At 60.2% G+C, this 46638-nt stretch carries 43 protein-coding genes, 2 tRNA genes and 2 pseudogenes (1 of these 47 running past the window's edge); 29 read left to right on the forward strand and 18 right to left on the reverse strand.

The window, feature by feature from the left end:
- Positions 1 to 578 carry the 5' portion of a TIGR01777 family oxidoreductase gene (locus tag ORL50_RS19410; RefSeq protein ID WP_266017298.1) on the reverse strand. Its footprint begins 325 nt before the window's first position, so 578 of the gene's 903 nt are visible here — the first part of the coding sequence; it begins with the start codon at positions 576 to 578; the stop codon falls past the left edge of the window.
- 195 nt (positions 579 to 773) lie between these two features.
- Here ORL50_RS19410 and ORL50_RS19415 point away from each other — a divergent pair, with 195 nt between their 5' ends.
- From ORL50_RS19415 to ORL50_RS19465, 11 genes are all read left to right on the forward strand, one after another.
- Positions 774 to 1760: an NAD(P)/FAD-dependent oxidoreductase gene (locus tag ORL50_RS19415; protein WP_266017300.1), complete on the forward strand. Its 987-nt coding sequence runs from the start codon at positions 774 to 776 to the stop codon at positions 1758 to 1760.
- A complete protein-coding gene (locus tag ORL50_RS19420) occupies positions 1757 to 1972 on the forward strand; it encodes a TIGR02450 family Trp-rich protein (RefSeq protein ID WP_266017302.1) in 216 nt (71 codons plus the stop codon). Before ORL50_RS19415 ends, ORL50_RS19420 begins: the two co-directional genes overlap by 4 nt.
- Before the next feature lie 123 nt (positions 1973 to 2095).
- Positions 2096 to 3055, forward strand: coding sequence for a YbgA family protein (locus ORL50_RS19425; RefSeq protein ID WP_266017303.1), 960 nt, complete (start codon positions 2096 to 2098; stop codon positions 3053 to 3055).
- Complete coding sequence (locus ORL50_RS19430; RefSeq protein ID WP_266017305.1) at positions 3056 to 3997, forward strand: MerR family transcriptional regulator; 942 nt, start codon at positions 3056 to 3058, stop codon at positions 3995 to 3997.
- Positions 3998 to 4017: 20 nt separating this feature from the next.
- Positions 4018 to 5463 (forward strand): deoxyribodipyrimidine photo-lyase, encoded by a 1446-nt coding sequence (phrB, locus tag ORL50_RS19435; protein WP_266017306.1) that lies wholly within the window; start codon positions 4018 to 4020, stop codon positions 5461 to 5463.
- A gap of 69 nt (positions 5464 to 5532) precedes the next feature.
- Positions 5533 to 6315, forward strand: coding sequence for an SDR family NAD(P)-dependent oxidoreductase (locus ORL50_RS19440; protein WP_266017308.1), 783 nt, complete (start codon positions 5533 to 5535; stop codon positions 6313 to 6315).
- Entirely contained in the window at positions 6312 to 7559 is a 1248-nt protein-coding gene (locus tag ORL50_RS19445) for an NAD(P)/FAD-dependent oxidoreductase (RefSeq protein WP_266017310.1), read from the forward strand. Before ORL50_RS19440 ends, ORL50_RS19445 begins: the two co-directional genes overlap by 4 nt.
- Positions 7556 to 8371 (forward strand): DUF1365 domain-containing protein, encoded by an 816-nt coding sequence (locus ORL50_RS19450; protein WP_266017312.1) that lies wholly within the window; start codon positions 7556 to 7558, stop codon positions 8369 to 8371. The genes ORL50_RS19445 and ORL50_RS19450 overlap by 4 nt, the downstream gene beginning before the upstream one ends.
- Positions 8358 to 9629 carry an SAM-dependent methyltransferase gene (locus ORL50_RS19455; RefSeq protein ID WP_266017313.1) on the forward strand — a complete coding sequence of 424 codons (1272 nt, stop codon included), beginning with the start codon at positions 8358 to 8360 and terminating at the stop codon, positions 9627 to 9629. Before ORL50_RS19450 ends, ORL50_RS19455 begins: the two co-directional genes overlap by 14 nt.
- Positions 9622 to 10125 (forward strand): DUF2878 domain-containing protein, encoded by a 504-nt coding sequence (locus tag ORL50_RS19460; RefSeq protein ID WP_266017314.1) that lies wholly within the window; start codon positions 9622 to 9624, stop codon positions 10123 to 10125. Before ORL50_RS19455 ends, ORL50_RS19460 begins: the two co-directional genes overlap by 8 nt.
- Before the next feature lie 53 nt (positions 10126 to 10178).
- A complete protein-coding gene (locus ORL50_RS19465; RefSeq protein WP_122838745.1) occupies positions 10179 to 10484 on the forward strand; it encodes a YkgJ family cysteine cluster protein in 306 nt (101 codons plus the stop codon).
- A gap of 54 nt (positions 10485 to 10538) precedes the next feature.
- Here the strand turns inward: ORL50_RS19465 and ORL50_RS19470 are convergent, their stop codons facing one another.
- The 6 genes from ORL50_RS19470 to hemA all read right to left on the reverse strand — a co-directional run bounded on the left by ORL50_RS19470 (position 10539) and on the right by hemA (position 15909).
- On the reverse strand, positions 10539 to 11057 hold the full coding sequence (locus ORL50_RS19470) for an acyloxyacyl hydrolase (protein ID WP_266017316.1): 519 nt from the start codon (positions 11055 to 11057) through the stop codon (positions 10539 to 10541).
- Positions 11058 to 11176: 119 nt separating this feature from the next.
- On the reverse strand, positions 11177 to 11968 hold the full coding sequence (gene murI, locus ORL50_RS19475) for a glutamate racemase (RefSeq protein WP_266017317.1): 792 nt from the start codon (positions 11966 to 11968) through the stop codon (positions 11177 to 11179).
- Positions 11961 to 12716: a molybdopterin-synthase adenylyltransferase MoeB gene (locus tag ORL50_RS19480; protein ID WP_266017319.1), complete on the reverse strand. Its 756-nt coding sequence runs from the start codon at positions 12714 to 12716 to the stop codon at positions 11961 to 11963. The genes murI and ORL50_RS19480 overlap by 8 nt, the downstream gene beginning before the upstream one ends.
- A complete protein-coding gene (prmC, locus tag ORL50_RS19485; protein ID WP_266017320.1) occupies positions 12710 to 13540 on the reverse strand; it encodes a peptide chain release factor N(5)-glutamine methyltransferase in 831 nt (276 codons plus the stop codon). Before prmC ends, ORL50_RS19480 begins: the two co-directional genes overlap by 7 nt.
- The gene (gene prfA / locus ORL50_RS19490) at positions 13541 to 14623 is read right to left on the reverse strand and encodes a peptide chain release factor 1 (RefSeq protein WP_266017321.1); all 1083 of its coding nucleotides are present in this window, start codon (positions 14621 to 14623) and stop codon (positions 13541 to 13543) included. It abuts the gene before it with no gap.
- Entirely contained in the window at positions 14620 to 15909 is a 1290-nt protein-coding gene (gene hemA, locus ORL50_RS19495; protein ID WP_266017322.1) for a glutamyl-tRNA reductase, read from the reverse strand. Before hemA ends, prfA begins: the two co-directional genes overlap by 4 nt.
- Positions 15910 to 16235: 326 nt before the next feature.
- Between hemA and ORL50_RS19500 the strand changes: the two genes are divergently transcribed.
- The 8 genes from ORL50_RS19500 to ychF all read left to right on the forward strand — a co-directional run bounded on the left by ORL50_RS19500 (position 16236) and on the right by ychF (position 23149).
- The gene (locus ORL50_RS19500) at positions 16236 to 17960 is read left to right on the forward strand and encodes a tetratricopeptide repeat protein (RefSeq protein WP_266017323.1); all 1725 of its coding nucleotides are present in this window, start codon (positions 16236 to 16238) and stop codon (positions 17958 to 17960) included.
- A 4-nt stretch (positions 17961 to 17964) separates the two neighbouring features.
- Complete coding sequence (lolB, locus tag ORL50_RS19505; RefSeq protein WP_266017325.1) at positions 17965 to 18582, forward strand: lipoprotein insertase outer membrane protein LolB; 618 nt, start codon at positions 17965 to 17967, stop codon at positions 18580 to 18582.
- A gap of 2 nt (positions 18583 to 18584) precedes the next feature.
- The gene (gene ispE, locus ORL50_RS19510) at positions 18585 to 19436 is read left to right on the forward strand and encodes a 4-(cytidine 5'-diphospho)-2-C-methyl-D-erythritol kinase (RefSeq protein ID WP_266017370.1); all 852 of its coding nucleotides are present in this window, start codon (positions 18585 to 18587) and stop codon (positions 19434 to 19436) included.
- Between the two features lie 36 nt (positions 19437 to 19472).
- Positions 19473 to 19547, forward strand: a tRNA-Gln gene (locus ORL50_RS19515).
- A gap of 45 nt (positions 19548 to 19592) precedes the next feature.
- Positions 19593 to 20534, forward strand: coding sequence for a ribose-phosphate pyrophosphokinase (locus ORL50_RS19520; RefSeq protein WP_003208392.1), 942 nt, complete (start codon positions 19593 to 19595; stop codon positions 20532 to 20534).
- A gap of 141 nt (positions 20535 to 20675) precedes the next feature.
- Positions 20676 to 21281 carry a 50S ribosomal protein L25/general stress protein Ctc gene (locus tag ORL50_RS19525; protein ID WP_266017339.1) on the forward strand — a complete coding sequence of 202 codons (606 nt, stop codon included), beginning with the start codon at positions 20676 to 20678 and terminating at the stop codon, positions 21279 to 21281.
- A gap of 160 nt (positions 21282 to 21441) precedes the next feature.
- A complete protein-coding gene (gene pth, locus ORL50_RS19530; protein WP_008037207.1) occupies positions 21442 to 22026 on the forward strand; it encodes an aminoacyl-tRNA hydrolase in 585 nt (194 codons plus the stop codon).
- A gap of 22 nt (positions 22027 to 22048) precedes the next feature.
- The gene (ychF, locus tag ORL50_RS19535; protein ID WP_266017343.1) at positions 22049 to 23149 is read left to right on the forward strand and encodes a redox-regulated ATPase YchF; all 1101 of its coding nucleotides are present in this window, start codon (positions 22049 to 22051) and stop codon (positions 23147 to 23149) included.
- A 59-nt stretch (positions 23150 to 23208) separates the two neighbouring features.
- Here the strand turns inward: ychF and ORL50_RS19540 are convergent, their stop codons facing one another.
- Entirely contained in the window at positions 23209 to 24426 is a 1218-nt protein-coding gene (locus ORL50_RS19540; protein WP_266017345.1) for an MFS transporter, read from the reverse strand.
- 1317 nt (positions 24427 to 25743) lie between these two features.
- Here ORL50_RS19540 and ORL50_RS29135 point away from each other — a divergent pair.
- From ORL50_RS29135 to ggt, 4 genes and pseudogenes are all read left to right on the forward strand, one after another.
- Positions 25744 to 25956 (forward strand): annotated as a pseudogene (locus ORL50_RS29135) (HAMP domain-containing protein); the annotation flags it as partial.
- 27 nt (positions 25957 to 25983) lie between these two features.
- On the forward strand, positions 25984 to 26817 hold the full coding sequence (locus tag ORL50_RS29140) for a methyl-accepting chemotaxis protein (RefSeq protein ID WP_416236036.1): 834 nt from the start codon (positions 25984 to 25986) through the stop codon (positions 26815 to 26817).
- A gap of 116 nt (positions 26818 to 26933) precedes the next feature.
- Positions 26934 to 27010 (forward strand) — tRNA-Met (locus tag ORL50_RS19550).
- 158 nt (positions 27011 to 27168) lie between these two features.
- Positions 27169 to 29001: a gamma-glutamyltransferase gene (gene ggt, locus ORL50_RS19555; protein ID WP_266017348.1), complete on the forward strand. Its 1833-nt coding sequence runs from the start codon at positions 27169 to 27171 to the stop codon at positions 28999 to 29001.
- A gap of 18 nt (positions 29002 to 29019) precedes the next feature.
- Here ggt and ORL50_RS19560 read toward each other — a convergent pair whose 3' ends face one another.
- From ORL50_RS19560 to ORL50_RS19570, 4 genes and pseudogenes are all read right to left on the reverse strand, one after another.
- A complete protein-coding gene (locus ORL50_RS19560; RefSeq protein ID WP_266017349.1) occupies positions 29020 to 29619 on the reverse strand; it encodes a flavin reductase family protein in 600 nt (199 codons plus the stop codon).
- A gap of 54 nt (positions 29620 to 29673) precedes the next feature.
- Positions 29674 to 30282 (reverse strand): methyl-accepting chemotaxis protein, encoded by a 609-nt coding sequence (locus ORL50_RS29145; RefSeq protein ID WP_416236037.1) that lies wholly within the window; start codon positions 30280 to 30282, stop codon positions 29674 to 29676.
- Positions 30262 to 30990 (reverse strand): annotated as a pseudogene (locus tag ORL50_RS29150) (PAS domain-containing protein); the annotation flags it as partial. The gene ORL50_RS29145 and the pseudogene ORL50_RS29150, both read right to left, overlap by 21 nt.
- Positions 30991 to 31117: 127 nt before the next feature.
- Complete coding sequence (locus ORL50_RS19570) at positions 31118 to 32431, reverse strand: MFS transporter (protein ID WP_266017351.1); 1314 nt, start codon at positions 32429 to 32431, stop codon at positions 31118 to 31120.
- A 202-nt stretch (positions 32432 to 32633) separates the two neighbouring features.
- Here ORL50_RS19570 and ORL50_RS19575 point away from each other — a divergent pair, with 202 nt between their 5' ends.
- Complete coding sequence (locus ORL50_RS19575; RefSeq protein ID WP_266017352.1) at positions 32634 to 34052, forward strand: short-chain fatty acid transporter; 1419 nt, start codon at positions 32634 to 32636, stop codon at positions 34050 to 34052.
- 174 nt (positions 34053 to 34226) lie between these two features.
- Positions 34227 to 35396, forward strand: coding sequence for a hypothetical protein (locus tag ORL50_RS19580; protein WP_266017353.1), 1170 nt, complete (start codon positions 34227 to 34229; stop codon positions 35394 to 35396).
- A gap of 12 nt (positions 35397 to 35408) precedes the next feature.
- Here ORL50_RS19580 and can read toward each other — a convergent pair whose 3' ends face one another.
- Entirely contained in the window at positions 35409 to 36044 is a 636-nt protein-coding gene (gene can / locus ORL50_RS19585) for a carbonate dehydratase (RefSeq protein ID WP_266017355.1), read from the reverse strand.
- A 141-nt stretch (positions 36045 to 36185) separates the two neighbouring features.
- On the opposite strand from can, the gene ORL50_RS19590 reads away from it, so the two are divergent.
- Positions 36186 to 36590 carry a serine kinase/phosphatase gene (locus ORL50_RS19590; protein ID WP_266017356.1) on the forward strand — a complete coding sequence of 135 codons (405 nt, stop codon included), beginning with the start codon at positions 36186 to 36188 and terminating at the stop codon, positions 36588 to 36590.
- 114 nt (positions 36591 to 36704) lie between these two features.
- Here ORL50_RS19590 and rimI read toward each other — a convergent pair whose 3' ends face one another.
- Both rimI and ORL50_RS19600 read right to left on the reverse strand, forming a co-directional pair.
- The gene (gene rimI, locus ORL50_RS19595; RefSeq protein ID WP_046030107.1) at positions 36705 to 37157 is read right to left on the reverse strand and encodes a ribosomal protein S18-alanine N-acetyltransferase; all 453 of its coding nucleotides are present in this window, start codon (positions 37155 to 37157) and stop codon (positions 36705 to 36707) included.
- Positions 37150 to 37890 (reverse strand): energy transducer TonB, encoded by a 741-nt coding sequence (locus tag ORL50_RS19600; protein WP_266017372.1) that lies wholly within the window; start codon positions 37888 to 37890, stop codon positions 37150 to 37152. Before ORL50_RS19600 ends, rimI begins: the two co-directional genes overlap by 8 nt.
- Before the next feature lie 206 nt (positions 37891 to 38096).
- Between ORL50_RS19600 and mksB the strand changes: the two genes are divergently transcribed.
- Genes mksB through mksF form a run of 3 tightly spaced genes read left to right on the forward strand, consistent with a single transcriptional unit; the run spans position 38097 to position 42902 of the window.
- Positions 38097 to 39374, forward strand: coding sequence for an Mks condensin complex protein MksB (gene mksB / locus ORL50_RS19605; RefSeq protein ID WP_266017357.1), 1278 nt, complete (start codon positions 38097 to 38099; stop codon positions 39372 to 39374).
- The gene (mksE, locus tag ORL50_RS19610) at positions 39364 to 40065 is read left to right on the forward strand and encodes an Mks condensin complex protein MksE (RefSeq protein ID WP_266017358.1); all 702 of its coding nucleotides are present in this window, start codon (positions 39364 to 39366) and stop codon (positions 40063 to 40065) included. Before mksB ends, mksE begins: the two co-directional genes overlap by 11 nt.
- Complete coding sequence (gene mksF, locus ORL50_RS19615; protein WP_266017359.1) at positions 40062 to 42902, forward strand: Mks condensin complex protein MksF; 2841 nt, start codon at positions 40062 to 40064, stop codon at positions 42900 to 42902. The genes mksE and mksF overlap by 4 nt, the downstream gene beginning before the upstream one ends.
- 74 nt (positions 42903 to 42976) lie before the next feature.
- Here mksF and ORL50_RS19620 read toward each other — a convergent pair whose 3' ends face one another.
- From ORL50_RS19620 to ORL50_RS19630, 3 genes are read right to left on the reverse strand one after another with little or no spacing between them, the layout of a single operon-like run.
- On the reverse strand, positions 42977 to 45280 hold the full coding sequence (locus ORL50_RS19620; RefSeq protein ID WP_266017360.1) for a PqiB family protein: 2304 nt from the start codon (positions 45278 to 45280) through the stop codon (positions 42977 to 42979).
- Positions 45273 to 45896: a paraquat-inducible protein A gene (locus ORL50_RS19625; protein ID WP_266017361.1), complete on the reverse strand. Its 624-nt coding sequence runs from the start codon at positions 45894 to 45896 to the stop codon at positions 45273 to 45275. Before ORL50_RS19625 ends, ORL50_RS19620 begins: the two co-directional genes overlap by 8 nt.
- On the reverse strand, positions 45883 to 46542 hold the full coding sequence (locus tag ORL50_RS19630; RefSeq protein WP_266017374.1) for a paraquat-inducible protein A: 660 nt from the start codon (positions 46540 to 46542) through the stop codon (positions 45883 to 45885). The genes ORL50_RS19625 and ORL50_RS19630 overlap by 14 nt, the downstream gene beginning before the upstream one ends.
- Positions 46543 to 46638 lie beyond the last annotated feature (96 nt).

Raw genomic sequence — 46638 nt, forward strand, 5'->3', positions numbered from 1 at the left:
CGACCATTGCCCAGAGGCCCGCCCATCGCGAGTTTGAAGGGCAACAACAGGCGCGACAAAAAGCCGCCATCGGCGGACAACACCAGTCCCGTGCGGATCAGAATCACTCGAATGCCCAAGGCCTCGGCGCGTTGGGCGGTCTCTTCCCAGGCAATGCACAGCTGACTGGCAAAATCGTCGATTACCGGCGCCGATTCCTCGGTCAACTCGCGCTCGCCGCCGTCGCCATACCAGCCCACCGCAGAACCGGAGATCAATACCGCCGGTTTTTGTTCACGGGTTTCCAGCCAGGCCAGCAGCGTTTCGGTAAGCGTAATGCGACTGCTCCACAACAGCGCCTTGCGCTTGGATGTCCAGGGTCGATCGGCGATCGGCGCGCCTGCGAGATTGACGATGGCATCGACAGGCGTCTGCCCGAGGTCCTCCAGGCGGGGAATTCCACGGACCTGGGCGCCGCAGAGCTTCGCGACCTTTTCCGGTTGGCGGCTCCAGACGGTCAGCGTGTGTCCTTGGCTCAACCAGTGTCGGCAGAGTTGGCGTCCGATCAAACCAGTACCGCCGGTCAGCAATATGTGCATGACTTCTTCCTCGCGTGGCCTTTTATCCTGCTCACTAGTCTATTTTTATAAGCAGGGATCTTTGGTATCGGGCAGTGTCTGTTTAAACAATAGGCCAACCTGTCAGAACTAGAACGCTAAAAGTTATACCAAAAAACAATATTGTACAGGTTTAAACCACGGCGTAGTCTGTACAGAAAGGTAAACGAGGCCCCTATGACTGTACCTATCGCGATCATCGGCACCGGCATCGCCGGGCTCTCCGCCGCCCAAGCCCTGACAGAGCTGGGGCACGTTGTTCAACTATTCGATAAAAGCCGCGGCAGTGGCGGTCGCATGTCGAGCAAGCGCAGTGATGCGGGGGCTCTGGACATGGGCGCGCAATACTTCACTGCCCGTGACCGCCGCTTCTCCACCGAAGTGCAGCGCTGGCAGGCCCAGGGCTGGGTCGCCGAGTGGACGCCGTTGCTGTACACCTTTCAGGGCGGCCAGCTCAACCTTTCACCCGATGAACAGACGCGCTGGGTTGGCACGCCGCGCATGAGCGCCATCACCCGTGGCCTGCTGGGCGACTTGGACGTGCAGTTCGGCTGCCGGATTACCGAGGTCTATCGCGGTGAACAACATTGGCATCTGCAGGACGCCGAAGGCTTTACCCATGGCCCTTTCAGCCACGTAGTCATTGCCACGCCAGCCCCGCAAGCGACCGCCCTGCTCGCCTCGGCGCCGAAACTCGCCGGTGCCGCTGCAGGCGTGAAAATGGACCCGACCTGGGCCATCGCACTGGCGTTCGAGAAACCGCTGGACACCCCCATGGAAGGTTGCTTCGTGCAGGACAGCCCGCTCGACTGGCTGGCCCGCAACCGCAGTAAACCCGGCCGTGACACCACCCTGGACACCTGGGTCCTGCACGCGACCAGCGCCTGGAGCCGGCAACACATCGACCTGCCCAAGGAAGCCGTGATCGAACAATTGCACGGCGCATTCGCCGAACTGCTGCACAGTGCCATGCCCGCGCCGACTTTCAGCCTGGCCCATCGCTGGCTCTACGCCCGCCCTGCCAGCAGCCACGAATGGGGGACACTGGCCGACGCCGATCTTGGGCTCTACGCCTGTGGCGACTGGTGCCTGTCCGGCCGCGTCGAAGGTGCCTGGCTCAGTGGCCAGGAAGCCGCCCGCCGCTTGCATGAACACCTGCAGTGAACCGCATTAATCCTGGCAAGTTGCTGCTGTCGAAATGGACAGCAGCCCACCCGCAACACCGCGAGAAACACTTTCTGGTGACCGAGCTGTTCCGGGATGAGGAAGGTACGGTGCTGCAAGTCGAATTAGAGGCAGTGTTGACCAAGCGCAGCCAGCGCATGGATTGGCAGACCCTGAAAAATAGCGACACCTGGAAATTGGGCTGGCAGTGAGCCCCTGTATGACCGCACCGAAATACCTGTACAAATAATTTGACTTGTACAGCTTCGAATCTATGATGAACTCATGTTGTACAGATCCTTGGGTTTGTACAGGTCTGGATTCGAGGTGCCCTGATGTCCAACTCCGTCGTGAAACCGAAAATCGCCATCAGCGCTTGCTTGATGGGCGCTGAAGTTCGCTTCAATGGTGGACACAAGGAATCGCGGCTGTGCAGCCGCACCCTCACCGACTATTTCGAATTCGTACCGGTCTGCCCTGAAGTGGCGATTGGCCTGGGCATCCCTCGCCAGCCGATTCGCCTGGTCGGCGACCCGGAGCATCCGCAAGCTGTCGGCACAGTCCAACCGGAGCTGAATGTCACTGCACCGTTGGCGGCATACGGCGAAAAAATGGCGGATGAGCTGGATGACATCTGTGGCTACATTTTCATGCAGAAATCCCCATCCTGCGGCCTCGACCGGGTCAAGGTCTACCACGCCAATGGCGCGCCGGTAGACGGTGGCGGGCGCGGTATCTACGCCCAGGCCTTTTGCGCGCGTCATCCTGATTTGCCCGTAGAAGAAGACGGCCGGCTCAATGACCCGGTACTGCGGGAAAACTTCCTGACCCGCGTGTTCGCCTACAGCGACTGGCAGCAATTGCTGCGCGAAGGCCTCACCCGTCGCGGCCTCACCGATTTCCACGCGCGCTACAAATACCAGCTGATGGCGCACAACCCGGTGCAATACAAAACCCTGGGCAACCTGCTGGGCACTATGGGCCAGACAGAGCCGGAAACGCTCGGTCCACGTTATTTCAGCGAGCTGATGGCCGCCTTGAAAAAGTGCGCCACCCGACGCACCCATACCAACGTCCTGCAGCACATCAGCGGTTATCTCAAGCAGGCCATCAGCGCCGAAGACAAACAGGAAATGCAGCACGTCATTGGCCAATATCGCCACGGCATCGTGCCACTGGTGGTGCCGATGACCCTGCTCAAGCATCACTTCCGCCAACATCCGGATCCTTACATCGCGCAACAGGTTTACCTGCAACCGCACCCGGAAAACCTCAGCCTGCGAAATGCGATCTAAATGACTAACCGACTCGACACCAGCGCCAGCGAAGACCTCGGCGACGATTTCAAGAAAGCCCTGGACGAAGGCTGGCTGCCGATCCGTGAAGTGGCCCGGCAAACCGGGGTCAACGCCGTGACCCTGCGTGCCTGGGAACGGCGCTACGGTTTGATCGTGCCGCAACGCACGCCCAAAGGGCATCGCTTGTTCTCGGCCGAACATGTGCAGCGCATCCTGGCCATTCTCACCTGGCTCAATCGCGGAGTGGCCGTCAGCCAGGTCAAGCAACTGCTCGACACAGCGCAAGTGATCAGTGAGCCGATTGAAAACGACTGGCACGTGCTGCGCCAGACCTTGCTGCTGGCAGTCACCGGGTTGAACGAACGCACCCTCGACGACACCGTCAATCAGGCGATGGCGCTGTACCCACCGCGAACCTTGTGCGAGCAACTGTTGCTGCCGCTGCTCAGGGAGCTGGAGCAACGCTGGCAGGGCCAATTTGGCGCGCAGATGGAACGAGGTTTTTTTTACTCGTGGCTGCGCAGCAAGTTTGGCGCGCGCATTTACCACAACAACCGCCAATTACGCAGCGCACCGCTGCTGCTGGTCAATCAATCGGACCTGCCACTTGAACCGCACCTTTGGCTCACTGCCTGGCTGATCAGCAGCGCCGACTGCCCGGTTGAGGTATTCGACTGGCCACTGCCGCACGGAGAGCTGGCCCTGGCAGTGGAACATCTGAAAGCCCGCGCAGTGCTGCTGTATTCCAGCAAAGCGATGAACCTTGGGCAATTGCCGAAACTTTTGCACGGTATCAGTTGCCCAAAATTGATTGCCGGACCGATCGTCTGTATTCACCAAGTCGAGTTGTCCGCGAAAACCTCCGGTATTCCCGAACTGTTCTTGGCCGAAGATCCCCTGTCGGCGCATCAGGAACTGGTCCTGCGGGGGGTTATCTAATGAGCTCGGCGGACACCAGCATGCAATTGATCTGGCTGCGCAGTGACCTGCGCCTGCACGACAACACTGCGCTTTCGGCCGCCGCTGCCCGTGGCCCGTGCGTCGCCGTCTATCTGTTGAGCCCGCAGCAATGGCTGGAACACGACGATGCGGCATGCAAGGTGGATTTCTGGCTACGCAATCTTGAAGCGTTGAGCCGCGCGCTGGGCGAGCTGAACATCCCCTTGCTGATTCGCACTGCCGCCCACTGGGACCAGACGCCGCAGGTGCTGCTCGAACTGTGCCAGCAACTGAACATCAGTGCGGTGCACGTCAACGAAGAATACGGGGTCAACGAAACCCGTCGGGATGCCCAGGTGAGCGCGGCGCTCAGGGCCAGCGCCATTGATTTTTACAGTTACCTCGACCAGCTGTTCTTCAAGCCTGGCAGCGTGCTGACCAAGACCGGCACCTACTTCCAGGTCTTCAGCCAGTTCCGCAAGGTCTGCTACGAACGCCTGCACCGCTCGCTGCCCGCCCAGGTCCCGGTACCCGCGCCGCAGTCACCGTTGAACATCCAGCGTGATCAGGTACCCACCCAAGTCGAAGGCTTTGCTACGCCCAGCGAACATTTGCGCTCAATTTGGCCCGCCGGTGAAATCGAGGCCAGGCGCCGCCTGGACACCTTCGTCGACGCCCAGATCGACTACTACAAAAGCGAACGCGACTTCCCGGCCAAACCAGGTACCAGCCAGCTTTCGGCCTATCTGGCAGCCGGCGTGATTTCCCCGCGCCAATGCCTGCACGCAGCTTTGCAAAGCAATCAAGGCGAATTCGAAAGCGGCAAGGTTGGCGCAGTCACCTGGATTAATGAGCTGCTGTGGCGCGAGTTCTACAAACATATTCTGGTCGGCTATCCACGAGTCTCGCGCCACCGCGCGTTCCGTCCGGAAACCGAGGCCCTGGCCTGGCGCCACGCGCCTGAAGAACTACTGGCCTGGCAGCAGGCGCGCACGGGTTTGCCGATCATCGATGCGGCCATGCGCCAACTGCTGGATACCGGCTGGATGCATAACCGCCTGCGCATGGTAGTGGCCATGTTCCTGACTAAAAACCTGTTGATCGACTGGCGCGAAGGCGAGCGTTTTTTCATGCGCCATCTGATCGACGGCGACCTGGCAGCGAACAACGGTGGCTGGCAGTGGAGTTCATCCACCGGTACCGACTCGGCCCCCTACTTCCGCATCTTCAACCCGCTGAGCCAGTCGGAAAAATTCGACAGCGAAGGGGTGTTCATCAAGCAGTGGTTACCCGAGCTGGATGGGCTGAACAAGAAGGAAGTGCACAACCCGGCGAATGTGAGCGGGCTGTTCGGCGTCGCCGACTATCCGTCGCCGATCGTCAACTTGAGCACTTCGCGGCAACGAGCACTGGCCGCGTTCAAGAACCTGCCGTCGCGGCAGGACGCAGGAGGCGGTCATGAGTAATTGGGAACGGCGCATTGCCGAACAGCTTGCCATGGGCCCGGTGATCGCCGGGCTGCAAAGGAGAATGGGATGAGCCTTACACCTCCACGTCGTTACTGGCTGACGGGCGCGAGCAGCGGGATTGGCGCTGCACTGGCCGAAGAGATCCTCAAGACCGGCGCACACCTGGCCGTCAGCTCGCGCTCGACAGCGCCGTTGAAAGTCCTGTCGCAACGTTATCCCGGGCAAGTCCTGGTGGTAGCGGGCGACCTGACCAACAGCCAGACGGTTCGCGAAATAGGCGAGCAGATCGCTGAGCAATGGGGTTCGCTGGACACTGTGATCCTCAATGCCGGCACCTGCGAGTACGTCGATGCCCAGCAGTTCGATGCCTCGATCATCGAACACGTGGTGCGCACCAACCTGCTTGCCAGCGCCTACTGCGTCGAAGCCGCCCTGCCCTTGTTGCGCGCCGGCATCGCACCGCACCTTGTAGGAGTGGCGAGCTCGGTGACCTATCTACCGTTGCCGCGGGCCGAAGCCTATGGCGCATCGAAGGCCGGGTTGCGCTACATGTTCGAATCCCTGCGCATCGACCTGGCAGACGAAGGCATCGAGGTCACCGTGGTCAGTCCGGGCTTTGTCGACACCCCGCTGACGGCAAAAAATGATTTCCCCATGCCCCTCAGCTGGCCTGTGGAGAAAGCCGCCCGGCATATTTTCGCCAAACTGGATAACCGGCCACTGGAAATCGCCTTCCCGGCGTTGTTCATGGCGGCTCTGTGGCCACTGTCGAAGATGCCCAACAGCGTCAAGCTGGCAATCGGCAAGCGCATGGTGCGCAGTAATCCACCTATCCAGGACGTCCCGTGAAAATCGCCATTATCGGCAGCGGCATTTCGGGGCTGACCAGTGCCTACCTGCTCAACCGTCGCCACGAGATCACCCTGTTCGAAGCCAGCGACTGGATCGGCGGGCACACCCACACGGTCGAGGTCACCGTGGACGGTCGCAATTATGCGGTGGACACTGGTTTCATCGTGTTCAATGACTGGACCTATCCGAATTTCATTCGCCTGCTCGGGCTTCTCGGCGTGCGCTTCAAACCAACGGCCATGAGCTTTTCGGTGACCGACCCGGACAGCGGCCTGGAGTACAACGGCAACAATTTCAACAGCCTGTTCGCCCAGCGCCGCAACCTGCTGTCCCCCGGTTTTTGGGGCATGTTGCGCGACATCCTGCGCTTCAATAAAGAGGCACTGCGCGACCTGGAAGAACAGCGCATCAGCGCCGACATCACCCTGGATCAGTACCTCAAGGCCGGCGGCTACGGTGAGCGTTTCATCCTGCATTACATAGTGCCCATGGGTTCGGCGATCTGGTCGATGCCCATGGCCGACATGCTCGGCTTCCCACTCCAGGCCTTCGTGCGTTTTTTCAAGAACCACGGCCTGCTGTCGGTGAGTCATCGCCCGCAATGGCAGGTAATCGAGGGCGGTTCCAGTGCCTATGTGGCACCACTGATCGCGCCAATGGCCGATAAGATCCGTACCAACTGTCCGGTCACGCGGGTCGAGCGCGACGAGGAAGGCGTCGTTATCCACAGCGCTGCCGGCATCGAACGCTTCGATAAAGTGGTGTTCGCCTGCCACAGCGATCAGGCGCTGAAACTGCTGGCCGCACCGACCGTCGCCGAGCAATCGATCCTCGGCGCACTACCCTACGCCGACAACGAAGTGGTGCTGCATACCGATACCCGGTTACTGCCGGAATCCGAACTCGCCCAGGCCGCCTGGAATTACCGACTCAGCGGTGCTGGCCACACGTCAGCCGCCGTCACCTATGACATGAACCTGCTGCAAGGAATCGAAAGCACTACCCGATTCTGCGTCAGCCTGAACCAGAGCGCCGGCATCAGCCCTTTTAAAGTGCTCGCCAAATATACCTACGCTCATCCGCAGTTCAGCCTGGCCGCCGTCGCCGCCCAGGCTCGCTGGGAAGAACTCAATGGCGCGCACCATACCTGGTACTGCGGGGCCTATTGGGGCAACGGATTCCATGAAGATGGTGTGGTCAGCGCGCTGCGCGTGGCCGCTGCCTTGGGTGAAACCCTGTGAACAGCGCCCTCTACAGCGGCTGGATTGCCCACCGGCGATTCAGCCCGCGACACCACCAATTTCGCTACCGGATAGGCTTGCTCTACCTGGACCTCGACGAGCAGGAAACAGTACTTGCGCTGTCGCCGCTGGCGGGTCGCAGTCGCCTGGCACCGTTCTCGTTCCGCGAAGGTGATTACCTCAAGGCGTTTACGGGTGGCGGCATGCGCTTGATCGACGCAGTGCGCCAGCAGGTCGGCCAGGCCATCGGCCATGAACCACAAGGCTCGATCTGCCTGCTGACCCAGGTGCGCAGCTGGGGCCTGGCGTTCAACCCCGTGAGCTTCTTTTACTGTCACGAAGCCGATGGCCAACTGGCGGCGATCCTCTGCGAAATCACCAATACCCCGTGGCGTGAACGCTACCACTACGTGCTCCCTGCCAGAGCACCGGAAAACCTAGCGGATTTCCATCAGCATTTTGCGGTGGCCAAAGCGTTTCACGTGTCGCCGTTTTTGCCCCGGGACCTTGAGTACCGGATGAGCTTCAGCCCCGCCGCGGCAAAACTCGGCGTGCACATGGCGGACTGGCAAGGCGAGCAGAAGTTGTTCGACGCCACGCTCAACCTGGAGCGCGAAGTCCTCGATCGCGCCAGCCTGCACCGCTACTTGCGCCGCTTCCCGTGGATGACTGGGAAAACCTGCGTGGCGATTTACTGGCAGGCCGTGCGTCTGTTGTTCAAGGGTGCCCCCGTTTTTGCTCATCAACCTGCCGATGGCAGCGTTCAAACCGCCACTGCTGTTCCCAAGGACTGCCGCCATGAAATCCCCTAGCGTTTCGGCCAAGGCCCCGCTGTTCAATACCAATGGCATCACGGGCCTGTTATTGCGTCGCGGGGTGTTGCGGCAACTGGCGCACCTCAAGCACGGCCAGCTAGTGGTCGTTGAAGACGGCGAGCGCCAGGTATTCGGCACGCCCGGCAGCCATTTGCATGGTGAAATCCACATTCTCGACGCTGCGGCCTGGGGCCTGGTGGCGAGCAGCGGTTCGATCGGTGCCGGGGAAGCGTTTATTCATGGGTATTGGAGCTCACCGGACCTGACCGCCGTGGTGCGAGTGTTCGTCAGCAACCTCGAAGTGCTGGACTCGCTGGAAGGCGGCCTGGCAAAACTCGGGCGGCCGCTGGTGCGGGGCTTGCACTGGATCAACCGCAACACGCGCAAGGGTTCACAGAAGAACATTGCCGCTCATTACGACCTGGGCAATGAGCTGTTCGAGCAGTTCCTCGACCCGACCATGATGTACTCGGCAGCGCAATTCCTGACGCCCGAGGACACTCTGGAGCAGGCGCAGTTGAACAAGCTGGAGCGAATCTGCCAGAAGCTCGCGCTGAAACCTACCGATCACCTGCTGGAAATCGGCACAGGCTGGGGCAGCATGGCGCTGTATGCGGCGCAGCAATATGGCTGCAAGGTCACCACCACCACGCTGTCCAAAGAGCAGTTCGCGTTTACCGCGCAACGTATCGCGGCGCTTGGCTTGCAAGATCAGGTCACGCTGCTGCTGTCCGATTACCGTGACCTCACCGGCCAGTACGACAAGCTGGTGTCGATCGAAATGATCGAAGCCGTCGGTCACCGCTTTCTACCGACTTACTTCAAGCAATGCGCGCACTTGCTCAAGAGCAACGGGCTGATGTTGTTGCAGGCCATCACCATTCGCGAGCAGCGCTACGAGCAGGCCAAGGATAACGTCGACTTTATCCAGCGCTACATTTTCCCCGGCGGCGCCCTGCCCTGCGTGCAGAAAATGCTCGAGGTCATCAGCCGCGACACCGACATGAACCTGCTGCACATGGAGGACTTCGGCCTGCACTACGCCAAGACCCTGCGTCTGTGGCACGAGAACTTTCGCCGAGCGCACAACCGCTTGGGCGAGTTGGGTTACGACGAGCACTTCCTGCGGCTCTGGGAGTTTTACCTGTGCTACTGCGAAGGCGGCTTTTTGGAACGTACCATCGGCACCGCGCAAATGTTGTTGGCCAAACCTTCGGCAATCACCGCGCCGCTGCTGGGTCGGTTTAATGCTTGAGCGTATTGCCAATGCCGTGTTGTTCCAGCTGGGCTGGTTCGCCTGCGTAGTAGGCGGCGACAGTTTGTGGTTATTGGTGCCCCTGCTAGCACTGGTGATTCATCTGTTGTGGATAAGTCGCTGGAGCGATGAAGGTCGCTTGATTCTCAGTGTGGTCCTGCTGGGCACCACGGTGGACAGCACGCTGCGCTGGCTGGGAGTGTTCGACTTCACCGAAGTAGCGCCCTTGATCCCCCTGTGGTTGATGTTGCTTTGGGCTCTTCTGGCGACGACCCTGCGCCACTGCCTGGCCTGGAGTGCCAGCCCGTGGTGGCTCGCCTGCGTCCTCGGAGGCCTCGGCGGGCCGCTGTCGTATTACGCCGGCAGCCAGCTGGCAGGCGTGCAGTTTCCGTATGGGCCCGGACCGACGCTGGTGGGTATCGGCCTGCTCTGGGCGCTACTGTTCCCGGCGCTGCATTTCATGGCCCGACGACTGGCGTCGCAAACTCCACGTTAAACGTCTGTCAGGCCTTTCACATTCGCACGGCCCACTGCCTTACACTGCGCACCATGAAAACCATTCCCCTCACACCCGTTGCCGAGCCTGCGGTCACCTGCTCGACCTGCGCGGCCTGCTGCTGTCAGCTCGAAGTCATGCTGATTACCGACACGGGCGTGCCCGAGCGTTTTATCGACACCGACGATTGGGGTGGGGAAGTCATGCTGCGTCTGGATGACGGCTGGTGTGCGGCGCTGGATCGCAACAGCATGATGTGCACGATCTACGAGAAGCGTCCGCTGATCTGCCGGGAATTCGAGATGGGGGCACCGGAGTGCATCGAGGAACGCCGAGGTATTACCACGGCGTATCGTTGACGGGCGAGCCCTGTGGGGACAGGCGGGCCGTTCCCACAGAAATGATGCGCGGTGTTACAGCGGCATTGTGTAATGCAGCGCGTAGCTTTCAACGCCGTCGTTGTTGCTGCTCAGGCCGGCGTTGGAATAGTGCGTGGCACGAATCCCGACCTCATGACCGCCGGTAAAGCGCAGCCCGAAACCGATGCGGTCTTCGAACTGGAAGGACTGGCCGATGTTGTTGTCTTCAAGCTGGGTATCCGAGAAGAACGCTACACCCACACCCGCTTCGATGTACGGCTTGACGTTCTGGCCGGCAAACTCGTAGACGAAGACAGGCGAGAACGACAGGCTGTTGTTACTGGAAGTCTTGTCACCTTCCCAGTAGGTATAGGCGCCGCTCCAGAAACCGGTGAGTCGACCGACGTCGGTCTGCCACCAGCTCTTGTCCCAATCAAACTGCATGCCCAACCGGTAGGTCATGGTTGAATCGCTGGTCGCTCCGACCCCGAACTCCACGCCTGCCGCCTGTGCGGTAAAACTGTGCCCCATTAGTGCGGCCGCAAGCGCGGCCAAGCAGAATAGTCGCTTCACTAGAAACATCCTTTTCCGAACGAATTCGTATGGTTTTTTGGTGTTGCCCATCAGTCACAGCTATAGAAGTCTGCGCATAGTCAGAAGTTCAGACTATTTCGGGACATTTCACATTTTTTTTACAAGTCGAAACTACGCACAACGCCGGTAGAATTCCAGAGTAATGGCAAGATATTACTGAAATGCCCTGGATCGGCACTGGTCCAGAACTGCGCAGCCCGCGCCGGGCCTTCGGCGAGCAGCTCACGTTCGGCCAATAACCGCTGAAGCTGGCGAGCCACTGCAGCGCCGGTATCGATCAGGCTGATATGTGGCGCAATCATTTGCTTGAGCAGCGGCTTGAGGAAGGGATAGTGGGTGCAGCCGAGAATGATCGTGTCGCAACCCGCATCAAGCAAGGGTTGGACATAGCCGAGCAACAGCTTGCACAGAACCGGGCTGTGCAGATCGCCGTTCTCGATCAGCTCCACCAGGCCCGGGCATGGCTGGGTGATCACTCGCACATCGGTGGCAAAGCGGTCGAGCAATGCAGCGAACTTGGCGCTTTGTAGCGTGCCGGTAGTGGCGAGGACCCCGACCACGCCACTGCGGGTCGCGGCAGCTGCAGGCTTCACCGCAGGCTCCATGCCGACGATAGGCCACTGCGGATAGTCGCGGCGCAGATCCGCCACGCCTGCCACCGTGGCCGTATTGCACGCCAGCACCAGTGCCTTGGCGCCCTGCTCCTGAAAAAAACCGGCCATCACGCTGCAGCGCTGGCGAATGAACTCCGGCGTTTTCTCGCCATAGGGAACATTGCCGCAATCGGCTACGTACAGCAGTGTTTCGTTAGGCAGCAGACGCTGAATCTCGGCCAGTACCGATAGCCCGCCGACACCGGAGTCGAATACGCCAATTGGCGCCTCACGCACGGGCAGGACCACAGACCGCGCAGCCCGGGTCCCGCTTGACCCGCAGCTCACGGAAGCGCGTTCCCAGCGCATCGATCAACAACAGGCGGCCCACCAGTGGCTCGCCAAAACCAGCCAGCAACTTGAGCGCTTCCAGCGCTTGCAGGCTGCCGACCAGTCCCACCAACGGGCCGATGACACCGGCTTCGCTGCAGGTCAGTTCAGCTTCGCTGCCGTTGCCATACAAGCAGTGGTAACACGGGCTGTCCGTACGCCGCGGGTCGAACACCGACAATTGCCCTTCGAGGCGTATGGCGGCGCCACTGACCAGGGGTTTTGCGGCGAGCACGCAGGCGGCATTGACCGCTTCGCGAGTGGAAAAATTGTCCGAGCAATCCAGCACCAAGTCCACCGCAGCGACTGCGGCAGCCAGGGAATCTTGGTCCAGGGCGGTACGCAGCGCGACGAGTTGGATTTCAGGGTTGATCGCACTCAGTCGACGAATCGCCGAGTCGACCTTGCTCACGCCGACGCTGTCGGTGTCGTGAATCACCTGACGCTGCAGGTTGGTCAGGTCAACGCTGTCGAAGTCCGCCAGGTGCAGCTCGCCAACGCCTGCAGCCGCCAGGTATAGAGCGACCGGCGAGCCAAGTCCGCCGAGCCCGATGATCAGTACCCGGCTGGCCTTGAGCCGCAATTGGCCGTCGATGTCGACGTGCGGCAGCAGAATCTGCCGACTGTAGCGCAACAATTCCTGATCATTCAGCACGGCAGGCGCCCCAGGCTGATACGTTCGTGGCCGCCCAGGTCGGTGCGGCTGTGGACTTCCTCAAAACCGCGGGTCAACAGCAGATCCCGTACGGCGAGGGCTTGATCGTAACCGTGTTCGAGCATCAGCCAACCACCGGAGTCGAGATGATTCGGCGCCTGGTCGACGATCAGGCGCAGGTCGTCGAGACCGTCGATGCCGGCAACCAACGCGCTGGCAGGCTCAAAGCGTACATCGCCTTCAGCCAGATGCGGGTCGGCGCTCGCAATATACGGCGGGTTGCTGATGATCAACTCGAATCGCTGCCCTTCAAGGGCGCTGAACCAATGGCTGCTCAGGACAGTGGCATTGTTAAGGTGCAGACGCTGGCGATTGCGCTCGGCAAGCGCGACGGCTTCCTGCACGCGATCCACGGCGGTGACTTGCCACGCCGGGCGCTCGCTGGCCAGCGCCAGGGCAATCGCGCCGCTGCCTGTGCCCAGGTCGAGCACCCTGGCCGGGCTGGCTGGCAACAACTCCAGCGCGGCCTCGACCAGCAGCTCGGTGTCCGGACGCGGGATCAGGGTGTGCGGTGCGACTTCCAGGTCGAGTTTCCAGAAACCCTGCTGGCCGAGGATGTAGGCCACCGGCTCGCCGCCGCGACGACGTTGCAGGTAACCGGCAAACTTGAGCGCCGCTTCACTGGGCACGATGCGCTCCGGCCAGGTGTGCAAAAAGCTCCGCGACTTGCCCAGCGCCGCCGCCAGCAGCAACTCGGCATCCAGGCGTGCGGTGGGCGAGTCCGGTAGATCGGCGGCGCGGAGCAGACTGGCAATGATGGTCATTTACTCACCTATCGCTGCCAGTTGGTCAGCCTGATACTCGGCCAGCAATGGCTCGATCACCGCGTCGACGCCACCGGTGAGGATTTCATCGAGTGAATACAGCGTCAGGTTGACCCGATGGTCGGTGACCCGACCCTGGGCAAAATTGTAGGTGCGGATGCGTTCCGAACGATCCCCCGAGCCCACCAATAGCTTGCGCTCGCTGGCGATGGCATTGGCGGCGGCGCTGGTCTGCTGGTCGTTCAACTTGGCCGACAGCCAGGCCATGGCGCGCGCACGGTTCTTGTGCTGGGAACGTTCTTCCTGGCACTCGACCACGATGCCGGACGGCAAGTGAGTGATGCGGATCGCCGAGTCGGTCTTGTTGACGTGCTGGCCACCGGCGCCGGAAGAGCGATAGGTATCGACTCGCAGATCCGCCGGGTTGATCTCGATCGCTTCCTGTTCGTCAGGCTCGGGCAACACCGCAACGGTGCAGGCCGAGGTGTGAATACGGCCTTGGGATTCGGTGGCGGGAACCCGCTGCACGCGATGCACGCCGGATTCGAACTTGAGCTTGCCGTAGACGTTGTCGCCCTCGACCCGGGCGATCACTTCCTTATAGCCGCCGTGTTCGCCGATGTTCTCCGAGAGGATCTCCACTCGCCAGCCACGTCGCTCGGCGTAACGCGAATACATGCGAAACAGGTCGCCGGAAAAAATCGCAGCCTCGTCACCGCCGGTACCGGCACGGATCTCGAGGAACACGTTACGGCCGTCGTTGGGGTCTTTGGGTAGCAGCATGCGCTGCAGGCTGGCTTCGATTTCCAGCAATTGTTCCTTGGCCTCGCGGACTTCTTCCACGGCCATTTCGCGCATGTCCGGGTCGCTGTCCTTGAGCAGTGCCTGGGCACCTTCCAGATCACTCTGAACCTTGAGCAACTGTTTATAGGTTTGCACGATCGGTTCGACTTCCGCGTATTCCTTGGAATAGGTGCGGAATTTGGTCTGGTCGGAAATGACTTCGCCGTCGCCAAGCAAGGCGGTCAATTCCTCGAAACGGTCCTGGAGGATGTCCAGCTTATTAAGCAGTGAAGCTTTCATTGCGGTTTCTTATCCGAAAAGCTATCCGATGAGCCCTCACCGAGGGCAAAGAGTTCCTGGGCCATGGCCAGCGCATCGAGGCGGCCTTCGGCAGAGAGCTTTTTCAACTGCACGCTCGGGGCGTGCAGGAGTTTATTGGTCAGGCCGCGCGCCAGCTGGATCAACACGTCTTCGGCGCTGCCGCCATTGGCCAGCATGCGCTGGGCCTTGTGCAATTCTTCGTCGCGCAGGCGTTCGCTTTGCTGGCGATAGGCCTTGAGCACGTCCACTGCCGCCAGTTCACGCAGGCGCACCATGAAGTCTTCGGCGCCGATCGAAACCATCTCTTCCGCCGCTTGCGCCGCGCCTTGACGGCTCTTGAGGTTTTCCGCGACCACTTCGTGCAGGTCATCGACGCTGTAGAGGTAGACGTCGTCGAGCTCGCCAACTTCGGGCTCGATATCCCGGGGAACGGCGATGTCCACCATGAAGATCGGCTTGTGTTTGCGCAGCTTCAGGGCGCTTTCCACCGCGCCCTTGCCGAGGATCGGTAACTGGCTGGCGGTGGAACTGATGACGATGTCACTGCGCACCAGTTCGGCCGGGATATCCGACAACAGTACCGCATGCGCACCAAACTGCTCGGCGAGGATGCTCGCGCGCTCCAGCGTACGGTTGGCGACCACGATGCGCTTGACTCCCAGTTCATGCAGATGACGGGCGACCAGGGTAATGGTCTCGCCGGCGCCGATCAGCAAGGCCTGGCTGCGTTGCAAGTCGCTGAAAATCTGTTTTGCCAGGCTGACCGCGGCAAACGCCACGGACACCGGGTTCTCGCCGATGGCAGTGTCGGTGCGTACCTGCTTGGCCGCATTGAACGTGGCCTGGAACAGCCGCCCGAGCAACGGGCCGATGGTCCCGGCTTCCCGCGCCACGGCGTAGGCCGATTTCATCTGGCCGAGAATCTGCGGCTCGCCCAACACCAGTGAGTCGAGCCCGGAGGCGACTCGCATCATGTGACGAACTGCCGCATCATCTTCGTGCACATAACTGCTGGCGCGCAGCTCTTCGAGGCTCAAATGGTGATAATCGGCCAGCCAGCGCAACACGATGTCAGCCGAAAGGTGATCCTGTTCTATATAGAGTTCACTGCGATTGCAGGTGGAGAGGATCGCGGCTTCGCGGCTGTCGGTCAGTCGGCAGAGCTGCTGCAAGGCCTCCACCAGCTGCTCAGGGGTAAAGGCCACGCGCTCGCGGACGTCTACTGAAGCAGTCTTGTGGTTGATACCGAGTGCAAGGAAGGCCATTCAAGGTCGCTGATAGTGACGTGAAGCCGGCAATTGTCCTACTTCGACAGATCCAGAACAACTACTCGATATCTATTGGCCTGGTAGGAGACACCCAAGTTTGCGAGCGGTTCGCGTTTACATACGGCCTTTGTAGGAGGGAGCTCCCTCGCGATGGACGTTAACGTTGACTCGGGTAACCTGAATGCACGCGGCGCCTGTGGGTTTTTCGCGAGCGAGCTCGCTCCTACAAGGACCGGTACAAATGGAAAGTGACCGGCCGGTTATGTTTGGCCGAAGGCTTGTGTCATGATGATCCGACCGCAGGTTAGTCGTCCTCTTCCTATATGAATAGATCCTCCGCGTTGCTCCTTGCTTTTGTCTTCCTCAGCGGCTGCCAGGCCATGGCACCCGTTTCGCCGGTCGATTCGTCGCCGGTCGAAGACAGCACTCCAGCCCCTGAAAAGCCCAAGGTCTACAGCTCGTTCAGCGAAGAAACCGTCTTCAGCCTGTTGAGTGCGGAGCTGGCTGGCCAGCGCAATCGTTTCGACATTGCCCTGGACAACTACGTGACCCAGGCCATCAACACCCAGGATCCGGGGATTTCCGAGCGGGCATTCCGGATTGCCGAGTACCTGGGGGCCGATCAGGCAGCCCTGGACACCGCGCTGATCTGGGCCAAAAACGCCCCGGACGATCTTGAGGCGCAACGGGCCGCTGCCGTGCAACTGGCTCGCGCCGGGCGTTATGACGACTCCATGGTCTATATGGAGAAAGTCCTGCAAGGCAAAGGCGACACCCACTTCGACTTCCTTGCCCTCTCCGCTGCCGACACCGACCAGGACACGCGCAACGGCTTGATGCAAAGTTTCGACCGTTTGCTGCAACGTCATCCCGACAACGGCCAGCTGATTTTCGGCAAGGCCCTGTTGCTGCAACAGGATGGCGATGCCAAGGGCGCACTGACGCTGCTCGAAGATCATCCGCCGGAAGATGGCGAAATAGCGCCGATCCTGCTGCAGGCGCGCCTGTTACAGTCGCTCGATCGTGGTGACGAGGCCCTGCCGCTGCTGCGCAAAAGCATCAAGCAGTACCCGGACGACAAACGCCTGCGCCTGACTTACGCGCGCATGCTGGTGGAACAGGACCGCATGGACGACGCCAAGGTCGAGTTTTCCAGCCTGGTCCAGCAATACCCCGAAGATGACGAGTTGCGCTATTCGCTGGCACTGGTTTGCCTGGAAGCCAAGGCCTGGGAAGAGGCCAAGGGTTACCTTGAAGACCTGATCGCCCGGGACAGCCACGTCGACTCCGCGCACTTGAACCTGGGGCGTATCGCTGAAGAGCGCAACGATCCGCAGGGCGCCCTGGCCGAGTACGCCCAGGTGGGTCCGGGCAACGATTACCTGCCGGCGCAACTGCGCCAGGCCGATATCCTGATGAACAACGGCAAGACCGCAGAAGCCCAGAGTCGCCTCGCGGCGCAGCGTGACGAACAGCCCGATTACGCCGTGCAGCTGTACCTGATCGAAGCCGAAACCCTGTCCGCCAACAAGCAACAGGACAAGGCCTGGGCCGTTTTGGAAAAAGGCTTGCAGCAATATCCGGACGACCTGAACCTGCTGTATACCCGCGCCATGCAGGCAGAGAAACGCAATGACCTGGCGCAGATGGAAAAAGACCTGCGCCTGATCATCAAGCGCGACCCGGACAATGCCATGGCGTTGAACGCCCTCGGCTACACCCTGTCTGACCGTACAACGCGTTACGCCGAGGCCAAGGCCTTGATCGAACAGGCGCACCAGATCAATCCGGAAGACCCGGCGGTTCTCGACAGCCTCGGCTGGGTCAACTTCCGCCTGGGTAATCTGGACGAGGCCGAGCGTTACTTGCGCAAGGCCCTGGAACGCTTCCCCGATCAGGAAGTCGCCGCACACCTGGGCGAAGTCCTGTGGGCCAACGGCAAGCAGCGTGAAGCGAAACAAATCTGGGGCAAGTTCCTCAAGGAACAACCCGACAGCCCAATACTGCGCGGCACCATCAAGCGCCTGACCGGATCAGAGACTCTTTAAGATTATGTTTTTGCGCCATTTCATCGTTTTCAGTTTCATCGCCCTGCTTGCCGGTTGCGCAGGCTTCGGCGCTCGCGAATCGGTCCAGGGCAAAGGCGACCCGGGCCAGTGGCGTGAGCACAAACAGCAGCTGACGGGCCTGGATGGCTGGCAGATCAACGGCAAGATCGGCATTCGCGCCCCCAAGGACTCGGGCAGCGGCACCTTGTTCTGGCTGCAACGCCAGGATTACTACGACATTCGCCTGTCCGGCCCGCTGGGTCGCGGCGCTGCACGGCTGACCGGTCGCCCCGGCAAAGTGTCGCTGGAGGTTGCCAACCAGGGTCGTTATGACGCGCCGAATCCGGAAATCCTCCTCGAAGAACAGCTCGGCTGGAAACTGCCGGTGTCCAACCTTGCCTGGTGGGTACGCGGCCTCCCTGCCCCGGACAGCAAAAGCCGCCTGACCCTGGACACCGACAGCCGCCTGGCCAGTCTCGACCAGGATGGCTGGCAGGTTGAATACTTGAGCTATGCCGAGCAGAACGGCTATTGGCTGCCCGAGCGCATCAAGCTGCACGGTACTGACCTTGACGTCACGCTGGTGATCAAGGAATGGCAACCACGCAAACTGGGGCAGTGAACATGACTGCTCCGCGCCTGACCTTGCCATCGCCAGCCAAGCTCAATCTGATGCTGCACATTCTCGGCCGTCGCGAAGATGGCTATCACGAGTTGCAGACGATTTTTCAGTTCCTTGATTACGGCGACGAAATTACTTTCGCCGTGCGCGAAGACGGGGTGATCCGGCTGCACACGGAGTTCGCCGGAGTCCCCCACGACAGCAACCTGATCGTGCGCGCCGCCCGACAACTGCAGGCACAATCCGCTTGCACGCTCGGGATCGACATCTGGATCGACAAAGTCCTGCCCATGGGTGGCGGCATCGGTGGCGGCAGCTCGAATGCCGCGACCACCTTGCTCGGCCTGAACCATTTGTGGCAACTGGGCTGGGATGAAGACCGCCTGGCTGCACTGGGCCTGACACTGGGCGCCGACGTCCCGGTTTTCGTGCGCGGCCATGCAGCTTTTGCCGAGGGCGTGGGCGAAAAACTCACCCCTGTAGACCCCGAAGAACCGTGGTATCTCGTACTGGTACCGCAAGTATCTGTAAGTACAGCAGAAATTTTTTCAGATCCGCTGTTGACACGTAACACTCCTCCCATTAAAGTGCGCCCCGTTCCCAAGGGAAACAGTCGAAATGACTGCTTGCCGGTGGTAGCAAGGCGTTATCCAGATGTTCGTAACGCATTGAATTTGTTAGGTAAATTTACCGAAGCAAAACTCACCGGAACTGGAAGTTGTGTGTTTGGGGGCTTCCCAAGCAAAGCTGAAGCTGATAAAGTCTCGGCCCTTCTTACAGAGACCCTTACAGGGTTTGTAGCAAAAGGAAGCAACGTTTCGATGTTGCATCGCAAGCTGCAAAGTCTGCTCTAAAAGAACCGATTACTGGGTAATCGTTGCAACAGATACAGGGGCGTCGCCAAGCGGTAAGGCAGCAGGTTTTGATCCTGCCATGCGTTGGTTCGAATCCAGCCGCCCCTGCCATTTTCTATACTCATCCAGGTTACCCTCAGCCTCTAGGTACTGCGCGTGTCCAAGATGATGGTCTTTACGGGGAATGCTAACCCCGATCTGGCTCGGCGTGTCGTACGTCAGCTGCATATCCCTCTCGGTGACATCTCTGTCGGTAAGTTTTCCGACGGCGAAATTACTGCCGAGATCAATGAAAACGTCCGCGGTAAAGATGTCTTCATTATTCAGCCGACTTGCGCTCCGACCAACGATAACCTGATGGAACTGGTAGTGATGGCTGATGCCTTCCGCCGTTCCTCGGCTACTCGTATCACTGCTGTTATTCCTTACTTTGGTTATGCCCGTCAGGATCGCCGTCCGCGTTCCGCACGTGTGGCTATCAGCGCGAAAGTCGTTGCTGACATGCTTACCGTAGTCGGCATCGACCGTGTTCTCACGGTTGATCTGCATGCTGACCAAATCCAGGGTTTCTTCGATATTCCGGTAGATAACATCTACGGCTCCCCAGTATTGGTGGATGACATTGAAGATCAGCGCTTCGAAAACCTGATGATCGTATCCCCGGACATTGGTGGCGTCGTGCGTGCACGTGCCGTTGCCAAATCCCTGGGCGTAGATCTCGGGATCATCGACAAACGCCGTGAGAAAGCCAATCACTCTGAAGTGATGCATATCATCGGTGATGTCGAAGGGCGTACCTGTATTCTGGTCGATGACATGGTCGATACCGCCGGCACTCTGTGCCACGCGGCCAAGGCCCTGAAAGAGCATGGCGCTGCCAAGGTTTTCGCCTACTGCACTCACCCTGTGCTGTCCGGTCGGGCGATCGAAAACATTGAGAATTCCATGCTGGATGAACTGGTGGTGACCAACACCATCCCGTTGTCCGCTGCTGCTCAAGCCTGCTCGCGTATCCGTCAACTGGATATCGCGCCGGTAGTTGCTGAAGCGGTCCGCCGCATCAGCAATGAAGAATCGATCAGCGCGATGTTCCGTTAAGGGCCCTGCCCTTCTCGAACATCTCGTTGACGAAAAGCGCCCCGCCCCGGCATTCCTGTCGGGGCGGGGCTTTTTTGCCCATATCGCCTTTAGCGCTGGTCGCAAACGCTGGGGCGAATGTGGTTATTTTGGAGATACAACATGAACGATTTTACTCTGAATGCTGAAGTGCGTTCCGACCTGGGGAAAGGTGCGAGCCGCCGCCTGCGTCGTCTCGCAAGCCTGGTACCAGCTGTAGTTTACGGTGGCGAAAAAGCCCCTGAATCCATCAGCATGCTGGCTAAAGAAGTTGCCAAACTGCTCGAAAACGATGCGGCCTACAGCCACATCATCGAGCTGAACGTTGGCGGCACCAAGCAAAACGTGATCATCAAGGCTCTGCAGCGCCACCCGGCCAAAGGCCACGTGCTGCACGCTGACTTCGTACGCGTTGTAGCTGGTCAGAAACTGACCGCTATCGTGCCTGTACACTTCATCGGCGAAGAAGCTCCGATCAAGAAAGGCGGCGAAGTTTCGCACGTTACTTCCGAAATCGAAGTGACCTGCCTGCCTAAGGACCTGCCTGAGTTCATCGAAGTCGACCTGTCCAAGGCCGAAATCGGCGACATCATCCACATGTCCGACCTCAAAGCCCCTAAAGGCGTTGAGTTTGTTGCTCTGGCACACGGCGACGACAAGGCTGTTGCCAACGTTCACGCTCCACGTGTTGCTCCAGAAGAAGCTGCTGAAGAAGGCGCTGCAGAGTAATTTCACTCTGTACGCCGGAGTGACCGGTAACATCGCGGACTAGTACGTAGCGAGAAAGCGGGCGAGAACGCGGAGTTTACATAATGGTAAATGAGCACTTGTCGTCCACTTTCGCCGCACTCGGCGATGTTATCCACCACTCCAAGGAAGGGCCCCTATCGTGACTGCCATAAAACTGATCGTTGGCTTGGGAAATCCAGGCGCTGAATACGAACAGACCCGGCATAACGCAGGGGCCCTTTTTGTTGAGCGCATCGCGAACGCACAGGGTGTGAACCTTGTGGCGGACCGCAAATATTTCGGCCTGACCGGGCGCTATTCGCATCAGGGTCAGGATGTTCGTCTGCTGATCCCCACCACCTACATGAACCGCAGCGGCCAGGCCGTGGCGGCACTCGCAGGATTCTTCCGCATCAAGCCCGAAGAAATCCTGGTGGCGCATGACGAACTCGACCTGCCTCCGGGCGTCGCCAAGCTCAAGCAGGGCGGCGGCCATGGCGGTCACAATGGGTTGCGCGACATCATTGCGCAGCTGGGCAATCAGAATACCTTCTACCGCTTGCGGCTTGGCATTGGCCACCCAGGCGTAGCCAGTATGGTTTCAAACTTCGTCCTGGGTCGTGCGCCACGCGCCGAACAGGAAAAACTCGATGCCAGCATCGACTTTGCCCTCGGCGTGCTGCCGGATATCCTCGCCGGTGAATGGAACCGCGCGATGAAAAACCTGCACAGCCAGAAGGCCTGACTTTTACCCGAGGGGAAACACCATGGGATTCAATTGCGGCATCGTCGGCCTGCCTAACGTCGGCAAGTCCACCCTGTTCAACGCCCTGACCAAATCCGGGATCGCGGCCGAGAACTTCCCCTTCTGCACTATCGAACCGAACACCGGGATCGTGCCGATGCCGGATGCGCGCCTGGAAGCCCTGGCTGCCATCGTCAATCCAAAGCGTATCCTGCCGACCACCATGGAGTTCGTCGACATCGCGGGCCTGGTTGCCGGCGCGTCGAAAGGTGAAGGCTTGGGCAACAAGTTCCTGGCCAACATCCGTGAAACCGATGCAATCGCCCACGTGGTCCGCTGCTTCGAAGACGAGAACGTGATTCACGTTTCCAACAGCGTCGACCCGAAACGCGACATCGAGATCATCGACCTTGAGCTGATCTTTGCCGACCTCGACAGCTGCGAGAAGCAACTGCAGAAAGTCGCCCGCAACGCCAAGGGTGGTGACAAGGATGCCGTGGTCCAGAAGGCATTGCTTGAGCAACTGATCGCTCACTTCACGCTGGGCAAGCCTGCTCGCACCCTGATGAAGAACATGGGTGCCGACGACAAGGCGGTGATTCGCGGCTTCCACCTGCTGACCACCAAGCCGGTGATGTACATCGCCAACGTTGCTGAAGACGGTTTCGAGAACAACCCGCTGCTGGACATCGTCAAGGCTATCGCCGAAGAAGAAGGCGCCATGGTTGTTCCGGTCTGCAACAAGATCGAAGCTGAAATCGCCGAGCTCGAAGATGGCGAAGAGAAAGACATGTTCCTCGAGGCCCTGGGCCTGGAAGAACCTGGCCTGAACCGGGTAATTCGCGCCGGCTACGAAATGCTGCACCTGCAGACCTACTTCACCGCCGGTGTCGAAGAAGTCCGCGCCTGGACCGTCCGCGTCGGTGCTACCGCACCACAAGCCGCTGGCGTGATCCACACCGACTTCGAAAAAGGCTTCATCCGCGCCGAAGTCATCGCCTATGACGACTTCATCCAGTACAAGGGTGAAGCGGGTGCCAAGGAAGCCGGAAAATGGCGCCTTGAAGGCAAGGACTACATCGTTAAAGACGGCGATGTGATGCACTTCCGTTTTAACGTGTAAGAGTCACAGCCAAGAAAAAGCCGCGTTTGATACGCGGCTTTTTTGTGCCTGTCAGATCTTCAGGCCTTTTTGGTTCTCGGCAGGAAGATCGCCAGCACACCCAGCAGCGGCAGGAACGAACACAGGAAATACACGTACTCAATCCCGTGCGCATCCGCCAGATATCCCAGCAACGCCGCACCAATCCCGCCAAAACCAAACATCAGGCCAAAGAACACCCCGGCGATCATCCCGACATTTCCGGGCACCAACTCCTGGGCATACACCACGATGGCCGAAAATGCCGAAGCCAGGATAAAACCGATCACCACGCTCAAGACGCTGGTCCAGAACAGGTCGACGTGAGGCAATAGCAGCGTGAAAGGCGCAACGCCGAGAATCGAAAACCAGATGACTGCCTTGCGTCCGATCTTGTCGCCGATCGGCCCGCCAAAGAAGGTTCCCGCAGCCACCGCACCGAGGAACAGGAACAGATGCAGCTGCGAACTGGCCACCGACAGGTCGAACTTCTCGATCAGGTAGAAGGTGTAGTAACTGGTGAGACTCGACATGTAAAAGTACTTGGAGAACACCAGCAGCCCAAGCACGACCAATGCGCTGATCACCCTCCCCTTCGACAAACCATGAGTCGCTGCCTGCCCCTGCTTGAGCTTGAACAGGTTCAGGTGATTGGCATACCAGCGGCTAATCCGGTACAGCACGAATAACGCAAACACCGCGAACAGCCCGAACCAGGCGACGTGGCCCTGGCCAAATGGAATGATGATGGCGGCGGCCAGCAATGGCCCGAATGCCGAACCCGCGTTGCCGCCGACCTGGAAAGTGGACTGTGCCAGGCCGAACCGCCCGCCCGATGCCAGCCGCGCTACGCGAGAAGCCTCCGGATGGAAGGTCGAAGAGCCGATACCGATCAGCGCAGCCGCCAGCAGGATCATTGGAAAGCTGCCGACCACCGACATCATCAGGATGCCAATCAAGGTGCACACCGTCCCGGCCGGCAACAGCCACGGCTTGGGATGGCGATCGGTGTGGTAGCCGACCCATGGCTGCAACAGCGATGCGGTCAGTTGGAAAGTCAGGGTGATCAGGCCGACCTGGGTAAAGGTCAGGCCGTAATTGGCCTTGAGCATCGGATAGATCGACGGCAAAACCGACTGGATCAGGTCGTTGATCAGATGCGCCAGCGCCACGGCGCCGATGATGCGCATGACCAGTGGGCTGCTTTGTGAAGTCGCTGAAGCGGGCTCGGCGCCGGCCTGGGCATTGCTGATAGCCATGAGATTTTCCGGACAAACGGGTGGGTGCAAATGGGCAAGTGCATCAATGTGCCATTTTTCAGTGCGCCAGCGCCATCCCCTTAGCCTGCTAACGACATGTGCTTACGTTTATTTGCAAGTAATAGCGCATCGCCATGGTCTGAATCTTGCGTTATCACACCCTTTAAACGCGGCCCCTTACAAAGGGGACCGAGAATGGGAAGTTTCGCTACGCAGTCGGCCTACAGAGCTGACGAGGGTGAACTTTCGAGGCCTTTAAAAGGGGCACCAGTCGCGGCCGTTTCGGCCACGGCGCACGCCGATGGTGCGTGGTGCCCAGGGGAGTCATGGGGCATGCAGGCATTTTTATCACCGGGGATCCGTTTGCTGGGGCGCTTTGGCTTCGCACGCAAGTTTCAACTGTTGTTTTTGCTGTTCATTCTGCCGCTGGCGGGCAGCCTGTGGATGATCGGCCAAGACTACCGCAGCAAACTAAACCTGATCTCGGAAGAACGCGCTGGGGCTCGGCAACTGCTGGCACTGGATGCGCTGGATAACCTGCTCGGAGCGCAGCGTGATCGAGCCGCTCGCTGGCGAGCCACGGAAACCAATCGCCAACCCACCCCTGCAACACTCGCCGCGATGGCCGCGTTTGACGACGCGCAGCCTGCAATCGCCAAGGCGGCTACGGATTTGGGCAACACGCTCAACACTGAAGGTGCCCGGGACGCAACACTGGAGCGCTACCAGGCCCTGCAAGCGGCCCTCGCTGGCCTGGACTCAAAAAGCCTCGGCAGCGTCGGTTGGTGGCCCGATGGTTATGAACGCTTCACCCGCGCCCTGGGCGCCCTGCAAGCCGTGCGCGAGCAAATCGCCATGGATAACCGCCTGACGCTCGCGCCCTGGCTCGAAACCTATCTGTTGACGCAGATCTCCACCCAGCATGCGCCGGACCTGATCGAACGGGTCGGGCGCCTGGCCAGCATTGGCCAGGCCTCGGTAGTGTCAGGACAATTCACCCTGCAGAGCCGGTTACAGCTGCGGGACCTGCGCAGTCGTATCGGCGACGCCAGGGAGCAACTGGTAAAAACTGCGGGCCTGCTCGAATCGCGCCTTCCCAGTGACCTGCACACCTGGGCAGAACGCTACAACGCCAGCCTCAAGCACCTGGATGCCGAGCTCAAGGTACTCGATGACGGCGTGTTCGGCGGCAGCATCAACCTCAAGCACGAAGACTTCGAGCGTGGCCTGGACGCCTTGCTGGTCGACCTCGCCGCCTTGCGCCAGCAGTCGCTGGAGTCGCTGGATCAACGCCTGGCGCACTACCATGCCTCGGCGATGCGCCAGGTGATCGGCGTGGCGACGATTTTTGGCTGCCTGCTGCTGGCGGCGCTGTATCTGTTCACCTGCCTCCAAGCGTCTATCCGGCGCAGCGCCAGCGGGATTACGGTGCTCGCCGAAGCGCTGCGCGATGGCAATCTCAGCCTGCAGGTGCCCGTGCACGGCCGCGATGAACTGGCAGCCATCAGCACTGCGCTCAACGTCGCGGTCGTGCAACTGCGCAACAGTTTGCTGGGCGTGGACCACGAGACCCTGCAACTGAGCAACGCCGTACACGCGCTCAACCAACACTCCAGCGGTGCATTGGGCGAAGTCGAGGCGCAACAACTGCAGATCAGCCAGATCGCCGCAGCGGCCACCCAACTGGCTGCCACTTCCCAAGGCGTGGCCCAAAGCTGTGAACAGGCCTCGGGCAGCGCCCAGCACACCCGGCGCATTGCTGCCGACAGCAGCCGCGACAGCCAACGCACCACGGCGAGCATCCAGCAGCTCAACCACCGCCTAAACGAAACAGCTGCAGCACTTGGCAGGGTCAGTGAGCAAGGGCAGCAAATCCAGCTAGTGGTCGACACGATTCGTGGAGTGGCCGAGCAGACTAACCTCCTGGCCCTCAACGCAGCCATCGAGGCTGCGCGGGCAGGTGATCAGGGCCGTGGTTTTGCCGTGGTGGCGGACGAAGTGCGCAGCCTGTCGAAGCGCACGCAATCCTCGACCGCGCAAATCGCCCAGACGGTTGATAGCCTGCGGCAAACGGTGGATGAGGCAGTGAGCCTGATGGAAGCGGCCTGCAGCCAGGCGCAAAACGATGCGCAGTCGGTCACCGGACTGGGCGAGCGACTGGGTGAAATTGCTAGCGCGGTGCAAGGCGTCACCGACACCCTGGCGCACATCGCGACAGCGGTCGAGGAGCAGGCCAGTACCGCCGATGAGGTCAGCGGCAATATCCAGCAAGTTGATCAGGCGGCAGTGCGGCTGCTTGAAGGTGCCCGGGCTGTGAACCTGGCGGCGGACACGTTGAGCCAGGGCAGCAAGGCATTGAGCGCCAATACTGGGAGATTTCAGCTCGGCTGAGCGCCTCCCAGGTGGCGTTTTATTGCCTCTGGAGGATAAGCGGTTGAAAGCGTAGAGAAATATTTTAAATTTACGCTTGACGCATCCCCGTTACCGGTGAATAATGCGCGCCACTTGGCTACATAGCTCAGTTGGTTAGAGCATAGCATTCATAATGCTGGGGTCCGGGGTTCAAGTCCCTGTGTAGCCACCAAGTACTAAAAACGGCTTACCGCGAGGTAGGCCGTTTTTTTATGCCTGCGAAAAAGTCCCTGCGCTGACTGGTCGGCAGACATGATCCCTCCCGTGTTTGCGTCACCAGGTGTCGGCCGATACAGTCCGGTAATCTTTCCCACGGACGGAGTGCCCATCGTGTCCCCTGCTTCCCACTTGAACCGCAATCGACTGTCGGCGCTGGCACTGATTGCCGCTGCGCTGACCCTGGGCGCTTGCAATGCCCCGCCGACTTCGACGCTGCCCCTCGCGCCGGAAAGCGCCTCAGGTTATCGCAGCGACCTGCAAACTCGTTATGCCACCCGGCATATGGCCGCAGCGGCAAACCCACTGGCCGCCGAGGCCGGACGGGAGATGTTGCGCCAGGGCGGTTCGGCCATCGACTCGGCGATCGCGATGCAGGCAGTGTTGACCCTGGTCGAGCCGCAGTCTTCCGGCATCGGCGGTGGCGCGTTGATTGTGTTGTGGGATGGCAAGGCCGTGCGCACTTATGACGGTCGCGAAACTGCGCCGGCCGGTGCCAGCGAGAAACTATTCCTGCAAGCCGATGGCAAGCCGATGCCGTTTACCCAGGCGCAGATCGGCGGGCGGTCGGTGGGCACACCGGGCGTGTTGCGCGCTCTCGAGCTGGCGCACCGCAAACATGGACGCCTGCCTTGGGCAACCCTGTTCGAGCCCGCGATCAAACTTGCAGAACAAGGCTTCGCGATTTCTCCGCGCCTGCACCAGTTGATCGCCGCGGACTCCTCCATGCGGCGCTCACCGGAGATGATGGCGTACTTCATGAATGCCGACGGCAGCCCGAAGGCTGCAGGAACGCTGCTGAAGAATCCGGCACTGGCGGCCGTGTTGAAACGCATCGCCAAGGAAGGTCCTGACGCCTTGTACAAAGGCGCAGTGGCCGAGGAGATAGTCGCCAAGGTGCAGGGCCATGCGAATCCGGGGAGCTTGTCGCTGAATGATCTGCAAGCCTACCAGGCCAAGGAGCGCCAGCCGCTGTGCACCGACTACAAGCGCTGGCAGGTATGCGGCATGCCACCGCCTTCATCGGGTGGAGTCGCCATCGCGCAGATCCTTGGCACACTCAACGCCCTGCAAGCCCGTGATCCGAGCCTGGCCCTGGCAACCATGAAACCCCGCAAGAGCTCCGCGGCGGCTGGCATCGAGCCCGCTCCTGAAGCCGTGCACCTGATTTCCGAGGCCGAGCGCCTGGCCTATGCCGATCGCGCGCAATACCTGGCCGACGCTGATTTTGTCCCGGTCCCCGTCCAGGGACTGCTGGATCCGGGTTATCTGGCCAGCCGCGCCGCGCTGATCGGCGAGCGCAGCATGGGCACGGCCCAACCTGGCACACCTGCGGGGATCCAGGTCGCCTATGCACCAGACCGCTCGCCTCTGCGCATCTCCACCTCGCAAGTGGTGGCCGTCGATGACCAGGGTGGCGCGGTCTCCATGACCACCACCGTGGAATCAGCTTTCGGTTCGCACCTGATGGTGCAAGGTTTCCTGCTGAACAACCAGATGACCGACTTCTCGTTCATCCCCGAAGAAAACGGCCAGAAAGTCGCCAACCGTGTCGAGCCGGGCAAGCGCCCCCGTTCTTCAATGGCGCCAACGCTGATCTTCGATCGCGCCAGCGGCGAGTTCCTGGCCACCCTCGGCTCGCCGGGCGGCTCCCAGATCATCGAGTACGTCGCCAAGTCGACCATCGGCCTGCTCGACTGGAACCTCGATGCGCAGACGGCCATCAACCTGCCCAATTTCGGCAGCCGCAACGGCCCGACGGAGCTTGAACGAGGGCAGTTCAGCAACGAACTGATCCAGGCGCTCAAGGATAAGGGACATAGTGTGAACGAGATCGACATGACCAGCGGCACCCAGGCGATTGTCCGGGTCAGGGATGCGCAGGGCAAAGCCTCTCTGGCAGGCGGCGCCGACCCACGACGGGAGGGGCAAGCGTTGGGGGATTGAGTTGGCCGGGGGGCTGACTCAAACTGCCAGAACCTTCCCATCCACCGGATCACCGATCTTCAGGAAATGCCCACCCGCCACGTGATGCAGGGTGCGTAACTCATCCTGCCCTTCGAAGTGCCAGCGGCCATCGCTGAACACTCGCTCATCGGCTTGGGCGGCGATGACTTCGGCAAGGAACAGGTCGTACTGCTGGTGATTGCCAGGCTCCGGCAGCAGTCGACATTCCAGCCAGGCAACGCAGCCTTCCAGCATCGGCGCGGCAACCAGTTCGCCGCTAAATGTCTGCAGGTTGTAGGCGTGGAATTTGTCCTGGCCGTGGGCCTGGGAAATTTCCAGTCCGGATGTAGAACCCACGGTCTGGACGATGTCGGCCTGGGCGGCGCAAGGCACGTTCAGGACGAAGGTGCCTGAGGCTTCCAGCAGCTGTCGGGTCCAGGTGGACTTGTCCAGCACCACGGCGATTTTCGGTGGCTCGAAATCCAGAGGCATTGCCCAGGCAGCGGCCATGATATTGCGCTGGCCATCGTGGGCGGCGCTGACCAGTACGGTCGGCCCGTGATTGAGCAGGCGATAGGCCTTGTTCAAGGGGACGGGCCGGCGATGGGAAGCGTGCATGCTATGTGCTCCTGGAGAAAACCCCGATTGTAGCGGGATACGCGTCGCGCCGGCTCAGTTCGCCAACTGGTTGGCGAACTGCCCTACGGCGTCTACCACCTTCTGCGCGCCGTCCTGGATCTCGACAATCACCGAGCCCGCCTCCGCCGCCAGCGCCAGCCCCTGCTCAGCCTGAAGCTTGCCTTCGGTCATCAGGGTGACCGCGTGACGCGCCATATCCTGGTTCTGGCGCACCACGCCGACGATTTCATCAGTGGCCTGGCTGGTCCGCGATGCCAACTGCCGCACCTCGTCCGCCACCACGGCAAAGCCGCGACCCTGCTCGCCTGCCCGGGCCGCTTCAATGGCGGCGTTGAGCGCCAGCAGGTTGGTCTGCTCGGCAATGCCGCTGATGGTCTTGACGATGCTGCCGATGACCAGCGACTGGTCGTTCAGCGCCTCAATGCCCTCGCCAGCGGTTTGCATGTGCCTGGCCAGGTCACGCATCACCTCGACGGCCTGGGTGACCACCGCATTCCCGCGCTGCGCACTGTCGTCAGTCTGCCGCGAGGTGCTATAGGCGATGTTGGCCGCCTCGGCGACAGCTTGCTCCTGGTTGACCTGATCGGTGATCACGGTGGCGAACTTGACCACTTTGTACAGCTTGTCGTTGGCATCGAGCACGGGGTTGTAGGAAGCTTCCAGCCAGACCGTACGACCGTGGCTGTCGATGCGCTTGAATCGATCAGCCACGAACTCGCCAGCATTCAGCCGCCGCCAGAAAGCCTGGTAAGCGGCGCTTGAGGACTCGTCCGGTGTGCAGAACATCCGGTGATGTTTGCCCTTGATCTGCGCGAGGCTGTAGCCCATGCCGCTGAGAAAGCGGTCGTTGGCCGCCAGTACGTTGCCATTGAGGTCAAACTCGATCACCGCCGTCGAACGCACCAAGGCGCCGATCAGGTTCTCATGTTCCCGGGACGCCTCGATGGTGCGAGTCAGGTCACTGGAAAAAATCGAGAAGTGCCTGATGCGCCCATCCGCCGAGCGTATTGGCTGCATGATCGAGCGCAACCACGCTTCCTCGCCATTACCCCGCAGCAGGCGCACCGCCCCGGCAAAGTGCTCGCCACGCTGCAGCGCCGTCTTGAAGCGGTGATGGAATTCGTCGGATTTGACATGGACCGGGATGAGATCTTCGATGTGCCGACCGCTCAGATCCTGCCCCTTGTAGCGCATTTCGTCGATGAAGTTCTGATTGACCGACAGGATCCGCCCCTCGATATCCAGGGTCAGGACCAGCATCTCGCTTTCCAGGCTTTCCTTCACTTGCTGAAGGCTGGAAAGTTCTTCACGAAGAGCCGACAGCTCCTGCTTCAAGCGTTTATTGAACATGGAATGCACCGATGGACAGGGTAGAAAGCGAAATGCAGCCTAGCCATCGGCCTCGGAAATATTTTCTGAAGAGCTGTGCAGTGTTGTCCTACAAAAATAGTTGCGCCGGGTGCGAGGCCTCCCTCGATTACACGGCGCCCGTCGCCGCGCAGTTGCCGACCCGCGGCATCCGCGCACCGAAATACGCCGCACTGGCGACGCCCACCACGCCCATCACTGCGCTGAAAATCACACAGATCCATGGACTCCAGGGCATCAACCCGATCAGCAACAACGGGGTGATACTGGCCCATGCGGCATAGGCAATGTTGTAGGTGAAGGAAATTCCCGAAACACGAATACGCGCCGGAAACAGCCCAACCATCACCGACGGCACTGCGCCGACCACGCCGCAACACAAGCCGGCAATGGCGTACGCCAGGCCAATCCAGCTACCGCCGTTGATCAGGCAGGCATAGAGCACGGTAATGCCCAGCGGCAGCAGCAGGCTGTAGAGCATGACGGTACGCCAGGCTCCGATGCGATCCACCAGGACTCCGGCGATCACGCAACCAATGTTCAGGAAGACAATGCCCAGGGCACTGAGCCCGAAGGTGTGGCTGGCGGTCATGCCGAACGTTTTCTGCATCATGGTCGGGGTGATGACCACGAACACCACCACCGCCGAGGTCAGCACACAAGTCAGGATCATCGCCGGCAGCATGGCCAGGCGATGTTCGCGCAGGACCGTGCGCAACGGCAGTTCGACCGCAGCTTCGCGCTTGGCCTGCATAGCCATGAACACCGGGGTTTCGCTGAGCCAGCGGCGCAACCAGACGCCAATCACCCCAAACACCCCTCCCAGCAGGAACGGATACCGCCAGGCGTAATCGAGGATTTCCGCAGGGGTGAACATCTGCGCCAGGAACGTCGCCGCCAGCGCGCCGATCAGATAGCCGAAGGTCAGCCCTGCCTGCAGGAAACCCAGCGCATACCCACGATGGCCGACCGGGGCGTGCTCGGCGACAAAGACCCAGGCGCTCGGCACTTCACCGCCTACGGCCGCCCCTTGCAGGATGCGCAGGGCCAGTAACAGCAGCGGCGCGAAATAACCGATCTGGGCGTAGGTCGGCATGATCCCGATCAGCAGGCACGGTAGCGCCATCATCAGGATGCTCAGGCTGAAGACCTTCTTGCGCCCCAGCCGGTCGGCGAAGTGCGCCATCAGGATGCCGCCCAATGGCCGCGCCAGGTAACCGGTGACGAAGATCCCGAAGCTTTGCAGCAGGCGCAGCCACTCCGGCATTTCCGGCGGGAAAAACAGCTGGCTGAGGGTCAGGGCGAAAAATACGAAAATGATGAAATCGTAGATTTCCAGCGCCCCGCCCAGGGCTGCAAGGCCGAGGGTCTTGTAGTCCGAACGAGTGAACGGCGCCGGGCGCACATCGGTTTGGGCTGTCATGAAAAAGCACTCTGGCACGGGCAAAAATTCAAGGCGCCCATGGTCTACGCAAATTGCTCTGCGGACAACCCGTTAGACCAAAGTCCCAAAGCGGTAAAAGTTGGTCACAAAAAAACAGCGTTTGATTTACTGTTGGCACCTGACCGGACGGGCCTTTGCGGCCCGGAACAACACGATAATCATAAAAATTCGAGGTTCTCCCGTGGCCGCAGAAATCGACGATAGCCGCTATGCCCGCTTTGCCCTGCGCTGCTCAAGCTTTGCCGAACGCTGGTTCCCCGACTCCTGGGTGTTCGCCGCACTGGCGGTGATCATCGTCGCCCTTGCCACCATGGCGATGGGCGCCAAGCCGACCGATGCCGCCATGGCCTTCGGTGATGGCTTCTGGAGCCTGATTCCATTCACCATGCAGATGGCTTTCGTGGTGATCGGTGGCTACGTAGTCGCCAGCTCACCACCCGCCGTGAAACTGATCGACCGCCTGGCACGCATCCCGAAAAATGGTCGCTCCGCGGTCGCCTGGGTCGCACTGATTTCCATGGTTGCGTCATTGCTGAACTGGGGACTGTCCCTGGTATTTGGTGGCTTGCTGGTACGCGCCCTCGCCCGCCGCACCGATCTGAAGATGGATTACCGCGCTGCCGGCGCCGCAGCCTACCTGGGGCTCGGGGCAGTATGGGCGCTGGGCCTGTCGTCATCGGCGGCGCAGTTGCAGGCCAACCCCGCCAGCCTACCACCCTCGATCCTGTCGATCACTGGGGTCATCCCTTTCACCGAAACCATCTTTCTCTGGCAGTCCGGCGTGCTACTGCTGGCTCTGATCATTATTTCACTGATCATTGCCTACGCCACCGCTCCTGGCCCCAATACGGCCCGTGACGCCAAAGCCTGCGGCATCGACCCGAGCTTCAATCTGCCGCCGCTGCAACCGCGCACCCGTCCCGGCGAGTGGCTCGAACACAGCCCGCTGCTGACGATCCTGCTGGTGCTGCTGGCCGCCGGCTGGCTGTTCCATGAATTTTCGACCAAGCCGGCGATCAGCGCGATCTCCGGACTCAACACCTACAACTTCCTGTTCATCATGCTGGGCGCCCTGCTGCACTGGCGTCCGCGCAGTTTCCTTGATGCGGTATCGCGGGCCGTGCCCACCACCACCGGGGTGCTGATCCAGTTTCCGTTGTATGGCTCGATCGCCGCACTGATGACTACCGTCAAGGGCACTGATGCCCAGACCCTGGCGCACCATATTTCGACCTTCTTCGTCAGCATCGCGTCCCACGATACCTATGCGCTGCTGATGGGCGTGTACTCGGCGATCCTCGGTTTCTTTATTCCGTCCGGAGGCGGCAAGTGGATCATCGAAGCGCCCTATGTCATGCAGGTGGCTACCGACCTCAACTACCATCTGGGCTGGGCAGTGCAGATCTACAATGCTGCCGAAGCGTTGCCTAACCTGATCAACCCCTTCTACATGCTGCCACTGCTGGGAGTGCTGGGCCTGAAGGCGCGAGACCTGATCGGGTTTTCGTTCGTGCAACTGCTGGTGCACACGCCACTGGTGCTGTTTCTGCTGTGGGCATTGGGGACGACGCTGACCTACACGCCGCCTGTGATGCCCTGAATGCTGCTGGGTGCACCTGTCTCGGCAGGTGTATCCAGACTTGTTCGGTGGAAAACTCCTACTCAGCTGCTCGCCATCCCCTGACATTAATCCAAGGGACGGCTGACATCGCTGCAGCGATGGCTGCAGTAGACTTCGCCCACTCCGCAGTCACAGGCTTAAAAGGATCTGAGCATGCTAAAACGCGCAGGACTTACCCTCGCAGCCCTCACCCTGAGTGCCGCCGCCCACGCCGATGTCGACCTGAAGCTGGGCAGTACCGAACGCGTCACCCGCCTATTTGCTTACCCCAACAATTGCAGCGTTATCTGCTTTCGCAACTGGACGCTGGAGCAGACCGTCGAGCACTACCTGAACCAGAGTGTGCAGCGCGATGGCTACACCACGGCGAAGGTGCGGGTTAAAACCGATAACGACCAGCTGTATGCGCAAATCAGCGGCGTGCCTGCCGGCTACCAGAAACCCCTGGAGGCCCTGCTCGACGCCGGAGACCTTGCCTGGTCCGGTGCGAACAAACTGAACGACGATGGCAAGTGGGCATACAACTGGTCGCTGTTCCTGCCATTGGGAATGGCATTGAACAATCGCAAAAGTATCGAACTGCTGCACTTTCCGCCGGATTATTCGCTGACCCAGGCTCAGGATTACCTGCGCTCGGCGACCACCGATCGTTGGGCCACGCTGCTGACCGCCAACGGTATCCCTGCGACGCAGACTCCGGGCTACCAGACCATCATCGACATCGCCCCGATTGCGGCACCTGCCACTGCCGGCAAGGACCTGGAGGGCGTTTACAATTACTTCACCGCCTACCAGACCACCATGGTCAAGGAACTGAGCCGCAATGCCAGCGGCGCTGCATTACCGATGGTCGCGTTTGGTGCGCCGGTGCGCAGCTGGATCAAGGCGCAATACGGCCCCACCGTGAACGTGCTGGGGCTGGCGACAATCAGTCCGAACGCCGGGGCAAAAGTGCCCGTGCTGGGCGCCAATCATCCGAGCTACATCTGGTATGCGGCGAACCCCGCAGCCTACTCCGGCAAGGATGCCCAGGCTAAGGCTGATGCGGCAGGGCTGAAGGTCATGGGGCAGGATTTGAGCGCGGCGTGCTGGCAGGCCGGCATGGGCAGTGCGCCCGGCAGGGACCCGGCGGCGCAACTGAAAAACTGTACCCAGACCTGGCAAGTCGCCCGCAAGGAAAAAACCTGCGAGCTGTTTTATACCTCGATCCGCAACCTGCCCCCGGCACAGGCCATCACCAAATGCGCATCGGCGCCGCTAAAGTCCCAGCTCCAACAGCTGAAGACTTCGGCGCCTATCGCGGCGCTAGGCCGGGCGCTGTAGACGCGAGCCGCGTTACAGCGGACGCAGTCGGTACTGTGGCGGCAACTGCTCGAAACCACTGATGGTCGCGTTCAGGCTTTTCCAGCGACCATCCTTGATGCCGTAGATGCACCCGTGGATCGACAGTTTCTGCCCGCGATGCCAGGCGTTTTGCACAATGCTGGTGTGGCCGACGTTGGCCACCTGCTGGATCACGTTCAACTCGCAGAGGCGATCGACTCGTTCTTCTTCAGTCGGCAGCTGCGCCAGTTCTTCACGCTTTTCGTAGTACAGGTCACGAATCGAACGCAGCCAGCCGTCGATCAGGCCCAACTGGCGGTCCTGCATCGAAGCTCGCACGCCGCCACAACCATAGTGGCCGGTAACAAGGATGTGCTTGACCTTGAGCACGTCCACCGCGTACTGAATCACCGACAGACAGTTCAGGTCGGTATGCAGCACCACGTTCGCCACGTTGCGATGGACGAACAGGTCGCCGGGCAGCATGCCAACGATTTCGTTCGCCGGCACCCGGGCGTCGGAGCAACCGATCCATAGGTACTCTGGCGTCTGTTGGCGAGCCAGCTTGGAGAAGAAGTCCGGATCTTCCTGTTTGATCGCTTCAGCCCAGCGTTCGTTGTTATCAATCAGATCTTGTAATTCGTTCATGCTGTAGAGCCTCAAGAATGGTGCGCTTGTATGACAGACAACCACCCGTCGGGGTCACGCGCTTGATGCAAGTAAGGTCGGTGGAATTCTCGCCAGCCCTGTGGGTCCACCCTAGTAAGGCCCACAGTATGAGGAAATACCATGACTGATTCACGACGTCCTTTCGATGCGGCGCAGCCCGAGCCCATCGATGACAACGAAGACCGCATGGGTTCGATGCATGAGCTGGATTTTGACGACGAAGAACCCAGCGCCCGGATCGGCGACGAATTGCCAGCCGCCGAGCGCGAGCAGCTGATGCCAGCTGAGCGGGTACGGGAGGCCGGCATGACTGGAGCCTCCACTGCCGATCATGAACCTACGGATGATGACATGAGTCCGGAAACCCTGATCCTTGAAGACGGTGCGCGGGACGCCCGGGAAGCAGGTGAAGAGGGCCAGGCGGATTGGGACCTGAGCATCGTCGATGAAGATGAGATCGGCGGTGGCAATGGACTGGATGAGGCGGAACTGGCGCAGCGGGATCCGCTGGACGGGAATCGTTGATTTCCCAGATTCACTGAGCGCTCCCTGTAGGAGCTGCCGCAGGCTGCGATCTTTTGATTTTAAAACAAGATCAAAAGATCGCAGCCTGCGGCAGCTCCTACAGGAAATCTGTGGTCAATCGACCAGTGTGCAGGCCATAACTACCGCATCTTCCCTGCCGCCAACCGCAGGATAATAATCCCGACGCCGCCCAATCTCGTTAAACCCATACCGCTCATACAACCGAAACGCCGAACGATTACTGTCCCGCACTTCCAAGAAGCACTCCCGCGCCTCAGCCTTGTAGGCAATCGACATCAGGTGCTCCAGCAACGTCAGGCCCAGGCCACGCCCTTGGTTTTCCGGCTTGACCGTGATGTTCAACAGGTGCGCTTCATCAAGAATGATCTGCACCACGCCGTGACCAACCTGTTGCTGGCCTTCAAACATCAGCCAGATCTGGTACTTGCCGAGCCCATCAAGAAAAATCCCGCGAGTCCACGGATGGCTGTAAGCCGCATATTCGATCTTCAATACAGCGTCCAGGTCCGCCTCGGTCATGGGGCGAAACGATACAGCGTCACTCATTTGGTTCTTTCCAGCGCGCCATCAGCCGGCGCATGGCTTGCCAGACATCAGCCTTACGCTGTGGCTCTTCCATTAATAATTCCAGGCCCGGCAGGGCCCAGACCGAGCCCAGGCCTTCGATCTGAAGTTCACGGTTGAACGATTCGGCGTTTTCCTCGCCGGCGAAACGTACGGCCGGCAGACCGATCAGCCACACGCAGACGCACGGCGCGTCCTCCAGTCGAGCCGACAGGAAACCCTGCACGAAATCACGGGCAGCTTCAGGGCCCTGATCCATGGTGCCCCGGGCCAGTAGCGGCCAGCGCACGGGGTCGCCGACTATTTGCGGGCTGTCTGGCAGGCCGGCGGCGCGCAACATGTCCTTGAGCAGCAGATAGGCGGGATCGCGCGTTTGAAATGTTTCACCTGTGGGTAACTCGACCAGCAGCAGGCAGCGACCGGCGCGCAGCAACTGCAGGGCGAAGCGCGGTGGTGGCACGACCGGGGGCTTGGCCACGACGGGCGCCACCACTTCTTCGACCTTTGCATCCGTGCGTGTGCTGGCCAGCGAAGGCCGTGGCACCTCGATCTTCACCCGCTCGGCGGGCTTGGCCTGAGGCTCGACGGGCACTTCAGCCACCTCGGCCGGTGCCATTGGAGCAACAACCAGAGGTTCTGGCGTCTCCAGCAGTTCGAGCCGCGACGGCGCGGCAAAGGGCAATTCGGTGCGCGGCAGCCAGTTGACCACCTGCATGGCGGTCAAATAAGCGCGGCGACGGGACTCGATAAGCAAAGGTCAGCCACTTGTGGATAACTAAGGTGCGCCGATTCTACCGCCCTTCTCGCAAGATCGCCCGCGCTTGATCGACAGAATGCCGACTGTCCGTCCCGAGAGTTAATCGCAATGAGCGTGATGCAGTACAATCGCTGCTTTTATTCGCCAACCAGCCGGCCATTCCGATGATCGAACCCAAGCGCGTCTTGCGCGCCCTCGCTGAACACTGGGCACTTCTGGAGCCACTGTGCGAGCACTTCGACCAGGGCACCTTGAGCCTCAACGAACTGCGCACGCAACTCGGTGCCCAGCAACTGGACAGTACGCCGCAGGACATCACCAGCCTGCTGGACGTGTGGATTCGCCTCGACATCCTGGTACCCGTGGCGAAAAGCCCGAACCGTTTCGAGCTCAACGCGCAAATTCACGACTTTCTGGCTTACCTTCGTCGTGAGCACCGTCTGGGCCTGTGCCTGGAAATCGAAGCCTACTTGCGCCACCTCGAACGCCTGGCCGGTTATATCCAGGACGCGTTCGACATTCGCGACGGCCACGACCTCGCTCGCCAATTGCGCTTGCTGGACATGCGCGTGCGCGACGTGTTGAAGAAACTCGCCAACGACGAACAGGCGCTGGTGGCCGTCGCCGAACGCGCCAAGACCAGCGACCGGCAGATTCCGCTGCGCCAGCGTTACGCTGAAGTGTTGGCGACCTGGGACGAATACGTCGAGCCGATGATCCAGCTGGTCAATGCCGACGGCGCTTTCGAGCAAGGAGTGCGCAAGGTCGAGAATGTCCTGCTGAAGATGCTCACCGAGCAGCAGCGGCTTGGCCACCTGGTCGACGATGACATGTTGCTGCGCACCCACGCGCGCATCCTCGAAATGCAGACCAGCGCCCAACTGACCCTGCGTCACGCCCGCGAACTGCTGCTGCCGTTGCGCGAAGAGGCCCGACGGCACAACGCCGTTACCCGCGGCGCGGCGCTGGCCTTGTCGGCGATCCGACGCAAAGGCCTGGACGCAGTGCCGCAAGCGGCGATGCCGATGTTTACCCGCCCGCAAAGCACCTTCCTCGGTAGCGCCAGTCAGGTCGAAGCCTACGTTTATGCGCTGGCCCGTTTCGAACCGAAACCGGCGCGCTTCCCCAAGGCTCACAAAACCCAGAAAGGCGAAGCCCCGCGTGCGCCACGCACCGTTCGCGAAATGCTCGAGCGCTGCGAAGACGCCCTGCCGATGCCAGACCTGATGTCCTGGTTGTTGGAGCAGGAACCGGACGGCGCCACCGACGAGTTGCTGTACTGGTTCTCGCGCCTGTCGCGTGAAAAACGCTTCAAGCGCGAGCGTCTGGAACGCCGCGATTACCACACTCATGAGCACCAGGTCAGCCTGCGCTCCTTCGCCCTGCTCTCGGCTGGTGATAGCACCCCCGAGGATTCTGCGAGCATGCCAAATGCATCTTGATCTATCCGAACTGTCCCAACTGGCGCCGATCTTTCGCGAGCTGTTCAAGGGTTACCACGTCAGCCGCCGCGATCCTGAGCTGTACGCGCAGCTGTCGAACTTTCAGGACCAGTACCGCACGCTGTTCAAGGCCCTGGGTTTTGAGCTGGTCTGCGATACCCGTGGCTTCTATTACTTCGTCCCGGACCTGGCCGCCGCTGCGGTGAACAAGACTGCCCAGCGTCTGGCGCTGTTCACCTTCATCCTGGTGGAGCACCTGGCCGACCAGGGCCGCGACCCGATCGCCGTACTCGACGGTGGCAGCCTGGGCCGGGATGAATTGCCGTCGCTACTGGAAAAGTACCGTGACCTGTTTATCCAGGCCGAAGTCCAGACCGTTGAAGAACTCGAAGAAAAAATCATGCGCCGCATGACCCAGCTCGGCTTCGCCGGCGAAGAAAACGGCGTCTACCGCTTCCTGCCGCCTATGCATCGCTTCCTCGATGTCTGCCTGTCAGTGCAGCAGGACCGCGACCTCGCGGCCAGCCTGCACAGCGTGTTGCCGCTGCCGGTCCCCGTGCTGATCGATGACGACAGCGATGAAAAGCTGCTGCAAACCGATGATCCACTGGATCTGACCGACTTCGAAGAAGAAAGCGAAGAAGAAGCCATGGCCCGCGCCATCGCCGAAGAACAGGAGACCGACGCATGAGCAAGGAACGCTACGGCATTCGCCGCTTCGCCCTTTTGAATACCGCCGGCTACAGCCTCGGCCTGTTCCCGCTGGAAGAGCCGCTATCGGTCTACGGCGCGAACAACCTCGGTAAATCCGCCTCGATCAACGCCCTGCAGTTCCCGATCCTGGCGCGTATGTCGGACATGAGTTTCGGCAAGTACAGCCTGGAACAGTCCCGGCGTTTCTACTTCGCCTCGGACACCAGCTATATCCTCGTGGAAGTGTCCCTGCCCCATGGCCCCCACGTTATTGGCGTAGTCGGTCGCGGCCCGGGCGGTGGTTTTGGTCACCAGTTCTTTGCCTACGCCGGCAAACTGGACCTGGCGCATTACCAGAAAAACGACACCTGCCTGCGTCAGAAAGAGCTGTTCACCAACCTCGAGCGCGAAGGCCTGAAAGCCTACGAACTGAAGCCGGACGAACTGCGCCGCTTGCTGGTGGGTGGTCACACCTCGATTCCGCTGGACCTGACCCTGATTCCACTGCGCTCCACCAGTGAACAGAGCCTGAAGACTTTCCGCGCGCTGTTCATCAACCTGCTGCACATGCGCGAAATCACGGCGGCCAAGCTCAAGCAGCTGTTTCTTGATGCGTTCGAACATAGTCTGCGCTCCGGTAGCGTGGACTATATTGCGGCGTGCGAAGAAGCGTTCCGCGATGTGCGCCGCATGGAGCAGGACTACAACTCGCTGGTCACCGCCGGTCCGTTGGTCGAAGCCCTTGCGGCCGGCGTAACCCAGCGCAACATCCTGCGCGGCAAACTGCATCGCATTTCGCCACTGCTCGACTCGCTGCTGGGTACCTGGTCGGACTACGCCAGTGCCCGCAAGGAAGAGCTGACCATCCAGGCCGAGCACTACCGCAACGAACAGGACTCGCTGCAAAACGATCAGCGCGGCGGGACTCAGGAGCTGATGCGCCTGGAACGGGAAATTTCCGGCATCCAGCGCTGGCTGGGTGAGTTGTCGGTGCTGAAGAATCGCTTTGCCCTGGTCGATGACGTCAAGGTCCTCGAGCAGCAGTTGCTGGCAGCCAAGGATGCGCACGACGAACTCGCCGGCGCGCTGGCTCAGTCGCGCCAGTTCAGTGCCGAAGACCTCGAAGAGCGTCTGCGCGACCTGGAAAAACGCCTGAAGTCGGTCAAGCAGCAGCTCGATCATGCCGACAACAACAGCTACGCCCGTCTGCGCGAGGAGTTCTCGCAACAGGACGTCGAGCGCCTGATGCGCTTGTTCAACAGCGCACTGTTCAGCCTGCCACTGGGTGAACACGGTATTGCACTGGACGAAGACGGCCAGTGGGTCAAATCCATGGAGCTGATCCTGGATGGCTTCAAGGGCGAGCGTTTCGAAGTGCCTGGCTTGTCCATCGACCTGTCACACATCGAGCCGCCGGCCCTGCAAGCCCTGGCTGACCGCGCAGCATTGCGCGACCAGAAAGAGCGTCTGGAAAAAGAACTCAAGCAACTTAAAACCCAGGCGGCCGTAGCCGCCGACCGCGCCGCGAGCAAGACGCAGACCGAAGCGCTGTACCAGCAAGTGCTGGATGCGCAAAAGGCTCTGGAAGATTTCCGTCGCGCGCAAACCCTGAGCGCCGAGGAAGGCGACAAGCTGGAACAGCTGGCCCAGATGGAAGCCGCGCAGGAGGAGTTGAAACGCTCCAGCGATGCGTTCACCGAGCGAGTCCAGCAACTGTCCGCCAAGCTGCAATTGGTCGGGCGCCAGATCGGCGACATGGAAGCCAAACAGCGCACCCTCGACGATGCCTTGCGCCGGCGTCAGCTGTTGCCTGCGGACCTGCCGTTTGGTACGCCGTTCATGGACCCGATCGACGATTCCATGGACAACCTGTTGCCACTGCTCAATGACTATCAGGACAGCTGGCAGGGACTGTTGCGCAGCGACGGGCAGATCGATGCGCTCTACGCCCAGGTGCGCCTCAAGGGCGTCGCCAAGTTCGACAGCGAAGACGACATGGAGCGGCGTCTGCAGTTGCTGATCAATGCTTACGCACATCGCACCGACGAAGCGTTGACCCTGGGCAAGGCCCGTCGCGCGGCGGTCACTGACATCGCGCGGACCCTGCGTAATATCCGCAGCGACTACGACAGCCTCGAACACCAACTGGCCCTGTTCAACCGCGAGATCAACAAGCGTCAGGTCTCCAACCTGCAGAGCTTCCGCATCGTGCTCGCGCCGAACAAGGAAGCTTTGAAACACATCGACCAGATTATCCACAGCGCCGGCCAATACGAAGAAGGCGAAACACTTTCCGTATTCGATCTGAGCCAGAGCGCTGACCAGGACAACAAGAACGAAGAAGCCAAGGAGTATCTGGCGCGCCTGGTTGCCGCCAATCACAACCAGCTTGGTCTCAAGGACTTGTTCGAACTGGCATTCGAGATCACCAAGGTCAACGGTCAACCGGTGATCCACACGGACATCGACGGCGCGGCGTCCAATGGCACCACCATGACCATCAAGGCGCTGACCAACATGTACTTGTTGCTGCACTTGATGGATCGCGACCAAGCCGGCCGGGTACGCCTGCCCTACTACCTCGATGAGGCGGCAGACATCGATGAGAAGAACCAGGCTGCACTGCTGGAAACCAGCCTGCAACTGGGCTTCGTGCCGATCCTGGCGAGTGTCAAACCACAGGTTTGCGCCAGTGTTGCCATCGACCTGGAAGGCGGTAGCGGGCCTAACGGGATCTACATTGACGAGGCGGACTGGAAGTACATTCGCCGCCACGACGAAGTGAAGCCTGTGATCAATGTTGCAGCGGATGAACCGGAGCTGGATGCAGTCTGATCCGGTTTAATCCGAGGCAATGAAAAAGGCCGCGATCCAATGGACCGCGGCCTTTTTTGTGGGCGATTTTCTTGCTACTTACCGATCGCGATCTTCGGCGCCCAGGTCAGCCATTCATCTTCGAATTTATCGAACAACGGGAACGTCTGTTCCGCACGCGCCGCATTACCCATGCGGTCACCCTCCGGGGTCGCGAACGCGATGCCACCCTGGATCAGCGTTTCCAAGGATTCGGTGCGCATGGTCGCCCCCTTGAACAGCCCATAGTCGAATCCGAAGCCGCTTGAGTTCCAGAACCGCGTACCGCTGCGCACCAGCGGCGCGTACTTGGGTTCGATCAGGATGTGGATCAGCACACGATCCGCTGTCTGGCCCAATTCGTACCCGGTGACTTTGCCCACCGTTACTTCACGATAGGTAACCGGTACGCCGATTTTCAACGACCCACGGCGAGCCGCACTCAACACCAGGCTCAAGCCAGGCTCGACCTTGGCTATTTCCGGTGGGGAGGACAACGCCACGAAACTCTTCTGTGGTCCCTGGCTCTTCGCCGCGGGCTGCACTTCGATGTATTGACCGGTCACGAGGGTTTCCAGGTTCGAAGTCTTGATCAGCCCCAATTCCGGCTTGACCACCCAGAATTGACTGCCGACCCGGGCGATACGCTCCGGCACCTCGGTGATGCGCGCGGTGAGCACCACTGACTGCAGGTCATCAGTAAGATCGACGTCTTCGATCTTGCCAACATCGAGGCCCTTGAACCGTACGGGAGTACCCGTGCGCAAACCATCGGCGCGGTCGACCTTGATGGTCACGACGGTGCCTTTCTGGTTGGCCGCGTCGTGGTCGGGGAACAGACGGAACCGGGGGATGCGTTTCTGCAGCGGCGCTTTGGCTTCCGGGGTTTCGAAAGCAATCCCACCGGCCATCAGGCTTTGCAGTGACTCGCTCTTGACCTGGATACCACCGGTCAGCCCACCTGTGAGAGTCACGCCGCTGGCATTCCAGAATCGGCTCGATGCATTGACCAGGCCTTCGTATTCCTTCTCGATGTGAACACCGATTACCAGCTGCTTACGGGTTTTGGAGAACTGATAGCTCTGGACCGAACCGACCTTCACTTGCTTGTACAGAATCGGGCTGCCGACCTCCAGCGAGCCGAGGTTTTCGGTAAACAGCACCAGGTGCAACCCGGGTGAGCGCAGATCCAGCGGCGGCGCCTTGGGCCGCGCGACGAATTCACGCTGCGGCGCAGCACCTTTGTCGCCTGGGCGAATGGCAATGTAGTTACCCTTCACCAACGCTTCCAGACCAGTGATGCCCGCGAGCGAGATCGAGGGTTTGACCACCCAGAACTGAGTACCATCGACCAGATAGTCTTCTGCCAGCGGATCGAGGGTCAATTCAGCAGTGGCCGCCGTCAGGTCAGGATCAACCTTGAGCGCCTTCAAGTTGCCGACCTGGATTCCTTTGTACATGACCGGCGTGCGACCGGCCTGCAAACCTTCGAAGTCGCTGAGCTTGACCTTGATGCGAATGCCGGCTGCGGCAGCGTCAAAATCTTCGTAGAGCCGGAATGGCAGACTTGGATCGGTCGGCGGACTGTCCTTGCGGTTCTCCGGGGTAGCAAAGGCAATACCACCGGCGACGATGCTGGCCAGGGATTCGCTGCGCACTTTCACCCCGGAGAGGTTGGCGTCGATGCTGATGCCACTGGCGTTCCAGAAACGCGTGTGTTTACGCACCAGGTTGGCATAGGTGGGCTCGATGAATACCTTGAGCTCGACAGTGCTCTGATCTTCAGACAGCAGGTAGCTTTTCACCTGGCCGACCTTGATCTGTTTGTAGAACACCGGGCTGCCACGGTTGAGTGAGCCGAGGCGATCCGCCTTGATGGTCAGGTGCAGGCCCGGCTTGGCATCAGACAGCGGTGGCTCTTCGGCCAACGCCTTGAACTTGCGCGTAGGCTCGCCTTCCCCCGGGCTGATCGCGACATAGTTACCCGATACCAAAGTCTCAAGACCAGTGATGCCAGCCAGGGTGACGCTCGGCTTGACCAGCCAGAAGCGCGTGCTGGTGCGCAGGTACTGCTCGACATCCTTGTTCATCTCGACAGTGGCAATCACGCCTTTGGATGCGCCCTCGTCGTCGAGTTTCAGGGTCTTGACCTTGCCCACCGACATGCCTTTGTAGACTACCTCGGTCTTGTTGGCCTGAATGCCTTCGCCACTCTCAAACCGCACCTGAACCTCGATGCCAGTTTCGTTATAGGCTCGCCAGCCGAGCCAGCCGCCGATGATCAGGGCAATCAGGGGTAATACCCAGATAGCCGACCAGTTCGAGGCCGGTCGGGTTTTAGCTGTAGGCAAATCAGTCATGGTCGTCGTCCGACTCCGTGTTATCCCAAATCAGTCGGGGATCGAAAGTAACTGCGGCAAGCATCGTCAGAATCACCACACTGGCGAAGGCGATGGCGCCAAGATTGGCTTCGACGCTGGCAAGCCGTCCGAAATTCACGACCGCCACGAGGATGGCGATCACGAAGATATCGAGCATCGACCAGCGGCCAATGAATTCGATAAAGCGATACATCAGAATGCGTTGGCGAGCCGACAGCGGCTGGCGGCGTTGTACCGAAAACAACAGCAATGCGATGCCTACCAGTTTGAAGGTAGGCACGACGATACTTGCAATGAACACCACTGCGGCAATCGGAATCATGCCGTGCTGAACCAGTTGGATCACCCCGGACATGATGGTGCTGGGATCGCCCTGCCCCAAGGAAGTAACCGTCATGATGGGCAATACATTGGCGGGGATGTACAAAATCGCGGCAGTGATCAACAGCGCCCAGGTTCGCACCAGGCTGTTCGGGCGACGTTCGTGTACCAGCGCACCACAGCGCGTGCAGACCTGTTCGTCGGTGTCAGCATCCTGCCTGTTCAACTCATGGCATTCGGTGCAAATCAGAATGCCCGCATCAATCGCCCGCATGGGCATCCTCTCCTGATAGAGCCTGCCAGATCTGATGCGGTGACATCACCACTTCCAGCCAGACCTGGACCAACAACAAACTGATGAAACATGCCAGGCCAAGCCCGACGGTAATCGCTGCCATATCTGCCAGCTTTACTATCGCGACCAGCACACCCATGAGGTAGACCTCAAGCATGCCCCAGTCGCGTAAATGGTGATAAATTCGATATAGCAACAAGCCGTAACTGCGGCCAACATCAAAGCGGATGCTCAACAACACCGCCAGCTGGCAGAGCAATTTGAGCAGCGGAATGGCCATGCTGCACAGGAATACAACGACAGAGACGCCTTGCATGCCAGTGTCGAACAACCCTACAACCCCAGTCCAGACGGTGTCTTGTGAAGACTGCCCGAGTAGATTGAGCTCCATGATGGGTAAAAAGTTCGCCGGGATAAATAACAGTAGAGCGGCGATCACCAGGGCGAGGCTACGCTGCACGACATTATGCCGGTGCGCGTAGAGCTCGTAGCCACAACGAGGACACAGTGCTTTCTCGCCATGGGCGAGCTGCGGCTTGCGCATCAAGAGGTCGCACTCGTGACAGGCTACCAAGTCGCCCAGCGGTAATTCTGACAGCCCGGGGGCGTCAACCGAATCTGGCATCAAGGCTCTGGCCTCCGAAATAGTTGGGCCCATTCTAGGGTCCTGGACTGAAAATAACTGTGCCTATTTGTGCTGCAAACAGTTGCTTTTGTTCCA

The sequence above is a fragment of the Pseudomonas sp. RIT-562 genome (genome assembly GCF_026241895.1).
GTDB classification, from domain to species: Bacteria; Pseudomonadota; Gammaproteobacteria; order Pseudomonadales; family Pseudomonadaceae; genus Aquipseudomonas; species Aquipseudomonas mandelii_F.

Excerpts from the sequence above, each read along its gene's own strand:
- ORL50_RS19415 (WP_266017300.1), top strand. The coding sequence starts at position 774 with ATGACTGTACCTATCGCGATCATCGGCACCGGCATCGCCGGGCTCTCC.
- ORL50_RS19425 (WP_266017303.1), top strand. The coding sequence starts at position 2,096 with ATGTCCAACTCCGTCGTGAAACCGAAAATCGCCATCAGCGCTTGCTTG.
- ORL50_RS19430 (WP_266017305.1), top strand. The coding sequence starts at position 3,056 with ATGACTAACCGACTCGACACCAGCGCCAGCGAAGACCTCGGCGACGAT.
- phrB (WP_266017306.1), top strand. The coding sequence starts at position 4,018 with ATGCAATTGATCTGGCTGCGCAGTGACCTGCGCCTGCACGACAACACT.
- ORL50_RS19440 (WP_266017308.1), top strand. The coding sequence starts at position 5,533 with ATGAGCCTTACACCTCCACGTCGTTACTGGCTGACGGGCGCGAGCAGC.
- ORL50_RS19455 (WP_266017313.1), top strand. The coding sequence starts at position 8,358 with ATGAAATCCCCTAGCGTTTCGGCCAAGGCCCCGCTGTTCAATACCAAT.
- ORL50_RS19460 (WP_266017314.1), top strand. The coding sequence starts at position 9,622 with ATGCTTGAGCGTATTGCCAATGCCGTGTTGTTCCAGCTGGGCTGGTTC.
- ORL50_RS19465 (WP_122838745.1), top strand. The coding sequence starts at position 10,179 with ATGAAAACCATTCCCCTCACACCCGTTGCCGAGCCTGCGGTCACCTGC.
- prmC (WP_266017320.1), bottom strand. The coding sequence starts at position 13,540 with ATGACCATCATTGCCAGTCTGCTCCGCGCCGCCGATCTACCGGACTCG.
- prfA (WP_266017321.1), bottom strand. The coding sequence starts at position 14,623 with ATGAAAGCTTCACTGCTTAATAAGCTGGACATCCTCCAGGACCGTTTC.
- hemA (WP_266017322.1), bottom strand. The coding sequence starts at position 15,909 with ATGGCCTTCCTTGCACTCGGTATCAACCACAAGACTGCTTCAGTAGAC.
- ORL50_RS19500 (WP_266017323.1), top strand. The coding sequence starts at position 16,236 with ATGAATAGATCCTCCGCGTTGCTCCTTGCTTTTGTCTTCCTCAGCGGC.
- lolB (WP_266017325.1), top strand. The coding sequence starts at position 17,965 with ATGTTTTTGCGCCATTTCATCGTTTTCAGTTTCATCGCCCTGCTTGCC.
- ispE (WP_266017370.1), top strand. The coding sequence starts at position 18,585 with ATGACTGCTCCGCGCCTGACCTTGCCATCGCCAGCCAAGCTCAATCTG.
- ORL50_RS19525 (WP_266017339.1), top strand. The coding sequence starts at position 20,676 with ATGAACGATTTTACTCTGAATGCTGAAGTGCGTTCCGACCTGGGGAAA.
- ychF (WP_266017343.1), top strand. The coding sequence starts at position 22,049 with ATGGGATTCAATTGCGGCATCGTCGGCCTGCCTAACGTCGGCAAGTCC.
- ORL50_RS19540 (WP_266017345.1), bottom strand. The coding sequence starts at position 24,426 with ATGGCTATCAGCAATGCCCAGGCCGGCGCCGAGCCCGCTTCAGCGACT.
- ORL50_RS19560 (WP_266017349.1), bottom strand. The coding sequence starts at position 29,619 with ATGCACGCTTCCCATCGCCGGCCCGTCCCCTTGAACAAGGCCTATCGC.
- ORL50_RS19570 (WP_266017351.1), bottom strand. The coding sequence starts at position 32,431 with ATGACAGCCCAAACCGATGTGCGCCCGGCGCCGTTCACTCGTTCGGAC.
- ORL50_RS19580 (WP_266017353.1), top strand. The coding sequence starts at position 34,227 with ATGCTAAAACGCGCAGGACTTACCCTCGCAGCCCTCACCCTGAGTGCC.
- can (WP_266017355.1), bottom strand. The coding sequence starts at position 36,044 with ATGAACGAATTACAAGATCTGATTGATAACAACGAACGCTGGGCTGAA.
- ORL50_RS19590 (WP_266017356.1), top strand. The coding sequence starts at position 36,186 with ATGACTGATTCACGACGTCCTTTCGATGCGGCGCAGCCCGAGCCCATC.
- rimI (WP_046030107.1), bottom strand. The coding sequence starts at position 37,157 with ATGAGTGACGCTGTATCGTTTCGCCCCATGACCGAGGCGGACCTGGAC.
- ORL50_RS19600 (WP_266017372.1), bottom strand. The coding sequence starts at position 37,890 with ATGCAGGTGGTCAACTGGCTGCCGCGCACCGAATTGCCCTTTGCCGCG.
- mksB (WP_266017357.1), top strand. The coding sequence starts at position 38,097 with ATGATCGAACCCAAGCGCGTCTTGCGCGCCCTCGCTGAACACTGGGCA.
- mksE (WP_266017358.1), top strand. The coding sequence starts at position 39,364 with ATGCATCTTGATCTATCCGAACTGTCCCAACTGGCGCCGATCTTTCGC.
- mksF (WP_266017359.1), top strand. The coding sequence starts at position 40,062 with ATGAGCAAGGAACGCTACGGCATTCGCCGCTTCGCCCTTTTGAATACC.
- ORL50_RS19620 (WP_266017360.1), bottom strand. The coding sequence starts at position 45,280 with ATGACTGATTTGCCTACAGCTAAAACCCGACCGGCCTCGAACTGGTCG.
- ORL50_RS19625 (WP_266017361.1), bottom strand. The coding sequence starts at position 45,896 with ATGCGGGCGATTGATGCGGGCATTCTGATTTGCACCGAATGCCATGAG.
- ORL50_RS19630 (WP_266017374.1), bottom strand. The coding sequence starts at position 46,542 with ATGCCAGATTCGGTTGACGCCCCCGGGCTGTCAGAATTACCGCTGGGC.